Genomic DNA, 57671 nt, shown 5'->3' on the forward strand with positions numbered 1-57671 from the left:
AGATTCATCATGGCCAGGGCGATAAATGCCCATTAACAGGCCGAATGTAGAGCGGCAGTCCCAACCCAACATCAAAATAAAGTGTAGCTATTGTTTTGACAAACGGGGGAGTCCATGTAGCTTAGTATACGGCAGGTGTCGGGCTAAGGGAGATAGGTAGCGGGTGTCGGTCTATGCGCTATATGGCGTGTAAAGCGACAGCTGTCGTCTATGTTCCCTGACCGGATTTTTGCCTGCCTTGGTCAAATCTTTGAATCTTCACTGTATTTCACGCCTTGTCCGTTTTCCAGCTTTTTCAGCGACAGCCGGAAATGGCTTGATTTGAAAGCCTGGATTAAACACTGTCTGTATTAAAATACAGTGATATTCAAAGAAATTATTAATATAGAGAAAGACGACCTAAACAATGCTATTTGTCGGTCGTCTTTGCCAGAGCGGTCGGGCCTTTTAATAGATTCAAGCGGCGACCTGTTGCGGTTGGAATTACTCCGTTAAAGCGGTAATACGCAGGGGGCTGACCGGTAGCGTTAATTGTCCCTGCCCTTCCAAAAAGGCTTTGTCCAGCACCCAGCGGCCATTTTGTACCGGCAGGGCCACAGGCTGATCATTTAGGCTGGCAGCGCCACTGCCTTCCGGCATCTGCAGCATCAAGCCTTTTACATCTGGCATCATAAACGACAAGAAGCCGCCCATTTCGTCGAAGAAAGCGTCGTATTCGGCAAATAACCCGCGTAATTCTTCTATGTTGTACTGGGACTTGAGTACCTCTGGCTTGGTTTCCAACTGCACCGACATATCACATTGGTTGGCCGCCTGCCCTAACTCCAGACGGACCGTAGCATTGGCCAGCTTTAATGCTCTTTCATTGGGCACAGTGAAACGTTGCTCTTTACTGACGACAAGGGGCATATCCTGTTTTTGTGTATGGATATAAGCCGATGTGATATCACACAACTGACGTGTGCCCACATGTACAAAACCAAAAGCAAATTGCAGGGATGGCATGGACTCTTCGTCCAGCTTTTTCACATGGCTGTACAGTGCGCTGTACTCTATTTCCAAAGGCTCTGCCAGGGTGGCAAAGGGTAAAGAGGTCAGCAAAGCGAGAGGGAATAACTTCATGAGGTCATGTACTTCTTGTTAATACGGATCATTTGCAGCAGTTCATCAATGTAATCCTGCCCGCGTTCGGAGTAGCTCATCAGTCCATCCACTAAGCGCTCGGCAATAATGGGCTGCTGGTTGCGTCGCAAGCTGGCACGAATAGCACGGAGCTCGCTGTAGGCATAATGGCTGTTGATATTTTGCATATAGGCGCTGACTGCATGTGACAGATCACGGAACTTGGCCACTTCATGGCTGGCGCCGCTACGTCTGGCGGTGGGCACAAAACCACAACCGCGTTTATAACACCACATTCCAAAAAAGTTGTATCCGTCGGTAGCAAAGCGTGAAGTGCCCCAGGCTGACTCGTTGGCTGCCTGTGCCAGCACCAACTCCATGGGCACAATGTCCACGCGGCGCATCAAACGGCTGATGCCTTCTACGTCTGTTGGCGGCTTTTCAAGCTCGTATTTGCGACTCAGTTGTTCCAATTTACGCCGGTAAAGGCGTGGAAGCGGTTCACCTACAATCAGCTTTTGACGTATGGCTTGCAGCAAACTGCGCTCTTTAAGAATGAGCTGATTGTGGTATTCCACCGCTGGGCGCAAGTAGGCAAAAAACGCCTGCTTTTTTTCTTCAATGTCCTCAATGGCACTGAAATCCGGCATCCTAACCGAAATTTCCACCGGCTCTGGCAGGTTGATGATCTCTTCTTCTGATTTCAGAAAAGGATACAGAAATGCGGCCATCACCAGCACCAGAAACAGCGCGCGAAGAAGCTGCCTTAACGGGCTGTTAGGCATGGAAAATACTCTCTGTGGCACCACTAGGGTCCGCTTCGTAGGTGGTCACTGTTACCCCGAAAATATCACGATATAAAATGCCGGTGACATTGTAATACAGTGGCGCGACCCAAATCAGTGCTACACCAAAGGTTAGTGCGACCAACAGGAACAGGCCCAGGAAGACCAGATGTAGCAAAATAAACTCTTTCCATTTGTGGGTAACGACACGAATGGAAACATAAATGGCCCGCAATGGTGGCAGGCCTTTTTCTACAATCAGTGGCATCACAAAACTGCAGGCAACAATAAAGTAAAGTCCGGGTAGAATCAGTAACAGCCCCAGTTGTACCAGTATGCCCACTAACATGGCGGCCAGGGCTAACACCAAGGTTTTGGGCAGAAAATGGAATAAATGAGAAGGCTTGGAAATACCGCCGATCGCATGATTGACGCCCATCATAATCAGACCGGTCATTAAAGGTGCAGAAATCAGTGTCAGCATCAGTTGGCTAACCATCTGCACACCGGACGAAGTCACGTCCAGGCCGTGAAATTGGGCAATTTGCACCAGCACCATGCTGGCAATTAAAAAGATACAGAAGACCAGTAAAATAGCCTGCACCATGCGCCATTTAGTGAGCTGCGTCAGACTCCAGCCTTCTTTGAATACGGCCTTTACATCGAGTTGGTATTGGCCGTTCATGGCCGTTTCAAGACTTCCGCCGAGGGTCATGCGTTTTTTTTCGGTCACAGATTAAACCTTCCGTACTACAACGGCGACTATGATAACAGCCGTTACGGAAAAAGTCGGCAATTGGAAGGTGGCCTAGTGCGCTTTGTTAAATATCCTAATTGTTAGTCTGATTGACCAAGATTAGCCGAAGCCTCCATGCATAGAAATCATAAGCCTATGAATATATTGAATTAAATTAGTGGCATCCAGATTGCAATCTCTTGCCAACGAAGACAAAAAATCCCTGCTCAAGCAGGATTGTAAAAAGGAAACTCCATGAAAATTGCTAAACTTTCTCCCCTTTTCCTGGCCCTGAGCGTAAGCGCCTTTGCCAAAGACGTGGTGGTGCTGGAGGACAATTTTGCGGTGCCCGCCGACGCACGTATTGTGTTGGATGTCCCCGTTGGTGAAATTGAGCTCAGAACCCACGATGGTGACACCCTCTCCTATCGCGTTGAGGTGGAGGAAGCCAATGGACACTGGTTTTCTTCTGCGGATTTAAATGACGTCAAGGTTAAGAAAGAGATCAGCGGTGACAGGGTTCGCCTGGAGATTGATGAAGACGATACTGAGCAGCATTGGGTGATTGCGGTACCCCGAAGTGCTGCCATCAGCATCGATCTTGGTGTCGGCAGTGTCGAGGTTGAGGGCACCGCTCGTGATCTGGACGTGGATGTCGGTGTAGGCTCTGCCCATGTGGAGCTGACCGGCAGCGAATACCGCAGTATTGAACTGGAAGCCGGTGTTGGCGGTGCCAGCTTACGAGGCTTCGAGAATTACCGCAGTGAACGCGCCATCGTCAGTGAGGAAGTGAGCTGGCGCGGTAACGGACAATATGATGTTAAGGTAGAAGTCGGTGTAGGCGATGTAACCGCCAAATCCAGCTGATCCCCTGAGTGGCCGGTTTGCAGGAATCTTTAAACCGGCCACACCAACTTAACCGCCAGAGCAATCAGCAATACCCCCATCAGGCGGTCAAACCAATGTCCCTGACGACGCAAGAAGCTGCGTACTCTCAACGAACTCAGCACCAAAGATAAGGCAATAAACCAAAGACCCGTAGCAAAGGCCAGGTAAAGGCCATATACCACTTTTATCTCGTTAGGGGTTTGCGCGGAAATGACCACCGCAAACAAAGACAAAAAGAACAGTGTCGCTTTGGGATTAAGGCCATTGGTTAAAAAGCCGGTCACAAAGGCTTTCTTGTCGGATATCTGCCGCTCAGGCATCTCCCCTTTTTCCGCCATGCTGCCGGTATTCGCGGTGGCGCGAATGGCCTGTATACCGATATAAGCCAGATAAGCGGCTGCAGCATAACTTAAGGCTTGAAACAACCAAGGCGTGGTCTGGATCAGGATCCCAATGCCCAATAGCGAGTAGGCCACATGCAGAAGGATGGCCAGGCCAATGCCCACACTGGTGATAATGGCGGCCCGTTTGCCGTAATTAATACTGTGCTTAAGCACAATCGCAAAATCCGGACCAGGGCTGGCCACCGCCAGCAAATGCACGGTAGCAATGGTGACAAACTCCAGCCAGTATGGTTGTAACTGCACTAACATCGACTTCAATACTCCTTACAAACCACTTCGCCCGGCAAGCAAAGCATCAACATAGGCTGGCACCAAAGTGGAAGCCGGTCCCTGATGTTTTTCGTTAAAATGGCCGCGGCTGGACTGAAGATTCAGCTCGACGGTGTGGGCTCCCGCAGAAGCGGCCTGTTCGGCGAAGCCCGCTGCCGGATAAACTTCACCCGAGGTGCCAATGGCAATAAACAGATCCGCCTGCCAAAGGGCATCCAAAATCCTGTCCATATACAGTGGCATCTCGCCAAACCACACAATATGCGGTCGCATGCCCTGAGTGGGCTGGCAGCAACGACAACGGCTGTTGTCGTCAATATCCACCTCGCAGTCCACCACCTGCCCGCTTTGAATGCAGCGGGCTTTGAGTAACTCGCCGTGCATGGCCACCATGGCTTTGCTACCGGCCCGCTGATGCAGATTATCGACGTTCTGGGTTACCAGCAGAAAGTTTCCCTGACAGGCATTTTCCAGTTTTACCAAGGCCTGATGGGCAGCGTTGGGACCGACATTACCTTCAATCAACTGGCGGCGACGGGCATTGTAAAAGCGATAAACCAGCTCCGGGTTGGCGGCAAAAGCCTCAGGTGTAGCGACCTCCTCCATCCGGTGGTTTTCCCATAAGCCACCATTGTCACGGAAGGTTTTAAGGCCTGACTCGGCAGAAATCCCCGCACCGGTTAGCACCACGATATTGTTGTATTGCATCAGGACAACCCCTGGCGCTGTGTCGATTCACGCACCACCAGTTGCGGTTCGAAATGCCGGTGGCTTACTTCTGTCTTATGCTGATGTCCACGTTGTGGATGGCCACGCTGGGACTTGATTTGCGATATCAACAGAGCTGTCGCCTGTTTTGCAATCACATTAGTCGGCTGAGCGGCAGTCGTCAGTTTAGGTAAGGTCTGCCGGGAAAAAGGGCTGTCTTCAAAACCGGCGATAGATAACTGCTTGGGCACATCCACGCCCATCAATCGGGCAGCAAAAAGTGCCCCTGCGGCAATTTCATCGTTACAGGCAAAGATGGCAGTAGGCGGAGCATCTTGCTCCAGCAGGGCTCTGGCGCCTTTTACACCGGTTTCAAATGAATAGGTGCCTTCGAACAAATATTCCTGCTTTATGGGGACCCCGTGTTCTTGCAAGGCCTTCTTATAGCCTTCAAAACGTTCGCCCGTTGAGCGGTGATCTTTATCCCCACCGATAAAGGCGATATTGCTGTGACCCAGGGCAATTAAGTGATTGGTGATTTCTTTACCGGCTTCTTTATCGTGCACAAAGACACAGGGGGTGTGTTCCTGGCTTTCATCAGAGCCGGAGATAATGCGCACAAACTGTACATCCATTTCTTGCAGCGTGGCCAACACTTGCGGCATTTCAGACAGTGGTGGCGAGATCACTAACCCGGCCAGTTGGGATTTCTGCACCATGGTTTTCAGTTCATCACAAATCGTGGGAGAACTGGCATTGCAAGGGTGAATAATCAGTTCATAGCCCTGCTCTCTGCACTCCCCCAAAATACCGTTCTGCATATCGATCACATAGTAGGCGTTGGGGTTGTCATACACATACCCTAAGGTGTAAGAGCGGGTGCCGGCCAGATTTCTGGCGGCCAGATTGGGCTCGTAGCTTAGCTCTTTTATTGCGGCTTGCACCCGTTGTACGGTGTCATCGCGTACGCCGGCTTCTTTATTGATGACCCTGGACACCGTCTTAATCGAGACGCCTGCCAGTTGGGCCACTTCCTTGATCGTGGATTTCATGAGGCTACATATTTTTATTGTTGGCGCCAGTAAACCTTATCCGACGGATGAATTCCAGTGTTGGCAAGGCTTTTGAAGGCATTGGTTAAAAATTGTCATTTTTTCGTCAAACTTGGTTGCGACTGCTGAAAACTTGATGTAAGTTTATTGTTAATGACAACGCTGTCAAATTGTTGCTTGCGGTAGTTGTCATTTTAATTACCCATGAATGACAACGCTGTCATCACAATAAAAAGGATGAGAGGGGAACATGACACCAAGCAGACTGAATAAGATCACCCTGGCATTACTCTTGGGCGCAGGCGCCCTCCCCCAGGCGATCGCTCAACAAGAAACAGACTCACAAGCGGCGAACAGCGGCGAACAAGTCGAAGTTATCCAGGTCAAGGGCATTCGCGCCAGTGCCGCAGCCAACCTGAATGCCAAGCGCTTCTCCAATGCTATTGTGGATGCCATCACAGCCGAAGATATCGGTAAATTCCCGGACAAGAACGTGGCTGAATCCTTACAGCGAGTGCCGGGTGTGACCATTCAGCGCCAGTTTGGTGAAGGCGCCGCCGTGTCTATCCGCGGTGCAGGCCCTGATTTTACCCTGACCACGTTAAATGGGCAGAATGTGGCCTCTACCGGCTGGTTTGTGCTGGAGCCGGCCAAACGCAGCTTTAACTATGAATTGTTGCCCTCTGAACTGGTTGGTGACTTGGAAGTGTACAAGAGCTCCCAGGCCGATCTTGCTGAAGGCGGCGTGGGCGGCACCGTGGTGGTCAACACCCGCAAGCCCCTGGATCTGGATTCTTTAACTGCCTACGCCTCCTTGGAAGCGCAGTATCAAAGCGATTCCGAGGAAACCGACCCGCAGTTTTCCGGCCTGCTGAGCTGGAAAAATGAGGAAGAAAATTTAGGTGTGTTAGTCAGTGGTGTGATGCAACAGCGTCAGTTGCAGCGCCAGGGCAATGAAGCTTTCTGGGAATGGGGGGCAGGTCCGGTTGGTTTTATTCAGGATCGTGAGCGTTCAGCCATCACCACCACCATTCAGTATGCGCCGTCCGAGAGACTCGACTTTGTCCTCAATTATATGGACATGAAAATGGAGGCGGACAACACCAACTACGCCTTGTGGCTGACGCAGGCTGACACCACCTGGGGTAGCGGCGTCACTGAAGAGTGGCTGGGCGAAGGTGATTATCGCACTCAGGTCAAAGGCCCGTTGAATGTGGCTTACTACCAGGCCCGCCCCAGGGAAGCGACCATGAATTCCGATGTGCTGGACCTGGTAATGAACTACAGCGGTGACAGCTACAAACTGAAATTCCAGGTCGGGCGTACCGATTCCTCCGGCGGCACCGATTTCGAAATGGTGGTCGATGACGGTACCGGTGGTACCCCCATCAACAACGGCACCTATGACTTCACTAATGGCTATCAAAGCTGGATGTTTGACGGTATCGGCGCCAATAATGCCACTTATTCCACCTATGATCCCGGATCTTTGACCATGGGCACAGGCCCTAACTTCAACCGTACCCCGAAGACAGATGAAGAAAGCTATGTGCAAGGTGATGTGGAATTTGATGTGGATCTGGGCGCCATTCACGCCATAAAAACCGGTGTGAAATTCACCAAACATGAAAGCACCAGCTTGCGTTATGAGTATATACAGCAGGCCGGTTTCAACCCCACTATCAGTACCAGCGGCCTAAATGCCGGATTGATCGATGTGGGTGCGGGAGATTACCAAATCATCCAGTTTGACGCCGATGCACTCAAAGCCTGGGCCAAAGCCAGTATCGTTGGTGAAAACGAAGATCTCGGTGCCCACAGCGAAATCGAAGAAGATAACTTCGCCGCTTATGTGATGGCCAAGTTCAAGAGTGACAATATCCGCGGTAATTTCGGTTTGCGTTATGCGGCCACGGACGCCACGTCAGTTTTCTATGTGGATGGCGCGCGCCAGTCTACCGATGCCGATTACGCCGAGTGGTTGCCTAGCTTTAACCTGGCGATGGATTTAGCCGACGATGTGATTTTGCGCTTCTCGGCCGCCAGGACGATGGCCCGTCCTCAGTACATCGATATGTACGTAAATCCCGATGTGCGCGGCAGCAATGATGACTTGCCCAACAACCAGTTCTGGATCGTCGGTAACGTGGGACTCAAACCCTTCGTCTCCAACCAGTTTGATCTGGGACTGGAGTGGTATTTCGATGAAAGTTCACTGGTATCGGCCGCCATCTTTAAGAAAGATGTGAAAAACTTCGTCAGCTTTACCGAATACAATGCCAGCGCTGCCGAGATCCCTTTCCCACTGCCAGCGGCAGAGGCGGAGTTTGGCTGGACGGTACAGGAAAAGTCTAATGGTAAAGACGCCACAATCGAGGGCTTGGAATTACAGTTCCAACAAGACTTCGGTAATGGTTTCGGCACGTTGGTCAACTACACCTATACCGATACCCAAACCGACGAAGATACTTTCCCTGCTGATGGCAACGGGATCCTCAGCGACAGTTCACGTCATGCCTATAACCTGACCGGTTACTACGAGAATGATCTGTTCTCGGTACGCCTGTCTTACAACTGGCGGGATGAGTATATGCTGCGTGAAGTCGGCGCCTATGGAAATCGTTTGCATGATGACTATGGCACCCTGGATCTGAGCGCGGTCTATCATCTGACCGATTACCTGGATCTGAAACTGGATGTGAACAACCTTACCGAGGAGAGTTCCAAGCAGTTTGGTAACAACAATGTGCCGACCCGTTACAGTGGCTTTATTGACGGCTTCCCGCTTTATGAATATGAGCAGGCCAGACGTATTACCGCTGGTGTCAGCGTGAAGTTCTAACCCTGGTTGGGGGTAACGCCAAGTCTGTTGAATAAGTACTTTGCAATTCAACAGACTTGGATTCTGCACCCGCAGCCCCCTCTTTTCAACGAAGCTCGGTTCGGGCAAAGTGGATATAAAAACAAGGAAAATCTATGACGTCCCACAAGCCCAAAATAATACCCCTTGATGCACAGTTGCATGCCCATCTGCGAGTAGAAAGAACCCCTCGCTATATAGATTTCGCTGAGGATCAGTTGATCCCGGTGCAATTGCGTGAATTCGTTGCTATTGCCTGTGAATTCCCGATTATTTTCGTAAAACATCAGGAAACCGGTCGTTTTCGCAGTGTCGCCCTGATGGGCTTAAAACAGGGGGAAAACCTCTATTGCCAGAATGGTCATTGGCCTGGCCATTATGTTCCGCAGGCCCTGCGCAATCCGCCTTTTTCGTTTAGCCGTGCACAAGAAAATGATGATCAGTTAATTTTGTGTATCGATGTGCAGCATCCTTCGGTTAGCGCCCATAGCGGTGAGGCCTTGTTTACCGAAGAAGGAGAGCAGAGTGACTATCTGCAAAAGCGCGCAAACAATATGCTGAGCTATGTCACAGATAGTCAAATTACCGAGCACTTTATTACCTTTTTACTGGACAATGACTTGCTGGTCAGCCGCGCATTGCAGCTGCAAATGCCGGACAACGAGATGCTGCAACTGAACGGTATCTATGTGGTGGATGAAAAGCGCCTGGCTGCCCTGCCCTCAAATAAAATTGAAGAACTACATACGCGCGGATTACTCGCGCCTATCTATGCCCAACTGATTTCCATGCAGCAAATTCAGCGCTTAAGCGCCAAATATCAGCAGTTGCATCAGGACGAGTTCTGATATGACAACGCCCCGGCCCGGATCTTCGACAAATATTATCGTACTTGGCGGTGGTACGGCCGGTTGGCTCGCCGCCAACCACATGGGCAAACGCTTCGTCAGTACTCCCGGGCTGCAGGGCAATATCATATTGATTGAATCTCCTACGTTACCCACCATTGGTGTGGGGGAAGGCACCGTACCGGCAATTCGCAACAGCCTGCATCATCTGGGTATCAGTGAAACCGATATTATCCAGCGCTGTGACGCGACTTTTAAGCAAAGCATCGAGTTTATTGATTGGAAGGTAAGGAAAAACGGGCAAGCTGCGCACCGATATCACCATCCTTTCGACTACCCGGACATGCTGCACAGTAATCCTATTCCAGCCTATTTAAGTGAAGCCGAACCAGGCCAACCCTTCGCCGAATGGGTGGGCATTCAGAGTCGTTTGATTGATCAGGGATTGGCACCAAAAACCTTCAATCAGGCTGAATTTCAGGGCGTTTGTCACTATGCCTACCATCTGGATGCGGGGAAATTTACCGCCCTGCTGGCCGAACATGGGGTCAACACCTTCGGTATTGACGTTATTCAGGCAGACATCAGTGACGTCGTTCGCCATCCAAACGGCAATATTGCTGCTTTGCTAAGTGATGATGGTCGGCGCTTTGAAGCTGATTTGTATGTGGATTGCAGCGGTTTTGAGGCAAAACTGATTGGCCAAAGCCTGCATGTGCCATTTATTGATAAGGGTGACATTTTGCTCGCCGACCATGCACTGGCGGCACAAGTGCCCTATGCCGACGACAACCAGTCAATCCCTTGCGCTACCCTAGCCCACGCGCAGTCGGCGGGATGGATTTGGGATATCGGCTTGTATAACCGTCGTGGGGTGGGCCATGTGTATTCATCCAATCACACCAGCCATGAGCAGGCGGAGCGAGACTTGCGCCACTATTTACGGGATGACAGTGGTCACATCAGCCTAAAACGCATTCCTATGCGGGTCGGCTATCGCCAATCGGCCTGGCAACATAATGTGGTGGCCATTGGCCTTGCTCAGGGCTTTGTCGAACCCTTAGAAGCCACCGGCCTGCTGATGTTCGACGTCAGTGCCAGAATGCTGGCCGATCTGTTGCAGCCTAACCCCCTGCACTGGCCGCTCGTGGCTAAACGTTTTAACCAGCGTCTGCTTGAAACCTGGGAGCGGGTGCTGGACTTTATTAAGCTGCATTATGTACTTAGCGATCGCGAGGATAATGAATTTTGGCAGGATAACCGTTCGCCCCTAAGCCAGAGCGAATGGCTCAAGGACAATCTTGAATATTGGCGCTATCAGATCCCAAGCCACTATGACTTCAGCCAGCAAGGTCATATTTTCAATCTGGAAAATTTCCTCTACGTGCTTTATGGCATGGACTTTTTCACCGAGGTCAAGCAGCCGGATAGCCATACACTTCTGGCGCAAAAGGCCCGTCTGGATCGGCGCTACCTGCAGGCGAAAAGTGAGTTACAGCCCCATCGCGCGCTGCTCGATAAGATCCGTCGCCATGGCCTGCAACCCATTTAGGAGGAGATAAATGAGCATGCAAATCACCATAGTGGGTGGCGGTGCGGCCGGTTGGATGACTGCCCTTTATCTGAATCGCTACTTTTCCCATGGAAATAAGCCGGCTCGTATTCGCCTGGTGGAAAGCGCCGATATCGGCATTATTGGTGTGGGTGAAGCCACGGTGCATAGCATCCGCTATTTCTTTGCAGCGTTGGGGCTGGATGAAAGCAAACTCTTACAAGCCGCCCAGGGCACGCTTAAAAGCGGCATTTTATTTCGTAACTGGATGCAGCCCCAAGAAGGGCAAACCCATGAGTATTTCCATCCTTTTGAAGCCAATCTGTCTGGCTTGCCCTGGGATATTTCCTCCTGCTGGCTAAGCCAAAACGAGAAAGCCAATGAGCGCTACGATCTGGCTGTCAGCAGCGCCGCGCATTTGATTTCACAAGGCCACTGCGCCAAAAGCCGACTCTGTCGCCCCTTTCAGGGCCAAATTCCTTATGGTTATCATCTGGATGCCAGCCTGATGGCACGCTACCTTCGTGAGGTCGCCATCGCTCGCGGGGTGGAACGTATTGAAGCCACGGTCGAAAGTGTTGATTGCCAAAATGAAAGGATCTTGAGTATTCAAACCTCCCAAGGTGAAATTGGCGGCGATGTTTTTATCGATTGCAGCGGATTTCGCGCCATTTTGATGAATGCCCTGGATAAGGATAACTGGCACAGCTACCAGCATTGTTTACCATGTAATCGCGCCGTTGCCCTGCAATCGCCCCTGAAAGCCGAGCCCAGACCCTATACCCTGTCAACGGCCTTATCTAACGGTTGGGCGTGGCAGATCGATCTGATGCACCGCCAGGGTGGCGGCTATGTCTATGACGGTAACAGGCTGTTACCCGAGCAAGCCGAAGCTGAACTGCGGGAACATTTAGGCCAGTTTGACGGCAAAGCCAACCACTTGCAGATGCAGGTGGGCAGACGAGAGGCCTTCTGGCATGGCAACTGTATTGCCCTGGGCTTATCCGGTGGCTTTATTGAGCCGCTCGAGTCCACCGGCCTGCATGTGATCAATTTGGGCGTACGCTTGATGGCCACTCATCTTGCTGGATCGGTGGGCTCAGGTGAGGCGCAGCAGCGCATCCGCGATTCCTATAACCGTCAGATGTGCGGTATCTATGAGGATCTTAAGCAGTTTATTGTGCTGCATTATTGCCTTTCCGATCGTCAGGACAGTGCGTTTTGGCGACAAGCTGCCAGAAGTGCTGAGCAGTGCAGCGGATTGCCCGCACTGCTTGATCTGTGGCGCCATAAAGTGTGCGAATTTATGGATTTGGCTGGAAGCTATACCACCACCTTCACCGATGAAAATTACCGCTATGTACTGTATGGCATGCAGCATTACCCGCAATTGCACTTCACCCCGTCGCCAGCCCTGGTGGCGCAGATGAAATCACGCCAGGCAGAGCACATCCGGCATCTGCAACAGCATACCCTGCCCCACTCGGCATATCTGGGCTTTATCCACCAATCCGCAAAAAACGCACAAGTGTCTTAAAGAAGGAGTTGCAACCATGATCAAAGTTGATAGGATAAATGACAGCGTTGTCATTGTTGATGTAAAAATACTCCTACAGGCCGCGAAACTATGAAATTGCACAAGTTATCTTCTTTTACTTCCCAGACGGTGTTGGCCTTACTCATTTATACGCCGGCGCAGGCGGCCACGGTAACGCAGCAAGCCTTGTCTGACTTGGCGTCACAGTTGCAGATAACCTATGAAGTGCAGGATAACCTGAATGTTAAAGACTGTGACCAGTCGATTGCCGAGGGCCAATGTTTCCTGGCGACCCTGAGTCTGACCTTACCCCAGGATCAGGTACTGCAAAACTGGTCATTGTATTTCAGCCATACCCGGCCGATTCAGTGGGATGGCAGCGACCTTTTCGATATTGAGCATGTTAACGGTGATCTACATCGCCTGACGCCTACCTCCGCTTTTGCCGGTTTTAAAGCCAATCAGCGCTATAGCATCCCGCTTAAAGCCGCCCATGCCTTTGTCAGCGAATCGGACATTATGCCCAACTATTATGTTGTGGCGCCGGATTTGCAGCCGCGCATTGTGATCAGTACCCAGGAACGGCCAAGTGCTGAAAGCCCGCTGGTATCAGTACCACATGCCCTGCCGTTTGACAGGATCGAACAACAAAAACGCCATATCACCGACAATAGCCCTTACGCCACATCAGATTGGTTATATAGCTACTACCAGGGGCTTAATGGGCCTAAAGAAAGTACCAAGGGCACCGTGCGGACCATTCCGTCATTGAGCAATAAAGCCTTAAGCGGTCAATGGCTGCCCTTACCCAAGGGGATTTCCCTCAGAATGCCTTCGCCAGGTTTAAAGACATGGCTACAGGCCGCTGGCCTGGATATAACAGACAATGGGCTGGCCATCATTGCCGAGACAGATAACAGCCTGGCTGCTGAAAGTTACCGCCTTGAGATTGATCAGAACATTCGGCTTTTCGCTGCTGATGATGCCGGCTATTTCTATGGGCTGGTTAGCCTGGTTGGCCTGTATCAATCGGAAAAAGGACTGCCCAAAGGCACCTATAGCGATGGTCCGCGTTACGGTTTTCGTGGTTTGCATCTTGATGTGGCCCGTAACTTTCAGCCAAAAAGCCAGGTATTGTCGCTACTAGATGCTATGGCGCTACTGAAACTTAACAAGTTGCACTTACATCTGGCCGATGATGAGGGTTGGCGTTTGCAGATCCCCGGCCTTGCAGAACTAACTGAGGTTGGTGCTTATCGCTGTCACGATCTGACTGAGCGGCGCTGTCTGCTGCCGCAGCTTGGTAGCGGGCCTTTTGCCGACAGTCCGGTAAACGGCTATTACAGCGTGGATGATTACCAGGAGATAGTGCGCTATGCAAAGGACAGACATATCGAGGTGATCCCCTCTTTGGATATGCCGGGCCATTCAAGGGCCGCCATTAAAGCCATGGAAGCGCGCTATCAGCGCTATTCCAAGCTGGAGAAGCCGGCACAGGCTGAAGAGTTTCTGCTTAGCGAGTTTGCCGACACCACCCGTTATTCCTCAGTACAGTTTTACCATGACAACACTTTAAATCCCTGTCTTGACAGCACTTATCGCTTTATCAACAAGGTGCTGTCTGAAGTAAAGGCCATGCATGAAAGCGCCGGTGTGTCCCTTGGTCGTTACCATATCGGTGCCGATGAAACCGCCGGTGCCTGGAAGGGATCCCCTGCCTGCCAAACCCTGATGGCAAGCAACGGCATCGACAAAACCGAAGATCTGGTCGGCTACTTTATCCAAAAGGTGGCGGCCATGGTCAATGACATGGGCATCGAAGCAGCGGCCTGGAGCGATGGCCTCAGTCATGTCAGCAAAGACAGCCTGGCGCCCAAAATACAAGCCAATATCTGGGATACCCTGTTCTGGCAAGGCCATAACCGGGCACATCAGTTTGCCAATGAGGGCTGGGAAACGGTGCTGTCGTTGCCCGATGTGCTGTATTTCGATTTTCCTTATCTGAATCATGCTAAAGAGCCTGGTTATTATTGGGGCTCGCGCAGTACCGACAGTTTTCAGGTGTTTCAATTTATGCCTGACAATTTACCGGCCCATGCAGAGTTGTGGACGGATCGTATGGGTAATGCCTATACCGCCAAGGATGACATCCCCTTAGCCGAACAAAGCCGCTACGCAGGCATTCAGGCCCAGCTTTGGAGCGAAACCGTGCGCAGCCCGGCACAGGCCGACTATATGTTGTTTCCGCGCTTACTGGCCTTTGCCGAGCGGGCCTGGCATCACAGTGACTGGGAGCTGCCGTATGTTGCCGGGCGCGAATATGGTCCTCAAACCCAGTATTTTGGCGAAATGCGTCGACAGGCGCAGCTGGCTGACTGGCAAGGCTTTAGCGAGGCGCTAAGCAAACGTTATCTGCCGCTACTGATAAAGGCCGGTCGCTTGGTGCGCTTGCCGCCCCCCGGCGCGATCCGCCAGGGCGGTAAGATCCTCGCTAATCAGCCATGGCCACATCTGATCATTGAATATCAGCTGCCGGGACAGGACTGGCAGCTCTATCAGGGCGCCCTTAGCAGCGATAGCGAAATTCGCTTCAGAAGCCGCTTGCCACAATTCGATCTAACCAGCCCTGTCAGTCTGGTTCCCGCGCAACGGACGGGCACAAAAGGATAAAACGATGAGTCAACAACCTCTTTACCTAGGCATAGACGGTGGTGGCAGTAAGTGCCTGGCCTTGATCGTCAATAGCGAAGGGCATCCCCTTGGGCAGGGGGTTGCCGGCCCGGCCAATCCCACCCATGGGTTGGAGCAATCGGTCAACGCCATGCTAAGCGCCACCGAAGCGGCGTTGGATAATGCCGGGCTTGCGCCCGAAAGAATTCATGATCTAATCGGGGGGGCCGGTCTGGCTGGATTGAACTTGTCCGATAAATACAGCGGATTGCTCAGAGAATGGCAACACCCTTTCAAGCAATTGCATTTTACCACTGACCTGCATATTGCATGCCTTGGCGCCCACGACGGAGCGGACGGTGCCGTGATTATTGCCGGTACCGGCTCCTGCGGTATGGTGCAGGTTGGTGATCTAAAGAAAGAATTCGGCGGCCATGGCTTTTTAGTCGGCGACCAGGGCAGCGGCGCCTGGTTGGGCATTAATGCGGTGCGCCAGGCTCTGTTGGTATTGGATGGGCTGTTACCGCCGTCCAGATTAGGCGAAGCCGTGCTCGAACAGTGCGGTGCGCGCAGCGCCAGTGAACTTGCCGAGTCCATGGCACAAATGCCGCCGGCAGCCTATGGCAGGCTGGCGCCTGTGGTGCTGGAACTGGCCCATCAAAATGATCCTATTGCTACCGATTTAGTCTACCAGGGCGTCGATTATCTTGAGCGCCTGGCCAGGCGTCTGCTGGCTTTCGGCCCTCAGCGCTTGTCCATGATTGGCGGGTTAAGCCAGGCCCTGCTGCCCTTTTTCTCACAAGACATTAAACAGCATATTCAGACGCCACTGCATCCACCGCAATTCGGCGCCATTTTTTACGCCAAACAACAAGGCCATACAGCATCATGAAAACTACCAGTCTGATGGCTGCCGAAGCAGCCCAAACACCTCACTTGATCGCCAAACAGCTGACTAACAATTTATCTACCTGCCAGGCCCTGGGCGAAGCCATTCGCAAATTCGATCCGGCTTTAGTCCTGACCGTGGGCAGAGGCTCCTCTGATCATGCCGGAGTGTTTGCCAAGTACCTGATTGAGGTCGAATGCGGGGTGCCGGTATCGGCATCGGCGCCTTCAGTGGCCAGTGTTTATGGTAAGCGCCTAAAGCTTGAACGTGCCCTGGTGATCCTGATTTCCCAATCGGGCAGAAGCCCGGATATTCTGGCCCAGGCCAGAGCCGCTAAGAACGCCGGCGCCTTGGTGGTAGCTTTAGTCAATGATGTGGATTCGCCCCTTGCGGCAGAGGCAAATTGGGTATTGCCGGTGGGGGCCGGTGAAGAGCGCGCGGTGGCCGCCACCAAAAGTTATCTTTGCACCTTAAGTGCCTTACTGCAGATGGTCGCTCACTGGCAGTTGAATACGGCCTTGATTGAAGCCTTGCAGCAGTTGCCACAAGCCCTGTCGCAGGCCATCGACAGTCAACCACAGTTGGGACTGGCCTTTGTACAGGACTTGCGGCATTGTGTGGTGCTTGGCCGTGGATTTGGTTATGCCATCGCCCGGGAAATTGCCTTAAAACTCAAGGAAGTGTGCGCGGTACATGCCGAAGCCTTTTCCAGCGCCGAGTTCTTGCATGGCCCGGTAACGCTGGTGCAAAAACGCCTGGCCGCCGTGGATATCGCCGTGGAAGACGAGAGCTTGCCTGCCCATCAGCAGCAAATCCGCGAGATAACCTCGCGCGGCGCCCTGATTTGTAACCTTCATCAGCAGATCAGGCCTTTGCATCCGCGCCTTGCGCCCCTGACACTGCTACAGCGTTTCTATCTGGATGTGGAGCAGGTTGCACAGGAATTGGGATTTGATCCGGATAAACCCGCAGGCCTCAATAAAGTGACACAAACCCTTTAGGACAGTTATGCATCAACGTGTTATCGCCAAGCGCTTTTTCGACGGCCAAAACTGGCATCAGAATAAGGGCGTACAATGGCAAGATGGTCGGATTACCGCCATCATTGAGCCTCAGTCTGCGCATGAGCAATGCTTTTACGGCATGCTGGTGCCTGGCTTTATCGACGTACAGGTTAACGGTGGCGGCGGCGTACTTTTTAATGCCACTCCCACCGTGCAGGCCTTGTCGGATATCCTGCAAGCACACAGTGCCTTTGGCACTACCGCGATGCTACCTACCCTGATCACCGATGAGTTGCTGGTTATCGAAAAGGCGGCCGATGCGGTGGCAAGGGCCATCGCCGCCAATGTCCCGGGGATTCTCGGGGTGCATTTTGAAGGCCCGCATTTAAGTGTGCCCAAGCGTGGCATCCATAAAAGTGAATTTATTCGCCCGCCAAGCGATGCGGAGTTAGCCCTGTATTGTCGCCAGGATCTGGGCAAGGTCATACTGACCATTGCGCCTGAGACCGTGCCGGTGGATATTATCCGTGAACTGGTAAGCAAGGGCGTGCGGGTTTGCCTTGGCCATTCCAATGCCGATGCCGAAACCGTCATTGCCGCTCTGGAAGCGGGCGCCAGTGGCTTTACGCATTTGTTTAACGCCATGTCGCCGATGCAGAGCCGGGCGCCAGGTATGGTGGGGACGGCGCTGGCCGATGACAACAGCTATTGCGGTCTGATTCTCGATCACCACCATGTTCACTCTTTGTGCGCCAAGGTTGCCATTAAGGCCAAGGGCGCATCCCGTATCATGTTGGTGACAGATGCCATGGCTCACGTAGGCTCCAGCAACCCTTCCCTGCCTTATTTCGATGTGGAAATTCACCGTGTAGGCGACAAGCTGACCCTGGATGACGGCACCCTTGCAGGGTCGGCACTGGACATGGCCACGGCAGTGCGCCATTGCCACCGCGATCTCGGCTTTCCCTTAGAAAACGCCCTGCAAATGGCGTCTTCCAGCCCGGCAGCCTTCTTGGGCCTGGGCAATGAGCTGGGAGCGCTAAAAGCCGGTTATCGGGCCGATATGGTCTTACTGGATGACAATCTGCAAGTACAACAAAGCTGGATTGGCGGCCATCGCCAGCAACTTCAAGGTAACTAATATGGAAACCACCATGACAAGCACACCCAAGACGAGCAGCCTGATGCCGATGCTGATCATCGGCTCGTTGTTTTTTATTTTTGGTTTTGTCACCTGGCTAAATGGGGCGCTGATCCCCTTTTTACAGATTGTCTGTCAGTTAACCGAGACCCAATCCCTGTTCGTGGCCTTCTCCTTTTATATCGCCTATACGGTGATGGCGCTGCCCATGGCGGCGGTGCTGGAGCGCACCGGCTATAAAAACGGCATGAGCATTGGCCTTGGCCTGATTGCCCTGGGCTGTTTGGGCTTTATTCCGGCGGCCATGAGTCAAACCTTTGCCCTGTTCTTGCTGGCCCAATTTGTGGTGGGCACCGGACTGACCATACTGCAAACCGCCTCCAACCCTTATATCGTGCATATTGGCCCGCAGGAAAGCGCCGCCGCACGTATTTCGGTGATGGGCTTGCTTAACAAGGGCGCCGGGGTGATCGCGCCAATCGTCTTTACTGCTTTGGTGCTCGGTGATTTTTCCGGGATAAGCGCCAAGTCTGTCTCTGAGATGGCGCCGGCTGAGCGCCTGGCACAAATAGAGGCGCTGGCAGACGGCCTGATCCTGCCCTATTTAGGCATGGCCATCGCCCTCTCCTTACTGGCCTTGTTGCTGCGCGCCTCACCCTTGCCGGAATTGGCTATTGAAGAACCCAGTTTGCTCGATGCCGGTCTCGGCGAAAAGCAATCCATATTGCATTTCCCGCAACTGGTATTAGGCGCCCTTACCCTGTTTTGCTATGTAGGTGTGGAAGTGATTGCCGGGGATACCATAGGTTTGTTTGGCTCTAAGCTTGGGGTCGAAAATGCCACTTCGCTGACTTCCTATACCATGGCGTTTATGGTGCTGGGTTATCTGCTGGGACTTGCTCTTATCCCACGCTTTATCCGTCAGGAGCAGGCCCTGGCGGCCTCGGCCATCGGCGGCATCCTGTTGTCGGTAGCGGTGGTCACCAGTAGTCCTGAGAGTACCTGGGTGTCCAGCCTGCTGTGGGGCTGGTTGGGATTACCCGAACTGCCCAATACCGTGGCCTTTGTGGCACTGCTCGGCTTTGCTAATGCCCTGGTATGGCCGGCCGTGTGGCCACTGGCGTTAAAGGATTTAGGTAAATTTACCGCCAAGGGCTCGGCACTGCTGATTATGGGTATTGCCGGCGGTGCGGTGCTGCCGCTGATGTATGGGGTGCTCTCCGATACCCTGTCTAATCAGCAGGCTTACTGGATGATGCTGCCCTGCTACGGCTTTATCCTGTATTTCGCCCTGCTGGGCCACAAAAAACGGGCCTGGTAAATGGCCCGTGACTTGAGCCTGGATGCCTTTCGCGGCCTGACATTGGCGGCCATGATCCTGGTTAATACGCCAGGCTCCTGGGTCCATGTGTATCCTCCGCTTTTGCATGCCAAATGGCATGGCCTGACGCCTACGGATTTGGTTTTCCCCTTCTTCCTGTTTATAGTGGGGGCCGCCATTTTCCATGCTTTTTCCCGTTTGCCACCAGGCCAAGTTCCCTTGGTTAAAATCGCCAAACGCACGCTGCTTTTATTTGCCATCGGTGTGTTTTTAAATCTGTTCCCTTTTAACCAAAGCCCCGAGGATTGGCGGGTAATGGGGGTATTGCAGCGTATTGCCCTGTGTTATGGGGCCGTGGCGCTTATGGTCTGTTATTTTCCCAAAAAAGCCCTGTGGCCCGCTGCTGCGGTGTTACTTATCGCCTATCAGCTTTTAATGCTGACACAAGCAAATCCCTGGAGTCTGGAAGGTAATCTGGTGCGTGAACTGGATCTGTGGTTGTTTGGTGCTACCCATCTGTATCAGGGCTTTGGCATTGCCTTCGACCCCGAGGGGTTGCTAAGTACCCTGCCCGCAATAGTGACCACCTTATTGGGTTATCAGGTCGCAGCCATGCTAAGTCGCTGCCAAACCAGCTCCACGAAGATCCGGTACTTGCTGTATTGGAGCGCCTTATTGGTACTTTTGGGTTTGCTGTGGCCATCGCCAGTCAATAAGGCCTTATGGACTCCGGCCTATGTATTGCTTAGTGGTGGCTTTGCCTGCTTGCTGTTGGCCATACTGGAATGGCTACGGGAGAGCCTGGGGATGGTTAAAGCCCAGCAGTGGATGGTGATCTATGGCAGCAATCCACTGTTCATCTACGTGTTGTCCTCCTTGTGGGTGGATTGCCTTATTCACCTGATTAAATTCGATGGCACCAATGCCTATCGCTTTGGCTTTAACGCCCTTGGCCAGATATTCAGTCCCATTAATGCCTCCCTGGCTTTTGCCCTGACTACCGTGGCACTTTTCTATGTTCTCTCCCGGTGGCTGTACCGGCGGCAGATCTTTATCAAGCTTTAGGGAAAACCAGCCTGAACTTGGTCTTATCCGTGTCGGATTCCACGCTAATCGTTCCTTGGTGAAGTTCGACGATGGATTTCACTAAGGCCAATCCCAGCCCCGAGCCTTCAGTTTGCCTTTTTCTGGCGGGATCCACTTGGTAAAAACGGTCAAACAAATGAGCAAGTTGCTGCTTTTCAATCACATCACCTTGGTTAATGACGACAATAGCAACCTGACCATCTGATTCCAACAACTCCACCTGCACAATGGAATTGGGTCTGGCATGGCGAATGGCATTGCTAAGCAAATTGCTAAGGGCGCGCTGCAACATACCTTTATCGCCTTCAAATTGGCAGTTACCAATACGTTTGATGTGAACGCCTTTTTCATCGGCCAACAAACCGAGATATTCTATCAGCTTGTCGACTTCATCGGCTAAAATCAATGGCCGAAGGTCAAGCTGCACCAGGCCATTGTCGGTTTTGGCCAGCCACAACATGTCGTTGACCATCGTGATCAACCTCTCGATTTCTTCAAGGTTGGAATACAGAATTTCCTGATATTCATCGCTAGTTCTCGCCTGGCTGAGGGACACTTGGGTCTGCATGGCTAATGCCGTTAGCGGGGTGCGCAGTTCGTGCGCGATATCGGCAGAGAAACTGGATAATCGCCTGAAGCCGGATTCGACTTCGCTGATCATTCGATTAAAAGATTGCACCAGGGGAGAAAGTTCCACAGGCACCCGGCCAGGTTCCAGCCTCAGGTGCAATTTGTCGGTATTGACATTACCAATCTGCCTGGTGAGATGTCGAAGCGGCTGTAAACCAAAATGTATGGCCAACCAACCTATTGCCAACGTAAGCAACCAAACCAAAATCAGTGTGCCCCAAAGAGCATGATGGAGGTCTTTGAGAAATTGCATATGAAATCCGATATTCCGTGCAAGCAGCACTTTACCCTTTTGCCCCCAGGGGAGTTGGACCTCTCTGTGAACCCCGCGTAGATGCAGGTCATGTTCTTTCCAGGTCTTGGTTTCAGGTGGTTCCAAGCTATCTACTGACAAGCCTTGAAAAGGGGCAAAAGCAATATCATGATTACGATAGATTAATTGATTCTGCTCATCAAAAACCCCGTAAAACATCCCATGATGGCCAATTACCGCATTGGAAAGCGCTCCCTCGAGTTTGCTCCTTGGTTCATATTGGTCGAAATCATTTAGGATCTTTTGTACCGAATCTCTTACCACCAACAGCTCTTCCAAGTCCTGTTGCCTGAAGTGGTCTTTTACCTGTTTATCGATTACCAGGCCCAAAAAAATAAAACAAAGTAACAAAGCACTGCCAACCAACAACAGCATTCTCCCTGCCAGGGAAAGGGCTCCAGACTTTGCCATATCAGGCTTCCACATCCAGTTTATAACCTACTCCCCTTACGGTGTGGATGAGCTTTAATTCATAGGGATCATCCACTTTCGCCCTCAGACGCCTAATGGCCACATCAATGACATTAGTATCACTGTCGAAATTCATATCCCAGACTTGCGAAGCAATTGACGAGCGCGTGAGTACTTCACCACGATGCCTTGCCAGCAGTTCAAGCAGGGCAAACTCTTTGTTGGTCAGATTTAGTCGCTGTTGGTGGCGAAAGGCTTTGTGTTTAGGCAGATCTAACATCAGATCTTCTATCTCAAGCCTGTCGGGTTGACTTTGTTTAGCTCCCCTGCGCAACAAGGTGCGCACTCTGGCGAGTAATTCGGCAAAGGCAAAAGGTTTCACCAAATAGTCGTCGGCACCGGCTTCCAAGCCATTGATTTTGTCTTCCAACCGGTCTCTGGCCGTTAAAAACATCACCGGAACATCTGCGTCTTTTTCACGTATGCGTTTCAGAATTTGCCAACCATTAATGTCCGGCAGCATCACATCAAGGATCACCAAATCAAAAACTTCGCTGGCGGCAAAATGATAACCGTCTAATCCGTTGCGACACAGCTGCACAAGGAAACCAGCCTCTTCCAGTCCTTTTTTCAAGTAGTCGCCAATCTTTACTTCATCCTCAATTACCAGTAGTCGCATAGCATCTGTCGTCACTTGAATATGTTTTCCACACTAGCAGTGAATGCCGTCATCTGCATTACCGCTTCATTACATCTTTGTCATCTTGCCGTCATGTCACTGTCAGCCCACAGACACTAAGCTTTAGGAATTCTCAGCATCCAAGAGTCAACAAGGTGACCGACAACTGCTTTCCTAATCTTCCCCGCCGACGGTTTGTGCAAGGGCTGGTTTCCGGCTCGGTGGCATTGAGTTTAGGCCTACCGGGAGCGGTGGTTGCCGGCCCCGGAACAGTCTATGGGACACAAAGTCCGGCTACCCTCACGGGCACGGAATTTGATTTGGTGATAGACGAAACGCCGGTAAATTTTACCGGACAAAGCCGTATGGCCACTACCATAAACGGCTCGATTCCCGCCCCTACCCTAGTCTGGAAAGAGGGTGAGACTGTCACCTTACGGGTTAAAAACCAGATGAATAAACCCACCTCCATCCACTGGCACGGCATCATTCTGCCTTATCAGATGGACGGCGTACCCGGCATCAGCTTTGCCGGTATCGCCCCCGGACAAACCTTCACTTATCAGTTTAAGGTCCAGCAAAACGGCACCTATTGGTATCACTCCCATACCGGCTTTCAGGAAATGACCGGCATGTACGGCGCCATTATCATCCTGCCCGGACAGGCTGAATCTGCCAAGGCTGACAGGGATTTTGTGGTGCAGCTTTCCGATTGGACCGACGAAGATCCCATGGCGGTGTTTGCCAAACTTAAGCAGCAAAGCGATTACTACAATTACAACCAGCCCACGGTGCGGGATTTCTTTGCCGATATGTCCCGTTACGGATTAAGTGATGCGTTGGCCATGCGCAAAATGTGGAATGAAATGCGCATGAATCCGACGGATTTGGCCGATCTTTCTGCCTCCACGTTAACCTTTTTACTTAACGGCCAACCTGCCAACGGCAACTGGACAGGCATTTTTAAACCCGGTGAAACCATCAAGTTGCGTTTTATCAACGGCGCCAGCAACAGCTTTTTCGATGTGCGTATTCCCGGCCTTAAGATGACCGTGATCGCTGCCGACGGTCAGGATTTGGAGCCGGTCAGCGTAGATGAATTCCGCTTTGGTCCGGGTGAAACCTACGATGTGCTGGTAAAGCCCAGCGACGATGCGCACACTATCTTTGCCCAATCCATGGATCGCACTGGCTACGCCAAAGGCACCCTGGCGGTGCAAGCCGGCCTCAGTGCGCCGGTGCCTATGCTGGATAAGCCTCAATGGCTGACCATGGAGGATATGATGGGCAAGATGCAGCACGCCGGACACAGTATGGACGGACACGCACAACATCAAAGTGCACAACGCGGCGAGCATGATAAGCATAAGATGCATGGCGCCATGGCCATGGATCACAGCCAACACAAAATGGCCCACAATCCACTGCGAAAACCTTCCCAGTCGGTTCGCCATGCTCGCACCGAATATGGTCCGTCAGTGGATATGCGGTTGGATATGCCGCGTACCAATCTGGACGATCCGGGCATAGGTCTTCGTGACAATCAGCGCCGGGTGCTGACCCTGGCCGACCAAAGAAGCCGTGCTGACGTGCTCGATGACAAACGTATACCTGACACCGAGATTGAGTTGCACCTGACCGGTAATATGGAGCGTTACAGTTGGTCTATCGATGGCCTGGAGTTTGGCCAGAGTACGCCAGTGTTTATGCCCCATGGTCAGCGTATCCGGGTGATCTTACAAAACGACACGATGATGACCCACCCCATGCACCTCCACGGTATGTGGAGTGATCTGGAAACGGACAACGGCGAGCTGTCGGCCAGGCGTCATACCATCCCGGTGCAGCCGGCCCAGCGCATTAGTTTTTTAACCACGCCACATGATCTGGGCCGTTGGGCCTGGCATTGTCATTTGCTGTTTCATATGGACGCGGGCATGTTCCGCGAGGTGGTGGTGGCATGACAAGCCTGAAGAATGCAACGCTTAGTCTGGGTATTGGGCTGACACTCTTGGCCACGGCAGCACTGGGCCAGCAGGATCACAGTGCACATAGTGGGCACAGCATGACCGACAAGTCAGAACCGCCTGCAATGGAGCATCGTGACATGCAAATGCAAGGCGGCGAAGCACCACCAGATGCAAGGGATCCCCATGCCTATTCAGGCGGCTTTACCCTGACAGAGGGGCCGTATGCTATGCCAGCTCCGCGGCAACTGGTGCTGGCCGATGAACATATCTTCTGGTCTGTCATCGGTGATCGTTTCGAGTATGCCAGTAAAGGCGAAATTCTTGAATACGATCTCCAGGGCTGGGTTGGCACCACCTTCAACCGTTTAGTGATTAAGGCGGAAGGCGAATTGAGTAAGGGAGACTGGGAAGAAAGTCAAACCGAGTTTCTGTGGTCCAGGGCCCACACCGCTTATTTTGATGCCCAGATTGGGGTACGCCTGGATGTTTATGATGATGGTGAGAACCGAGAGTGGCTGGCCGCCGGACTGCAAGGCTTGGCCCCCTATTGGTTTGAGCTGGATGTGACCGCCTATTTGGGCAGCGGTGGACGCACGGCATTGGCACTGGAAGCCGAGTATGAGTTATTACTAAGCCAACGTTGGGTTTTACAACCCCGTGCAGAGCTGACCATTTACGGCAAGGATGATGTGGAAAACCACTTAGGTAGTGGTTTATCCAGTAGCGCGGTCGGCCTCAGATTACGTTATGAAGTGTCCCGCCAATTTGCGCCCTATGTTGGTATTGAGTGGCGCAACCAATATGGCAAAACCGAAGAATTTGCCGAAATCGGCAATGAAAAAGCGGATAGCACACGTTATGTGGCGGGTATCCGTTTCTGGTTCTAATTAAGATTACTCTGGAGAAATACGATGAAAACACTACAACAACTTCTGTTCGTCGCTGGCTTGGCAGGCTTGTCTTTAACGGTCCAAGCCCATGATCCCAAAGAGCATATGAAAGACAGCGAAAAACCCAACTGTGAAGCCATGAAAGACATGGATCACGAGAAAATGGACATGAACAACCCGGTGCATCAGGCCATGATGAAAAAGTGCATGGCACAGATGCACGACATGGGTGAGATGAAAGGCATGGAAGGCCAGGATCACAGCCAGCATAAGGATGCCGCTAAAGAAAAATCGGAACATCAACACTAAGGCCAACAACGGGCCCCCTTTTTCGGGGCCCTAACTTCCCAAAGATTTGATTTTTATGAACAAAAATACGTTTTCCTGCGCCAAGTGCCTGCTCGTTGTTATTCTGCTGATCCTGGCCGGGATACTGGGCTTTGTTTACAGTGGTTGGTACCCCATCGGGGCCGATAACAAACACCATGCCTTGACCTATTGGGCCCTGGAAACCCTGCGTGAGCGCTCTATTGCCAGGGCCTCTGCAGATATCAGCGTGCCCGGGGATTTGGACAGCCCCGAACGATTGCTGGCCGGCGGTCCGGACTACCATGAAATGTGCTCCGGTTGCCATTTACAGCCGGCGAAAGCGCAGAGCGACTTCACCCTGGGACTCTACCCTGCGCCGCCGAATCTGACCGAGGCCAAATCCGGCCAGATTTCAACAACAGAAAATCAGCGCACCTTTTGGATCATCAAACATGGCATCAAGGCCTCGGGCATGCCGTCCTGGGCGCCAGGTCATGATGATGAGCGTATCTGGAGTATGGTGGCCTTTATTAATCGCTTACCGGAGTTATCAGCAAGCGAATATCAGATTTTAACCAGTCGTACTGACGACAACGGACATGCACATTAAAACAACAGGAGACATGCAATGTTAAAAACCATAAATGTATTGGCCTTAGCCCTACTGATGGCGTCCGCCAACGCCCACGAGCAAAACCCGGCACCGCAAGCCGGTCAATTCAGCGGGCTGGAAAGTGAAGCTGCCAAGGTCGTGCAAGCCTTTCACCAGGCACTGACCACTGGGAATGCCGAACAGGCCAAAACCCTGCTTGCCGACGATGTGGTGATTTATGAGGGTGGCGGTATCGAGCGTTCTGCTGCTGAATATGCCGCCCACCATATGCAGGCAGATATGAAATATCTGGCCGCCGTTCACAGCCAACCCCTGGAGCACCATGTGCAGGTCAATCAGGATAGCGCTTATTCGCTGTCTGTCAGTCATGTGACCGGCCAATACAAAGATAAGGAGGTTGATTATAAGGGGATGGAAACCATGGTACTGGTGAAGACCGATGCTGGCTGGAAAATTAAGCATATTCACTGGTCAAACTGAATGTAATCAGCAATATCTGGTGATTAAATATTTTAATAGTAAGGCTTGAGCTGTGAGCAACTCATAGGTTTAAAGTGAACCATAGATGCTCCAATGTGGAGTTATCAACAGAGGATGTGTAGACCAGAACCAATCTGAACCTTCCATCTAAATGACATGAGGATTAACACTATGCAGGTTGCTCAGCTAGCCGACGCGCTGAATATCAGTCGCGATACGCTCAGGTACTATGTGCGAATTGGGCTTATCAGTCCCAACCGTAGCCAGGATAACGGCTATCAGCAGTTTGGTGCGCAAGATGTCAGGCGCATGAAATTCGTATTAAGCGCCAGGGCGCTGGGTTTTTCGCTGGACGATGTAAAACAGCTTTTGGCCGATGCCGACAAAGGTCAAAGCCCCTGCCCCCACGCTCGGGACATGATTGATAAACGCCTGGCGCAAATGGAGCAGCGCCTGGCGGATATGCAGCAGTTACTGGCACAGATGAAAGCCGCCAAAGCGGCTTGGTCAACGTTGCCTGATACCCCACCCACAGGTCAGATGATTTGCCACTTAATCGAAGGCGTTAGCGCGAGAAAGGGAGAATCAGCATGACCGCTCAAAAATCAAGTGGCTGCAATACTCCATCCGATACCCAAGAAGTGAAAAATTCGATGGAAAACGACACTAAACAAGGCAGCAACCCGTACTGCTGCCACTCATCCAAGCACAAAACACCGGATGATTCGGCATGTGAAAGCCATCATCACGAAAAGCATGACAATGTTAAGCCCGACAATGGACAGGCCTGCCATCCTGAACCTGAGCCATCCAGTGATAACCAACAAGATGCCTGTGAACTGCAGCATAACAGTGACCATCCAGAACGCGGCGGACATTCCCATGCCGGACATTCCCATGCTGAACATTCACATTCATCTACCGAACAATTGTTGCTTATTGACGGTGCCAGTTGCGCCAGTTGCGTGAACAAGATTGAAACCGCCCTTAACGCTGTGCCCGGCGTTGAAAAGGCGCAGATGAATTTTGCCGATCGCTCAGTACGGGTTGTGGGCAATGCCCAGACGCAAGACCTGATTAGTGCCGTGGAAAAAGCCGGTTATCACGCCAAAACCGCCGAACATAGCGAGTCGGCCGACTTGCTTGAGGAAAAGGAAAAGGCCGACTGGCAGTACTACAAAACCCTGCTTCGGCATACTACTGTGGCCTTGGCTTTAGGTATTCCGCTGATGCTCTACGGCATGCTGGGCGGTGAAATGTCCATCCACAATGAGACCCAACGTCTGGGCTGGGGCTTAGTGGGACTGGCGACCCTGGCGGTGATGGTTGTATCGGGTAGACATTTTTATATCGGTGCCTGGAAATCCCTGCAAAATCATAATGCCAATATGGACACCCTGATTGCCCTGGGTACAGGCACAGCCTGGGTGTATTCCATGATGGTCGTGATGTTTCCCGAATGGCTGCCGCAGTTGGCCCGCCACGTCTATTTTGAGGCTACGGCGATGATCATCGGTTTGATTGATTTGGGCCTGGCGCTGGAGATTAAAGCCCGTGGCAAGACCTCGCAAGCCATCAAGCGCCTGATCGGTTTGCAAGCCAAAACCGCAAGACTGGTTGAAGACGATCAAGAACGGGATATTGCTATAGACCAGGTGCAAAAAGGCCAGGTTTTGCGGGTGCGCCCCGGTGAAAAAATCCCGGTAGACGGCGAGGTCATTGAAGGCCAATCCAGTATCGATGAATCCATGCTCACCGGTGAGCCCATGCCGGTGCAAAAATCCACCGGCGATGAGGTGGTGGCCGGTACCTTGAACAAAAGCGGCAGCTTGTTATTTAAAGCCACCCGGGTGGGCAAAGATACCGCCCTGGCGCAAATTATCAATATGGTAAAACGGGCGCAAAATGCCAAACCACCCATTGGCAGGCTGGCCGATAGCATCGCCGCTTACTTTGTGCCGGTGGTAATGATCATTGCCATCCTAAGCGCCTTAATTTGGCTTAACTTTGGTCCCGACCCTAGTGTGGCTTATGCGGTCATCGCCGCGACCACGGTACTGATTATTGCCTGTCCTTGTGCGTTGGGCCTGGCTACGCCGATGTCGGTGATGGTCGGCGTGGGAAAAGCCGCCGAAGCCGGAGTGCTGATCCGAAACGGTGAAGCCCTGCAACTGGCCTCGAAGATTGAAGTCATGGTTTTGGATAAAACCGGCACCGTCACCGAGGGCAAGCCTAAGGTTACCGATATAGTGGTGTTTAATGACACAGACCAGGACCAGGTGCTAAAAGACGTCGCCAGCCTGGAAGCAGGCTCTGAGCATCCCCTGGCCCAGGCTATTGTGGAGTCGGCCAAAGAGAAAGGCATCACACCGGCGAAAATCCAGAGCTTTAATGCCATCACCGGCCAAGGTGTGGAAGGCGAACTGGCAGGGTCCCGGCTACTTTTCGGCAACCACAAGCTGATGCAGGACAAATCTGTTGAATTGGGTGACGGCAGACAGCAGGCCCAGCAACTGGCCGAGCAGGCAAAGACGCCCATGTATTTTGCCAAAGACGGCAAACTGGTGGCCATTATTGCCGTGGCTGATCCGGTAAAAACCGACTCTGTTTCCGCCATAAAACGTCTGCAGGCACTGGGCATTCGCCTGGTGATGCTGACCGGCGATAACCAGGCCACCGCCAAAGCCATTGCCCACCAGGTGGGTATTGATGATTTTATTGCCGAGGTGTTGCCACAGGACAAAGCCGCGAAAATCGAAGCCTTACAGCAATCCGGCGCCATTGTGGCGATGACCGGCGACGGCATTAACGATGCCCCAGCCCTGGCTAAAGCCGATGTGGGTTTTGCCATCGGCACCGGTACCGATGTGGCCATTGAAAGCGCCGACATCACCCTGATGCGCGGCTCACTGCACGGCCTGGCCGATGCCATTGCGGTGAGCAAAGCCACCCTTGGCAATATTAAACAAAACCTGTTTGGCGCCTTTATCTACAACGTGGCCGGGATCCCGATTGCGGCGGGACTGCTCTACCCTTTCTTTGGCCTTTTGTTAAGCCCGGTGATAGCCGGTGCGGCCATGGCCTTTTCATCACTGACGGTGGTCAGTAATGCCAATCGCCTGAGGTTATTCAAAGTGGGACAAGGGGAAAGATCATGATGCTGGTGAATCTGTTGGGTTTGGCCCTGATTGGCCTGATTATCTGGTGGTTTTGGCTGTATAAGGCGGAAAGCCAGCCGGTGAGCGATGGACAGGTAAAAATTTTGGTGAAGGATGGCAGCTATCAACCGGCCAAACTTACCCTTAAGGCCGGCACACCGATAACGTTGGTATTTCAGCGAGAGGACGCGTCGCCCTGTGCAGAGCTGGTGGTATTTCCCAGCCTTGAGCTGAGCGAAACCCTGCCCCTGGGTAAATCTGTCCGTATACAACTTCCTCGCCTGGATAAGGGAAACTATCCCTTTCATTGCCAGATGCAGATGTATCGCGGGGAAATAACGGTTGTTTAACCAATTTGATTGGAGAAACCCATGAAACTATCTACTTTACCCTTCGCCCTTGCCTGGGCGGGGGCGGCATTGGTGTTCTATCTGGTGCTTGCCATTTTGCTATGGTTGCTGCCCGGTCCAATGAATATGATGATGCATAGCGATATGCAGCAAGGCGATTGGCAGATGGGGCTGATTGGCTTGTTGCTGGGGGGAGCGGCCTTGGCCGCCCTTTTCTTTGTCTGGGGCTATCTGGTTGCGTTTTTTTATAATCGTATTAACGGTTAACTGTTTGGGCATTAATTACCGGTCAACATCTCATGTTGGCCCAGTTTTCTGCATTCCTCCGATGACATCACGGCCCTTTGTTTAAACTACACTTTACAAGCCTTAATCAATCAAAGAAGAACTAGTATGAACCCCAATCCTGTAGGCTGGTTTGAAATTCCGGTCACCGATATGGAACGCGCAAAGGCCTTCTATCAGTCCGCATTTGGCTACGGTTTTGAAATGATGGACATGGGCCCGGAAAAAATGGCCATGTTTCCTTTTGACCATGAGCAGCCCAATTGCAGCGGCGCTTTGGTCAAAGGTGCGGGCTACCAACCCATCAGCCAAGGCATTTTGGTCTATTTTAGCGTCGAAGAAGTCACGCAGACCCTAAATAAGATTGAGAAGGCCGGCGGCAAAACTGTGCAGGAAAAAATGCCCATCGGTGAGCATGGCTTTATTGGTTTATTTTTGGATACCGAGGGGAATCGTTTGGGGCTGCATTCCCGTGAGTAATGGGTTGAATCACAAAGACACAGGGCAGTTCTGATCTTATGGTCTTGCTCCGTGGGTCTCACTGCGTAGTTAAGCCTACTTCAACCAACTAAATGACTTAGCCAGAAACGCCTCGGTATTTTCCTTTACGACTTCGCCGTGGGCCATGACTAATATTTTCGGCTGCCAAGACAACATTTTTTCAAAGTGATGGCGGGCCTGGGTTTTGCCGAATATAAAGCTTAAACGCCAATCCAGCGGCGTCTTGCCCTTTGGCGCAAGAATACCCGCGCCCTTGGCAAGGATCTTTTGCCACCAGTTAAATTCATGGCCGGAAAAGTTTTCCACCAAATCCGTTACCACCAGGGTTTTGGAATCCTTATGGAAAAACACGCACTCTTGCATCGCCGGTGAGCCGGAAAATAGCAGCTGTTCGATCTCCCCTTGCCACGGCCAGCTGCATGAGGCGTTTAACGAACCGCTAAAATCAATGTCAGTGCGTTTCTTAATAACTTCATCGGTACCGTAAGCTTGTGCGCTGGGATAGGCTGTTTGCCAATCCGGCAAAAAAAGGTGGTGCAATTGATTTGGGGCTATCAGGTAAGTAACCTTACCCAGAGATTCAAGCTGGACTTTAATGGCGGAGGTTAAGCGGATGGGGCTATGCACCCACAGCTCGCCGCTGCTGAGTCGAACTACCGTCATACGGGTAGAATAGGGCAAACAAAAAAACGGCACGGATTCGCCATCATATATCCATATATTACGCGCGAGTTCTTCCATGTTGTGTTTCCCTTGTGGCCAATCCAATTGGGCCCATCTTATATTGCCTGCTGACACTTTTCCTCAGTATATCGGCCAGTTATCTTAACCTCGCCGCCAGTTTCCCCCGAAAAACTGAGCTGTTTGAATTGGTACATCTGATGCAGAAAAACACCTAATCGCAGTCAATCCCAGAGAAAGGCGCTGGTTATCAGCAGCAACAATCGCCCTTCTGAACCGGTGGACATTTCACCGTGCCGTAAGAGCAATACACACAACAATCACCAGGTTTAGGTTTTAACAGGGTTTTACAAGACTGGCATTCATAGAAAAACTGACATGCGTTGGTGGGCATGATTTCTTCTTTACTATGCCCACAATAAGGACAGGTAATCACCGTTTCTAAAATTACATCTGCCATTATTTTCTCTTGTTTTAAACATTCGCGAAGTCATGGTGAATAGCGGTAATTCTTCCCCGCCAATAGGGTTTCTCGCCGGACTCGGTTAGCCAAGCCACTTCGCCTTGCATTGGAATACGCATTCCGTTTCGCTCCTGGTAGTTCCAAAAACGCCCTTGCCAGGGGGTGGGTACACAGTTTTTTCCATCGAAACGCCCCCTTGCAGGCGAATAGACTCGGGTAATTTCGCCTCTGTCGTTAAAGGTAAACCGCAAACTGACGCTGACATCGCCGTCAACCAGGCTGGCCCAGGCACTGTTGGCATCTTCTGCCTGCCATTGGACACCCTGGCTGGGCAGCAATGCTGAGGGATACCAAGCCGCTTCAGCCAGATAGCGCATCAGTTCGCCTTTGGCGATCTCTTGCTTATCCTGCAGGCGCACTAAGGGCAGAATACCCCACAGGCTGGCTTTTAATATCCCCTCACCTGCCACGTAGGCATCATGCACCCAGGCCCAAAGCCCCGGTGCCACCTTTATTTTGCCGTACCAATCGAAGCCGGGGCGCGAGGTTGTGACAATCTGATCAGATGTGAAGGGCTTCCAATCTTTCTTATCTTTGCCCATGTTGAAGGTGCCTTGGTGCATAACCTCGATACGCTCCACCACCGACTGCTTGTCCTTTAAGGCCATGCAAAAAAATCGCTGTACTATATCCGGAAGATCACGCAACTCAGTAACATCCGCCCGACAAACCGGCCTCTTTTGACGGTGCAGCAACAGACGTTCTTGCAGTCGCTGACCAAACTGATACCACCGAAATACGCCAATGGCCAAGACCAGCAGCAACAGAATGACAATGGATATGAAAAACACAGACGTACTCATACACTGACCAGCAAATCGTCGAGGTGACGTCTGGAACTGGCCGGCAACTCTTGGGCCGGATATCCCATACGCAGCAATATTTGAGGGTGGGCTTCACCTAATAGTTCGCTAAGTTCCTGTCTAAGCGCGGCAATCTGAATAGGTTGATTTGAATAAGCACTTTGTAACCCGTGCTGGCAACCTTGCTGCAATAGTCGTTGCAATGCCTGGCCGGTGCAAAGCCAATCTTCTCTGCTATCGCCCTGGCTGCATAGAAGCAGCAGTAAAGGAGCTCCCTCGACCAATTGCTTATCTTTAGCGCCAATGCCCTTACCCATATTCAGGAAACGTACCGCCATTTTTGCCAAGGGCGCCAGCAAGCGTGACACCGCCAATCCATCGCCTTGCTGTTTGGCGTGTATCCAGGCAGCCAGTTCATGCCGCCAGGCTGGATTGTTCCACTGAATTTCATCACCCCGTTGTACCAGTTCCGCTATTTGATGTTTATGCGACCCATTGTCCAGCCACACCAGGTAGATGCCTTCCCAATTCGCCGCTTTCTCTATGTCTTGTCGCACTAGTGATGGGATGGTTTCTTCTTTGAAAGGCTTGCGATGAGTACGTCGCTTATCCATATAACTGGCAAGCATGCCTTCCTGAACAGGGCTAAAGCTTGTCTCTGATATCAAAACACTGGCCACAAGTTCAGGCTTAAGGTCATCGGGAAAAAGCTGAATCTTGGCATCAAAACCCAAACTTGCCGCAGTAAGGCGCAGATTCATCAGTGCGCAACCACAGCTAATCATCAGCTCACGGTCTTGAGGATCATTGATTGGCAGGGCCCGGCTGTCATCGGCAAAAAGGTAAATGGTTGAGTCCTTAACGCCAAAGCGCCAGGGCTGGGTGTTATGGCTGGAGGGAGCATAGCTGGCCAGACGAAGCATAGACCTTATTTCAGGCGCAAGGCGTGATGCATTTAAGCGCTCGTTCGTTTTTCGCATTGACCTGTATCTGGAATTACATGGCAATACTGAGCAGTGTAGTACCTAAACCTTTTTCGCCACTTGCGATAGATCAATCCCGGCGGCCAGCATTGACCAGGAATTGAATAGCTATGCTATCACTTCTTGAGTAAATACGCCGCCAGAGCCTCAAATGCCGGCAAAGAAGTTGGATCTATATGGGCATTTTTAGCTTTAGGGAAGGATGCAAAACGCACAACAACCATTTGCGCGACAGGATCTATATAAATGGTCTGTCCATGTACGCCCCTTGCTGAATAGGCGCCGTGCTTATTGTGTAGCAGCCACCACATACTTTTATAACTTCCTCCTACCAAGGAGGCATATCCGGCCTTGGTAAAAACCTGTTTGTCGCCCCCAGCGCGAATATTGTCGACGACCTGCTTAGGAAAGAGTTGCTCACCATAAAGCTTGCCGCCATTAAGCATCAACAAACCGAGTCGTCCAAGATCGCGCAGTCCTGCACTGAGACCACCGCCGGCAAATGGCGTACCCAGGGCATCCACTGTCATATAGCCATCCTGCTCTGCCCCTATCCTCTGCCAAATGCGCTTTGATAATAGCCTGGTGTAATCCTGTCCTGATACCCGAGAAATAATCCATCCCAGCGCATCGGAATTTACCGTTTTGTAGCCAAAGGCCTGGCCGTGCTCCCCAGACTTGCGGACGCCTTGCAGATATTCGAAATAGCCATTGGGCCCCACATAGTCTTTGGCTTTAGGTAAAGGGCTTGCCGCTCTTGAGTATTGCCAGATATCGGCATTAGGATCGGCATAGTCCTCGCTGTAATCCAGCGCCGTAGTCATATCCATTACCTGGCGCACCGTGGCGCTACCAAAGGCGCTGTTTTTAAGTTCCGGAATGATGCTGTCTACCCTGGCACTTTCATCCAATTTGCCTTCGACCACCAGGATTTCCGCCAATAGGCCCGTTATCGACTTGGTCATTGACATAGCGGCATGTTTGCCCAATTCATCCAGACAGCCCAAATACCTTTCGTATACCACTTTGCCTTTGTGCAACACCAAGATGCCATCGGTATAGTTGGCCGACAGCGATTCTTGCCATGTCATTTGGGTATTGCTGCCCGTTGGCATAAAGCTTATATCGTCAATACCGGGGTCTAAGTCATACTCCAGGGCCTTGGGGGCGCCAAGGCCCCGTGAAACCTGTTTAGTGGGCATCAACTCGCGAATATGGCAAACCGTCCAGCGCATCTTGGGAAAACTGAAGAAATCAGATTCAGGCTGCATAATGCGTTTGTGTTCGGGAGGCGGAAAACCCTGCATCCATTGCATCACATTGGGATCTGACATATTGCTATCTAGTAAACTCTGGGCCCGTCCATCATCTATTTGCAGCACTGACAGACTGCAACAAAGCAACATAACTCTCTTCAGATTATTAGGTGATTTCATAGTCGGAGGGGTCCTTATCGGTATTGGTCGCTAGCGCAAAACAGGCTTCCAGTTTGCTTCTTGGTCCAGACAAAAGGTGACGTCTTTATCGATGGTGTTTGTGTCGTGTTGTTTAATTTGATAATTGAGCAAGCGGCACATTTCACCCTCTGCCGGTATGTATTGCTTTTGTGATATCACGCCGCTTCGACCTGATTGCGGATTGGACCAACTAAGGGCGTTGATAGCCCTATCGGTCTGTAACAAGATAGCGGTGTTTTTCCTGAGTAAAGCCAAATCCTGCTCTGTAATGGCCGCCGTTTCCGTTACGCCGCTGTTAAACAGGGCTTTGCCTAATCCGCCGAGAAACTCAAAGGGCATTTTGACAATGCCTGACAATACTCCTGTCACCGCACCCTCGGTGGCAACCTTGCCAATCTGTTTGGCTTCTCTGACAATGTTGTCCGCTTGCGACAACATTGGCGGAAGAGCTTCACGGGTTGTTTCCACTTCATCCAGTATCGATGGAACCATCAGACGCACGGCTTCAGCCTCCGCCAGCACGCCGGGAATATGGTGGTTGATGGCATTAATCTCCTCAAGAATCGCCGGGAAGTGCTGCCTGACGGCTGCTATCTCCTGCAGAATCAGCGGTACTTGTTCTCTGGTCAGGGACACTTCTTGCAAAATATCTGGTACCGGTGCCCTTAGTTGCTCAGCTTCTGCTATCAGCGCCTCGATTTGCCTTGCCGTTTTCTCCACCTCTATGATCGCCCTGGGGATCTGAGCATTTAAATCCGCCAGTTTAAGGGCAAAAAAACTGATGGCAGCCGCCAAACACACCACACTGATGGCCAGCAAGCCGAGAAAGAATGATCTCGTGTCCATATTCAGTCCCGCCCTGTTTTATCCATCTTGTTTATTGGGTTGCATGACACACCACTGTTGTCCTTCTCCAGAGAATCATTGCCTGTTAATTTTTCCCGCTTTCTATTACCCGGTATTGTGGGCGTTGGTCCATTGAATACCGAGCATTTTGCTTTTTGTGCCAAAACAACATAGTGCATGGATTGGATTGTTGCATCTGCAATGGTGTTGGCATGAAGAGAATTGCTCTTGTTCGCTGAGAGCCGGCAAATGATTCTATTTGCAGTTCTGTCTTGGGTTTGCTCCAGATCAAGGCTTCGTTCGGCTTTTCTGCAATGCATGGGATCTTGAAGTAGACTCAATGCTATTCGTTTTGAAATCAAGGGATTGCCATGCGTAGCCTGCCGCTTTTCTTACAACCCGTGGTGCAACTTACCGAACAGTTTGACAAGCTGATTGAGGGACGGCTATGGCTGAAGGTGCTGATTGCCTTGTTTCTTGGGGTGGTTTTCGGTGTGCTCCTGGGGCCGGATTTGGGCTGGGTATCCAGCAGTACGGTAAAGGTCATCACCGCCTGGTTGGCCCTGCCCGGTCAGCTGTTTCTGGCCATTATCCAGATGATTGTGGTGCCTTTGGTATTGGCGTCTGTGGTGCGTGGTCTGGCGGCCAGCAACAACCCTGATGCGCTTAAGAAAAACGGTGTCATTGCCCTGCTCTTTATTTTCGGCTCTACTGCCGTGGCCGCCGCTATCGGCATTGTATTGGCCCTCAATATCCAGCCGGGCAGTTATATTGATGCCGGTATTTTGGCCGATGCCAAGGCGGCACCTTTAACCAGCGCCGTCGCCTCAGGGTTTCCGGGGTTGGCGGAGCTACCAGAAAAAGTCTCAGCGCTGGTACCTAAAAATCCACTGGCGTCGATGGCCTCCGGTGAAATGCTACAGGTAATCCTCTTTGCTGCGGTATTAGGCGCCGCCCTTCTGTCTATTCCGGCCAAACAATCTAAGCCCTTGTTTGATCTGCTCGGTGCCCTGCAGGAAGTGAGTCTTAGGATTGTGTCATGGGCCATGATATTGGCGCCTTTGGCGGTATTTGGCCTGATCACCAAGTTGGTGGCCAATTTAGGCATAGAAGTCTTAGGCGGTATGCTGATTTATGTGGGTACCGTGGTGCTTGGGATAATTTTGGTAGGCATCTTGTATTTTGTGGTGGCCAAACTCACCTGGCATGGCGCATTGAAAGATTTTGTCGCCCATACCCGTGAACTCTTGCTGTTGGCATTTTCCACCAGTAGTAGCGCTGCGGTTATGCCAATCACTTTGGATGTCACCGAAAACAAGCTGGGCATCAAGCCGGATATTGCCCGCTTTCTGGTGCCCCTTGGCGCCACCATCAATATGACCGGCACCGCCATGTACCAAGGGGTGGCCACGGTGTTTCTGGCCCAGGTGTTTGGCGTGGATTTAAGCCTGACCAGTTACCTGTTTATTGTGACCATGGCGGTGGCGGCCTCTATCGGTTCACCGGCTACTCCAGGCGCCGGCATTATAATCTTAAGTATGGTGCTTGAAGGCGTGGGTATTCCGGCGGCGGGGATCGCTTTGATCCTCGGCGTAGATCGCATCCTGGATATGTGCCGTACTGCGGTCAATGTGCTGGGCGACGTGGTGTCTTGCACCACGGTCCAGTATTTTACCGGCGGTAAGCAGGAGACGGCGCTGCCGGTAGTAACCGAACCCGCGCCGCCTAAGACTTGGTATTAAGCCGGTCGGCGCTGCGTTCCTTCCCGGGTTTTCTTTTTCTGTTTGCCAGCGCCTTTATGTGACGACTTGCCTTTTGTTACCGCCGGCTGTTTTTTGTTCTCGGCCCTATCAACGGCTTTAGGCTTGTCTTTGTTGGCATCAACCTGCCCTTTTTCACGGCGCTCAGCCTTGCCCTTTTGGCTTTTGGTCTCCTTATCTTTCCACTGTGGCTTTGGCGGCAAGCCGGTGTGTTTAGTCAGGGCTTTTTCGCCTTGTCTGGCTCTGGGCGCTTTTTGACGGCGCTCTTCGGCAGATTCAGGCGGCACCAGATGCTGCGGACCACGGCCAATCAAATCTTCGCGGCCCATTTTGATCAGCGCTTCGCGGATTTGTGCGAAGTTTTTCGGGTCATGGTAGCGCAGCATGGCTTTATGCAGACGGCGGTGGATTTCGCCCTTGGCTGAAAATACCTCTTCGCTGTCTTTACTGACCTTACGCAACGAATTCACACCTGTATGGTACATGGTGGTGGCACTTGCCATGGGCGAGGGATAGAAGTTTTGCACCTGATCCAATCTGAAGCGGTTTTCCTTCAACCAAATGGCCAGGGACAGCATATCTTCGTCGGTCGTACCGGGGTGTGAGGCAATAAAATAGGGAATTAAATACTGCTTCTTACCCGCTTCCTGCGAGTATTTATCGAATAGCTCCTTAAAGCGGTAGTAACTGCCCATACCGGGCTTCATCATCTTGGACAACGGGCCGTCTTCGGTATGCTCAGGGGCAATCTTTAAATAGCCGCCCACATGGTGCAGGGCCAGCTCTTTCACATAGTTGGGATCTTCGACCGCCAAATCGTAGCGCACACCGGAGGCAATCAGGATCTTCTTCACGCCGGGTAATTCACGGGCGCGGCGATACAGGTTGATAGTCGGCGTATGGTCGGTATCCATATGGGCACAGATAGACGGGTATACGCAGGAAGGCCTGCGACAGGTGGCTTCGGCCTTGGGGCTTTTACAGCGCAGGCGATACATATTGGCGGTAGGGCCACCAAGATCGGAGATCACCCCGGTAAAACCCGGGACTTTGTCGCGAATATCTTCTATCTCGCGAATGATACTGTCTTCTGAACGGCTTTGGATGATGCGCCCTTCATGCTCGGTGATGGAGCAGAACGAACAGCCGCCATAGCAGCCACGCATAATATTGATGGAGAAGCGGATCATCTCATAGGCTGGGATCTTGGCATCGCCATACACCGGGTGCGGTACCCGCTGGTAAGGCAAATCGAATACCGCATCCATTTCTTCGGTTTCCAGCGGCATGGCCGGTGGGTTGATCCAGATATGACGGTCGCCATGGCGCTGCATCAGCGCACGGGCACAACCGGGGTTGGTTTCCTGGTGCAATATACGCGAGGCATGGGCGTACAGCACCTTGTTGTCTTTCACCACCTCAAAGGCCGGCAGCTTTACATAGACATTTTCCCAGGGCTTACGACGGTTATCGTCCTGGGACTTGGCTTTAGGCTGGTAGGCCTGAACAACCACGGGTTTGGCTTCTGTTGCCGATTCGGCCGCGCTCACATCCTTGGATGTATCGCAGTCGGTTTCCACCTGATAAGGGTTACGAATGGGCTCTATTTTGCCGGGCGTATCCAAATGGGTAGAATCCACGCCCTGCCAGTTCTCTAAGGCCTGCTTAACAATAATGGCGGTACCGCGCACTTCCCGGATATCGGCAATATTCTCCCCCGCCGCCAGGCGGTGAGTCACTTCAATCAGAGGCCGCTCGGCATTGCCATACATCAGCATATCGGCCTTGGCGTCAAATAGCACCGAACGCTTGATGGTTTCTGACCAGTAATCGTAATGGGCAATACGGCGCAAACTGGCTTCGATACCGCCGATAATAATGGGCACGTCTTTATAAGCCTCGCGGCAGCGCTGGGAATACACGGTAACTGCCCGATCCGGACGTTTTCCACCCACATCGCCTGGTGTATAGGCATCATCGTGGCGTAGTTTTTTATCCGCCGTATAGCGGTTGATCATGGAATCCATATTGCCGGCGGTGACACCGAAATACAGATTCGGCTTGCCTAGTGCCATAAAGGCATCTTTGCTGCGCCAGTCTGGCTGAGCAATGATGCCAACGCGAAAACCGTGGGATTCAAGCACCCGGCCAATCACCGCCATACCAAAACTGGGATGATCCACATAGGCATCGCCGGTAACCAGGATAATGTCGCAGCTGTCCCAACCCAACTCATCCATCTCGGCGCGGCTCATGGGCAAAAACGGTGCTGTTCCATAGCAATGGGCCCAATATTTGGGGTAGGAAAACAGCGAGCGTTCGGCTTTGATGGTGGCTTGCATAGTCGGAGGCATTATCCTGCTGGTTAAAAAAAGCGCAGTATTATATCGTAAACGCAATCGTGCGGCAGAATTATTTAAACCCAGTGATGCTCTGCATCTTCGAATCTGGCGAGTTTCTGCTAGACTACGCGGCTAGCATTTTTCCCGGCCCGGCCGGTCTATTCAAAGGTTAACCTATGAGCAAGCGCTTTATTACCGCACAGCAGTTGCTGGAAGACTCCTTCCGCTTGGCGGCCAAAGTCTATGAAGACGGCCTGCGTCCCCATTTTATTGTCGGCATCTGGCGTGGCGGCGCTCCTATTGGCATCGCCGTACAGGAATATTTCGATTTTAAAGGGGTGGAAACCGATCATATCGCGGTGCGTACTTCGTCTTATTACGGCATCAATCAACAATCCAAGGAAATAAAAGTGCATGGCCTGCATTACCTGATTGAAAATGCCAATGCCGAAGACAGCCTGCTGATTGTGGATGACGTATTTGACTCGGGTCGCAGTGTGGAAGCGTTAATCGCACAGATCCAAAAGTTGTCCCGTCGCAATATGCCCCACGATATCCGTATTGCCTGTCCCTGGTACAAGCCCAAAAACAACAAAACCAATCTGGTGCCCGATTATTTTGTGCATGAAAGCGATGAGTGGCTGGTGTTCCCCCATGAGATCTCCGGACTCACCCCGGAAGAATTAGCCGAGGGTAAAACCGATTTGGCCAATGTGCAGCATCTGCTGACTAAGTAAATCTAACTCTAAACGCTACAATTCTGTCTCTTATATACAAGTCCCCGCTAATTGCCTGACGGGGACTTGTATAGTTCGACAAAACCAAACTCCTTTTTAGCTCATTCTTCCGCTTTAGATGGTTATGCCCCGCTTTACGCTGTGAGGAAATACATCACATGTTCCTGCTTTCGCGCTTTGTGGTGTGCAGCAGACAGGGGTTCTATAGTTAAAACAATGCGACCAAATTGCGACAGCCAATGCGTTTGTTTCTGTTGGTGATACTGATATTGGGCGGGAAAGCCGTGGCCAATACCGGATGTGATAACAGCCTTAATCCGTCTTCTCAGTTGACGCCGTTTCAACTGGTTACCGAAGTCTGGCCACCTTATCAGCGCCTGGATAAGGATGGTCAAATCCGAGGCGTGGCCGCGGATCAAATCCGCCAGGTATTCGCCATCTTGGGGCTGAAGTTCAGGCCAGCCATTATGCCCTGGGCCAGAGCCTATCAAACGGCGCTGGAAACTCCCAATACCCTGATATTCTCCATATCAAGAACAGATGAGAGAGAGGACAGCTTTCACTGGATCCATAAAGTAGGCAGTGAGCGGGTATATCTGCTGGCGCTGGCCGAACGCCGAGAGATAGTGCTGAAATCGGAATCTGATATTGCCCTGCATACCTTGATACTGAAGCGTAACGAAGCGAGTAACCAATACTTTCTCGATCTTGGCATGGTAGAAGGCGTCAATATTCTCTATGTAAACGACTCGGCCCAGGCTTTGAATATGTTGTTAAAAAAGCGCGGTGATATTTATCCTATTACCGGATCAGGTTTTATCGCCACGTTGGAAAGCACGGATCTGAGTGCATCCAGTTTCGATTTTCGCAAAGAGATGGAAAATCTCCATGTAGATCTCTATTTGGCGGCCAGCGCACACACGGATCCCGACCTGCTAGCCGAGCTGAGCCATGCCTTTCGCTGCACCTTCCATTTGCCGCCCTTGTAGGGTCAGACCATAACCCCACGAGGATGTTAATGCTTACTGGACTTTCGTTCGTTTTTTCGATCTGATCGCCAACTGTATTGGCAGGAATGGCTATGGGCAAGGCGAAGAAGACAATATCCAGCTGCGCGAATTACCATCAGGCGATAGTTTTCACATAACTCCACTCACTGCTACGCCCGTCCAGCTCGGTAAGGCCGGTTCGTCTGCCTGTGGCGTCAAGGTTATAGGCATAGCGGCTTAGCAGATTGCCGTCGGCATCCCTGGTACTGACGTCCGTGACCCGATTCAGGCTGTCATAGTTGTACTCAGCCACCAAGCCATTGGGGTAATGGATATGGGTTTGGTTACCCCCCGCGTCATAGTCGAAGCGGGTAGTCTGGCTTTGATGGTCGGTGACCGCTATCAGGCGATTTAGCGAGTCATAGGTGTATAACTCGGTGCGGCTATCGCCGTTAGCATAAGTGGTGGTCAAGCTGGTCTTATTGCCTGCGCCGTCGTAGCCATATTCCAGTACCGTGCCGTCCGGTTGGGTCTTCTTAGTCAGGCGGTTGCGGGCAAATTTTTAAAGAGCAATTATCAGCTGCGATTAAAAAACAGGCTAACACAGAGTTTTGAACACCCTCACTTGGGGATTTAGGCCCATTGTATGAGTACAAACTAGTGTCTCTCAAATCAATTTGATGCGTATTAATTCATGCTTTAAATTAAAAAAGAGCTAAAATGCATCATTCTCATGAAGACCTTCAATTTTAGGATAGTTTCCCTTGCTCACAACCTCATCAATAATCGCTCGACCTTCTTCCGTATCAAGCAAAATGTTTTCACCAATCATAAATATCGCCAACAATGGATTGCTCTTAAGCTCACGAATATCAATAGATGAATACAATTCAACACGCCCATTTTCAAACCTTCGATTAATAACTATCAATTGTTTCTCTTTGTCGATCTCTACAATATGCACAAAACTATTCATTATCAATTACTCCAAGTATCAAGCGGGGGACTTGGTTTACCAGCTAAGCAAGCCGCATACCTATCAGAAGCGGATCTAAAACAACGAGCAGCCGCACGTTTTCCTCGAACTCTTGAAATTCCATTGCAAGTCGATACATCAATCTTATATTGTTCTTCGCATAAGTCGTCACAGTCACTACTTTCACTATCAAAGAATAAGCTACAAAAAGTCTTCTTAGCCGACTCAGACAGACTGGAATATATTTCTCGCACGCCACTTCTAGTGGATGAATAAATCGCATTTCTGTCTAGACTTATATTTACTTGCGAGTGGACTGAAACAGCAAGTAGCCCAATAATACTTGCAGAAGTCATTTGTTGATTAATTGTTACGTTACCAGAGGGATCGGTGCTATTCACTGGGTCGGCATGAGTGTATAGATACTTATTCAACGAAATAGGCAGACAAATTTTTCCTTGCCACTCATCCATTTGCGTAAACCGCCCAACACCCTGATCATAATAACGGGCCCGCAGATAGTAGTTATCTAACTCAGGATCGTATTGCTCGCCGGTATACAGATATTGGTTGTCTGTCTCGCCTACCTTTCCTAACAGTTCACCAAAAGCCTCATAGTCATAACTGTCAGTCAACTGGCCGGTGCTATCGGACAGGTCCCTGGTAGTGCCGAGAGAGTCATAGTGATAGAAGCGCCAATCCCCATCCGTTTCCTGGGCAATCAAATCATCGCCATAGAGATAAACTTTGAGCAGTGTATTGGCGCTATCCATCTCTCCAATCACCTGGGCATAGTCGCGGTTGCTATCCACCACATAGCGGGTTTTAACGCCGTTTAAGGATTTAGCGATACGGATACCGTCAGGGTTGTACTGGTAGCTGAGGCTATTAGTGCCATCACTAAAGCCGGTCAGCTTGTGCTGGGCGTTATAGCTGTAGGTTTGGGTGGTTGTGCCGTCTGCCTGCTCCAGCAGATTTCCTTGTGCATCAAAGTCGTAGACAGTTTCCAAACCGTCTTCTGTTGAAGATATCAGCCTGTCGTTATCGTCATAAACATATTCGGTGACGATGCCATTTACTGTGCGCTGGGTACGGTTACCAACGTTGTCGTAGCTGTAGTTGCTGCTGTGGTCACCGTTGATTGGATCAGCGATAACCTCATCGGTTAAACGATAAAGCTCATCGTAATTCCATTCACTGCTGCGCCCGTCCAACTCATTGAGGCCGATTCGTCTGCCTGTGGCGTCAAGGTTATAGGCATATCGACTTAGCAGATTGCCGTCGGCATCTTTGGTAACAACTGACGTTACCCGATTCAGGCTGTTATAGCTGTACTCGGCCACCAGGCCGTTGGGGTAGTGGATATGGGTTTGGTTACCCACCGCGTCATAGTCGAAGCGGGTGGTCTGGTTCTGATAATCGGTGACAGCTATCAGGCGATTTAGCGAGTCATAGGCGTACAGTTCGGTGCGGCTGTCGCCGTTGCCATAAGTGGTAGTCAGGCTGGTTTTATTGCCTGCACCGTCATAGCCGTATTCCAAAACAGTCCCATCCGGCTGGGTTTCCTTAGTCAGGCGGTTGCGGGCAAATTTTTAAAGAGCGATTATCCGCCGGTTTACGCTTTTACAGCCTTATTGTCTTAAATAACATTAAAAGCATTTTCCTTTTTTACAATAATCATTCCATAACCGCTCACTTGCATCTTTCAAACTTTCTCCAGGATTTGGTGTCAACATTTTTTTATGAAATTCAAAGTGCTCTTCGAACGAGGTTTCCCAATGTATCGAACGTAATGACTTCTCAGTTACTATGCTTAGAGATGTTTCAGAACCGAAGAAATATAGTTGAGATAAACCAGTTAATAAGTATAAGTATATATATCGATCATCAACATCAAATGGCCCCCAACCTTTTACAGGTTTTGCTTTGGACCAAAATCCCAGAACGGGTGATACAAACGATGAATTTTCAAATAGCTTTTTAAAGGGAATTTTGTCTAATCGGATTTTAATCAGTGGAGAAGCCATTGAATACAGCTCTTTATTTTTCAAATCCGAAGAATGAGTGCTGAATGAAAAATTAGCCCAAAACTCATAAAGACCGACATCTGCGATTTCCGGTCTTAAAAAGTTTCTCCTGCCTTCATTATAAATATACTTTTCAACAACCCTAACCCACTCTGGGATATGACTTTTGTCCAAATCACCTAACCAATTTCTTTTATACCCAGGCAGAGCTATATACTCGGAGTTTTTCAGAATTGGTTTAAGAACCTCGTTAAATACTACATTTTGGTTTTTATATTCACCTTCTTCATTTAATTCACATAATGTATCAAGCATTAGAACACGGTGATCGACAACAGACTTTTTCACCAACTCAATGTAGATCTCACGCTTATTCATTGAACACCTTCTTAAGTATCGGATACATCGGCTTATACCCTTTTGAGCCAATACATGCCGTATCAAAAGCCTGCGTAGTTAACATTAGTAACTCTATGGCTTTTGCTCGCTCAGTTAAATTTAGATTATTAAATTGCTTAGCATTATCCCCTTTGATTCCGTTAAATCTTAATATCTTCTTTAATACACTGTGAAATCTTAGGTGAATAGCCCCGGCAATTGCGGCATACTCTATTTGCCTTTTGGCTCCTCCCATAAATTTAGGGAAAGTATGATGCAATTGCTGACCTAGTTTTCTACCGCTTTTAGACATAGTACTGCACAAGTTACTTACGTAATGATTGAACCTCACAGCTGCTCTTTTAGCACCAGATCTTGAAGCATACGAAAAACCTTGAAATGAGACCCTATTCAAATTCAATAGAGTTAATCTGACTTTTCCAGCAACTGACTCGAGACCTATGTAGGAATATCCGCTAGGGTCTTTGTGGTTTATTGAATCTGCAGCACCATATAGATATTTGTGTAAAGTAGCAGGTTTGCATGCTCTACCCTGATAAGTATCCATCTGCGTAAACCGCCCAACACCCTTATCATAGTAACGAGCACGCAGATAATAGTTATCCAGTTCTGGATCAAGTTGTTCGCCGGTATACAGATATTGGTTGTCTGTCTCACCTTCCCTGCCTAGCAGCTCCCCAAAAGCCTCATAGTCATAACTATCCGTTAGCTGTCCGGTGTTATCCGATAAATCCCGTGTCGTTCCCAGTGAGTCGTAATGATAGAAGCGCCAGTTATCGTCGCTTTCCTGTGCGATCAAGTCCATGCCATATAAGTAGGCTTTAAGCACAGTATCGCTGCTATCTACCTCTGCCACTACCTGGGCATAGTCGCGGTTACTATCGACCACATAGCGGGTCTTAACAGCGTTTAGGGTTTTGGCAATACGAATGCCGTCGGTATTGTATTGGTAGCTGAGGCTATTAGTGCCATCACTAAAACCGGTCAGCTTGTGCTGGGCGTTATAGCTGTAGGTTTGGGCGGTGCTACCATCATTTTCTTCTAGCAGGTTGCCCTGCTGGTCATACTCAAAGCTGGTTTCCAAGCCATCTTCTGTTGAAGATATCAGCCTGTCGTTATCATCATAGATATAATCGGTGACGATACCATTAACGGTGCGCTGGGTACGGTTACCAACGTTGTCGTAGCTGTAGTTGCTGCTGTGGTCACCGTTGATTGGATCAGCGATAACCTCATCGGTTAAACGATAAAGCTCATCGTAATTCCATTCACTGCTGCGCCCGTCCAACTCATTGAGGCCGATTCGTCTGCCTGTGGCGTCAAGGTTATAGGCATAGCGACTTAGCAGATTGCCGTCGGCATCTTTGGTAACAACTGACGTGACCCGATTTAAGCTGTCATAGTTGTACTCGGCCACCAGGCCATTGGGGTAATGGATATGGGTTTGGTTACCCACCGCATCATAGTCGAAGCTAGTGGTCTGGCTTTGATGGTCGGTGACCGCTACCAGTCGATTCAGTGAGTCATAGGCGTATAACTCGGTTCGGCTATCGCCGTTGGCATAAGTGGTAGTCAAGCTGGTCTTATTGCCCGCCGCATCGTAGCCGTAGTCCAGCACAGTCCCATCCGGCTGAGTCTCCTTTTGCAAGCGGTTGCCGCCAAATTTTTAAAGAGCAATTATCAGATAGCTGGATGATTTTCTGGCTTGCCTGGCTTATTTACTCAATATTTATTAGTTCATCCGTTTTGCTTCTGCTCTACTTCTTGTTGCTGAATTACTTCTAAGATTCTATCTATATCCTCTTGGAACTCTTCTACATTAATTGGATGAACAGCTTTTAAAAGTTCTTTGCGATTTTTCACCTTGTCAAAAAATGGAAGAGCATAATCAGATAAGCTTTTTTTTATTTCTTCCAATGCTTTACGCGAAGCCATCTCATCAGGAATCTTCCACAAATATGAATTATTTATCTTTATTTCTCTGGTAGGATCAAGCTCTCCTCCAACTATCCCAGACTCAAACCCCATGTCAGAACTGATCTCATCTACATGACAACGTATATACACGATCAAGTTCTCCCCATAATGTATCTCAGGGTCTATAACATGATATAAACCCTGTTCAATCTCTCTGTAGAACTTAAACGTCCCAAACAATTTAAATCCGTGATTTTTTAGAAAAGGAATAAAGTCTTCTTTAGCATATTTTTCCAAATCCCTAAGTGTCGTCATACTTACCTCTTTGGCACAATGTAAATTTGAAAAAGGTTGCTGTTTAGTTTCCCTGCGCGTCGTCCCGCTTCAGCTTTAGACCAACCTTTCCCGGTTTTCAAATCAAAAGCTTTTAACACATTACTTCCTCTCATAATCGTAACATCGATACCGAATGAGTTGAGTGCTCGACGTTTCGCTCTTTTAACCGTTTTTTTATCGAAATATGCTTCTGCTTTGACTTGGATACCCCATCGGTCAAATATTTTAAACCTATCGTCAAGGCTTCGATTCAATATCTTAATTCTTCCTTCCAAGTGCGTATGAGCCCTTGTTCCAAATCGGGTTTTATCGCCAAACACATCCACACCTGCTAAGGCATAGTCAATCATCGCATCTATTACAGCCTGTTTCATTTTCTGCATAACCAGATTACCAATGAACCCAAGTGTATTTCCAGAAGGTGTGAACAATCAGCCTTGCTTGTAATTATCTCTGTAGGTTTCCGTAATTTTTTCAGCCTATTATTTTAGTCTAAAAACAGGGTTCATCTGCATTCTGAAAACACTTTAATCACCGAGGAGTTTCCTAAAGTTAACGCTAGCTTTTCAGAAGATATACCGTCATCGTTTTCTATTTTCATGTCCGCCCCACAATTCAGAAGAATCCTTACTACTTCACAATTTTCTTGTTCAACAGCATCGTGAAGAGGTGTATATCCATGCTCGCCTTTCATATTTATACATGCTCCACCATCAATCAATGCTTTTACATATCCTGCATTACCTTGAGTTACCGCCACATGAAGTGGACAATTTCCAAAATTCCCCTTTTCATTAGGTTCTGTAAGGTTGATGCCAACAAATTCTGGCAAACTACTCATTTCATTGAAAATCTCGTCCAAAGAGCATGACATACGATTCCCTCCCATTTATTTACAAAATCTTTCAATATCTTTCAGCAATTTATCTATTGCCACTTCAAGATTTTTAATCTCGCCAACGTGATTTGCTTCATTATCGCCATACCATTTTTTGGCAAAGTTTTCTCTCATCTCTTTACAGTCTTGATTCCTTTTCAGCAACCATCTGAGTGAGTCGCACCCAGATAGACCAGGCGGTTTTGGTTCAGTACATCTTCTTTTATACGCTTTCCGTTCAGCTGATTTCTCCTTAACTTCTTTTGAACTTAAGCTGTGATCCATGTTCCAGACTAAATTGTTGTTTCTTGATATATAGTCCCCATATAAAATGCTAGAGCCGATAGTTCCGGCTGAGACTCCTATCACTGCCGCAGACATGGTTGTCAGCGTCGTATTTATACTGTTGCTAATAGAAACTTCCGAAAGAGAACTGGCAAAGTAGCCACTTGGATCTATTTTATTTAAAGGATCGGATTCAGAGTAAATATACTTATTCAACCCTTGAGGCGTGTAACTGCAACCTCTCCACGCATCCATCTGCGTAAACCGCCCCGCTCCCTGATCATAGTAACGGGCACGCAGATAGTAGTTATCCAGTTCAGGATCATACTGTTCGCCGGTATAAAGATATTGGTTGTCTGTCTCACCTTCCCTGCCTAGCAGCTCCCCAAAAGCCTCATAGTCATAACTATCCGTTAGCTGTCCGGAGTTATCCGATAAATCCCGTGTCGTTCCCAGTGAGTCGTAATGATAAAAGCGCCAATCCCCTTCCTGCTCCTGGGCAATCAAGTCCATGCCATATAAGTAGGCTTTAAGCAGTGTATTGGTGCTATCCAGCTCGCCAATCACCTGGGCGTAGTCGCGGTTGCTGTCTATCAGATAGCGGGTTTTGTTGCCGTTTAGGGTTTTGGCAATACGAATGCCGTCGGTATTGTATTGGTAGCTGAGGCTATTAGTGCCATCACTAAAACCGGTCAGCTTGTGCTGGGCGTTATAGCTGTAGGTTTGGGCGGTGCTACCATCATTTTCTTCTAGCAGGTTGCCCTGTGGGTCATACTCAAAGCCGGTTTCCAATCCGTCTTCCGTGCTGGTTATCAGCCTGTCGTTATCGTCATAGACATAATCGGTGACGATACCATTAACGGTGCGCTGGGTACGGTTGCCGACTTTGTCATATAGGTAACTACTGCTGTGGTCACCGTTGATTGGATCAGCGATAACCTCATCAGTTAAACGATAAACCTCATCGTAACTCCATTGGCTGCTACGCCCGTCCAGCTCCGTTAAGCCCGTCCTTCTACCTGTGGCATCCAGAGCATAGGCATAGCTGGTCAGCAGATTACCGTCGGCATCTTTGGTAACAACTGACGTGACTCGATTCAGGCTGTCATAGCTGTACTCGGCCACCAAGCCGTTGGGGTAATGGATATGGGTTTGGTTACCCACCGCATCATAGTCAAAACGGGTGGTCTGGCTCTGATGGTCGGTGACGGCTATCAGACGATTCAGCGAGTCATAGGCGTATAACTCGGTGCGGCTATCGCCGTTGGCATAAGTGGTAGTCAGGCTGGTTTTGTTGCCTGCGGCGTCGTAGCCGTATTCCAAAACAGTCCCATCCGGCTGGGTTTCCTTAGTCAGGCGGTTGCGGCTGTCGTAATCGTAACTCCAGGTTCCGGTGATGGTATTACGGACCGAGAGACGATTGCCGTTGTCATCGTAACTATAATAGTCGGCGCTACCATCAGCATAGCGTGCTTGCACCAGTCTGTTGGGGGCTTGATAGGTGTAGTTGGTGGTGTTGCCGTTAAAGTCGGTATGGCTAGTCAGGTTATTGGCACCATCATAAACAAAGGTCTCACGCTGACCTAAAGGCAGCACCCTGGCGGTGACATTGCCCCTGGCGTCATATTCCCAGCTTGTGGTGCGGCCCAGGGCGTCGGTCTGGGCAATCTTATTGCCTGCTTCATCGTACTGATAGCTGGTTTCATTGCCAAGGGCATCTATAACCTTGGACAGACGACCCATGGGGTCGTATTCATAGCTAGTCTGCCGATTTAATTGGTCGGTTTTGCCAATGTTGCGCCCCAGGGCATCGTGGCTTTCGGCCGTTTGCCGGCTGTCGGCGTAAATCACCGCTATGCGCCTGTCCATGGAGTCATATTCATAACGGGTTTCACGGCCCAGTGCGTCGATTTCTTTGATTAGGTTACCGGCGGGATCATATTCAAACCGGCTGATATTGCCCAGGGCATCGGTAATCTGGGTGCGCCTGCCGACTTTATCGTACTGGTACTGCGTGATGGCGCCGTTTTCATCGGTTTCACTGGTGATGCGCCCAGCCGCATCATAGTCCATGGCTATCTGTGAACCGTCTGGGTAGCGGGTTTTTACCAAGCGATTAAGGGCGTCGTATTCATATTCCGTGCGCTGGCCGTTAGGGTCCGTTTCGGCGGTTTTATTGCCTTCGGCGTCGTATTCAAAGGCGGTAACCAGTTGCACGCCCCCTGCCGCAGCTACGCTTTCGCTGAGTACCCGTCCATAAGCATCCCTGGTGTAGCTGGTCGAAACATAATATTGGCTCTGTTTTTCCAGGTAGCCGAACTTGTCATAGGTATAAGATTCTACCTGTCCCTTGTTGTCGGTGACCGACGCAATATTGCCCAGGCGCTCATAAGTGGTGGTCTCAACATCCAAAGTGACGCTGCCATTGGCCAGGGTACGGCTGAATTCACGACGGGTTTGGCGGTTGGCGGCATCATATTGGTAGCGACTGATTGTGCCCGAGGCATCGGTCATCTTGGTCTTGTTGCCAAGACTGTCGTATTCATAGTGGGTTTGATGACCTAAGGGATCTTCGGTCAGGCTGACCAAGCCCATGGCATTGATATTGTTACCGGCCACATTGCCCAAGGGATCGCTGACCGATAGCAGGTTACCTACCGCGTCGTAGCTGTTGGTAAACAGGTTGCCGTTGGCATCGGTGATGGTCAGTTCCTGTCCCAGATCGTTGTAGGAATATGTTGTGGTATTGCCTTGGGCATCGGTCAGGGTCAGCAGATCATTTTTGGCGTTATAAGTGCGACGGCTGACGTTACCTAAAGGATCGGTTTCGGTGAGCAGGTTGTCGTTGCCGTCATAGGTAAAGCTGCTGATATGACCTAGGGCGTCCACCTTGCTGGTCACATTGCCGCGCTGGTCATAGTAGTAGAACGTGGTATTGCCGTTTCTGTCTGTGACAACGGATTGGCGGCCCTCGATATTGTGGTCAAAGGTGGTGCGGTTGCCCTCATTGTCTTCCTGGGCGATTAAGCGACCGTCATCATCGTAGATATTAAATAATTTACGGCGATTGTCGGCGTCTTTGATGTCGGTGAGGGTATTGCGATAGTCGTAAGCATAGTCTTCCTGGCCTGCGATGTTATCAACAATGCGCTTTGTCAGCCGATGGGCGCCGTCATAGCTGAAATAATGATAGCGAAGCAGTCCGGACAGTCCGTCCGGACGTCGAATCTGGGTGATCTTACCTTTGCTGTCCCGGCTAAAGGCAATGGACTTTCCGGCGGAATGGTGAATGCCATTGGCATCAAAGGTCAGGCTGTGACCATTGGGATCGTTAATCAAAGACACGCCGGTATCCGCATGGATATGGTACTGGTAACCGCTTCTGGTGGTCAGTACAAAGGCTTTGCTGTCAAACACACCGTCCTGACCGAGGATCACCAGATTACCGTTGACGAAACGGACCTGCGTATTATTTTTTAACGCCAGCTTGGAAGTGGTGTCTCCTGTGGGCGCAAAACTCAGATGCACTTCGTTGGTGGGGAAATAATCGGTACAACCGGGCTCTGCCGTTGCCTTAAAGGTTTCTACCTCGTCATTGGGCAAGGTGACCGTCACCAATATCTGGCCATTGCTTTGCAGGCAATAGACAGGGATAGGCACCGGGCCTATGTATCTTTGGCTTTCCACCATGGTCCATGCGGTGCCTAGCGGACGAGAGACATCCAAATCCACCAACTTGTAGTCCAGATGCCAGCCGTAACCAAAATCGCCCAGTTCATGCTTGCGGCGACTGTCATAGGTACGAGTAACAGAAATGGGAATGCCAGCCAGGGGGATATTCAACTCTTCCACGCTGTAGGTGAAATGGCCCACCTTCAGATTGCCGTCTACCAGCACGGGCACGCGGGTTTGTACCGCCTGGCCGTTGATATCAACGGCATACAACTGGAGATCATATTGGCCATTGACCAAAAGAGTTGGGTCAAAGCTGGCCACTACCCCTTCCACATTGGCGTGTCCCGATGCCAGTAACTGCTGATTGGATTCCGACACCAATGACAGACGCCATTCCACCATATTGGCATCATAGGCGCGGACCTGGATCTGCTTTGGTGCGGTAATTAATTCACTCTGCTCAAGATGTAAAATCTCTACTTCGGGGTAATCGGGATCGGAGACGCCCGGATCGCCTGGATCACCCGGGTCGCCTGGTTCTCCGGGGTCCCCCGGATCGCCTGGAGTGCCGCCGTCGCCATCCCCTTCATCGACCCTGACAACAAAATAATCGGTGATTTGGTAAAAGCTTCCCGCATCATCTGTTGCCCTAAGCTGTACTTGGTACACGCCACTTTCTTGTGTACCACTAAAGGTCGCAGACTGGCTCTGGTCCAGAGAAACAGGTAAGCCGTTAACTTGTAGCTCAAAGTTTACTGCGCCAGTGCCGCCCGACGCTTGTGCCACTAATGTGACGGCCTCTCCGGCATTAATAAATTTGGGCTCAATCTGCAACTGGGCCGTCAGCGGCTCATCGGCAAGGGATACCGTCAATGGATAGGTGTAGGTCAAGGTATCATCGGCATCCCGGATACTCAGGGTAATGTTATAGCGCCCCACATGCTCGGCAGTGGGCTGTAATACCAACTCACCGGTTAGTTCATTGATGGTAAGGGGAAGGCTGGCAAAACTGCCGTCGTCATATTTCTTTGCTGATATCCGGTAAGACAAACTGTCGCCATCTGGATCAGACATGATCAAGGCCGTTCTGTACTCCACGCCGACCTTGGCAAACTGAGCGGGATGGGCGGTGACTTGTGGAAGATTATTTTTCTTCACTTCAAGTTGGAACTGATGAAAACTTTCCCCCCCGGCTCTATCCCAAAGCCTGATGGTAATAGGATGGATACCGATCTGTTCTTCGGTTAGTACATTTATCCTTAAAAGATCGCGACAACTGTTGGCGGTACCATGGGTGGAGGCATAGGCAACTTTGCCGTTTTGGCTTCCATAGAGAGGGCTGCTAATCAACTGGCAAAATGAGGTGTGATCGTCCGGATCGGCAATGGATAACTGCTGTGTATAGCTTCGCCCCACATACACCAGTTTGTCTTGTGGTGGGTTAACCAACACTGGCGCTTGGTTGCCAAGGTACACCTTTAATGTATAGCTCTGTTCTGTGGTTAGCCCTTCTCTGTCTGTTACCTGAAGGGTGATCTTATGCTCTCCGATATCGGATAGCAGCGGTTGCCATGAAACCAGCCCGTTAACCATGTCCATACCGGCGGGGCCGTCTAACAAGGAATAACTCAGTGTTTCACCGGCGTCCGCATCAACGGCAATAAGTTGATATTGGTAGGCTTTAGCCGCTTGTACGCTGGTATTGGGTGCAGATACGATAGTAGGCGCATTGCCACCTTCGCCAGCGGCTGCCAGCCAAGTGATATTAAGCTGCTGTGATACCTTCCCTGAACTGATCACTATATTGTCGGTACCGGGATTCAGGCTGTAATGACAATGCTTAACTTCGCCCAAGGCGTTGGTGTAGAGATGGTATATGTCTTCGGGAGCATTATTGCTGTAGAGGTCCAAGCGGGCTTTTTGCAAGGCCTGTTGCTGGTCACCAATCTTGATGTCCAGGCACAACGGAAGACCGACGGGCAAAGTGGTCGCATTGCTTTGCACTGAAATCTGCGTCTGGTCATTATATCTGGGAAGATTGACGCCGCCCTGATAGCCATAGGAATTGTAATAGTTATCGAAACCATAGATGTTTGCGGCAAAGTCTGTCGCCGCCGTCAGAATATGCGTTCCTTCGTCCAGTCGCACTTGCGCTGCGAGCATCTGGGTACCGGGGATAGGTGAAAAGATGGTGGGGTCCAGCTGCTCACCGTCCATGCTCAAAGTGGCTACAGCTCTTTGATCTATGGCGATATTGACAAAGTTATCGATAATTCCCAGGTTTGTGGTGCTGACAATATATTTACCAACGCTTTGTGAGCTTGGCGTCAGCATCAGCATAAAGGGGTCGCCGTAGTTGCCGTTTTTATCCGCATCGATTTGCGCACCCAAAGAGAATTGGGCTACCTGGATAGGGTGATTGGCGGTGATCACCGACGGAGCTTCCAAGGTGTCATTTAGCCATTCACCGGCGTTGAGGGTCAGCAGATATTCGCCGTTTATCTCCACCCTTGTATTGTCAAAGGCGGCAACGACCTGAAATAAATCACCTCGGAAGCGATTGGCAAAGGGCACCGTATGGTATTCCTGTCCCCAATATTTCACCGGCAGCAGTTGTTCGACCAAGTGATCACAGGCCTGCACTGCCAGAGGAACAAAGGTGCATCGAGCACCGGAAAACACTGCCACCGGTTTATTGGAATCAATCGCACTCCCTGCCAGATTGCCACTATCCCAGCGTTTCAGGTTAAAGCTTTGTCCACTATTAAGCTCAATATCAATTGTTTCTCCGGCCAGGACCTGCCTCCCGGTTTCTATTTTCATGTCCTGGACAAAGGTAATGGACACTTGAGTAGCATCCGCTGTTGCCACCACCGAGAGTTGGTCATCGCCATAGGTCATGGCCCGATGATGTTGGCCGAGGGTATCGGTGGGCAGTACCAGGAAACCATCGGTGCTTTGCGGGGCATGGTTAAGGGCATAGAGGGTTATGTCCCTGTCGCTGGTGACATGAATGCCGTTGTCCCCCACGATCTGAGATTGAGGGCTGGGATTTGTCAGCCACTCAGGGATTTCCACCACTGTGACCTGGCCGGCAGCGACAGTAAAATCCAAAGAATAATTCTTCAGAGGGATGGCAATCTGCCCTTGAGTATCAAATTCAGAAGAAAGATAGAGCCTGCGATTACCCGGCGTATTGCTAGAAAACACCAGCCAGAAATCATCACCGGCATTACTGCTTGCCTTGTCCAGCACCTCTAGCCGATAAGTTCTGGCGGTAAAAATCTCTTCAGTAATCTTGGCGTGCACTGTTATCTCATAAGTTCCAACCACAGGCTCAAGCCAGCTGATTTCACCGCTTTGCTCGGACAATACCAGTCCGGTAGGTCCTGACATCAATTCAAGACGGAACTCCACCTCTGATTGCACTTGCACTAAGTGGGATAACGGCTGGCCCGCAAAGGCGATTAGCTGTTCTTCATCCAAAAACGCTGGTGGATCATAAGGTGGTGGTTCCACAGTAACCGTAAAGGGAAGACTGTCATCTAGTTCACCATCAGTGACACTGACTGTTATCTGATACTCACCTAGTTGTTCTGTGGAGGGTGTCCAGCTAAACCAAGCTGTCTGTGCGTCAACCTCAGCGCCGTCTGGGGCATCAAGCAAAGAAAATTGCAAGCTATCACCGTCTTCATCACTGGCATTTAACTGGAAGGACAGGGTTTCAGTAGCCTTTACGGTTTGTGGAGCAACTTCTGCCAAAACCGGGGCATCGTTAATATTGATAACACTTAGTTGGAAGTGCTGGTTGTCGCTTTCCCCCAATTGATCCGTCACACTTAATTCAATCAGGTGAAGCCCTACATCGACCTGTGCTGGCAACCAGGAAATCAATCCGCCCTGTGGATCAATATTCATCCCTTCTGGGTGCTGCAGCAAACCGTAGGTAAGCTGGTCATCAATATCTTCATCAGTGGCCAAAACTTGATACTGGTACAGCTCGTCTTCGTTCGTGCTCGTTAAAGCTGTCGATGTAATAACCGGCTTGTCATTGGTATTGGCAACACTTAACTGATAAGACTGCGTGGCCTGGCCTTGTTCAGGATCAATAGCGATAACGGTGACGGAATGTTCCCCCACATCGCGTTGTTCAGGCATCCAGTTGATTAGTCCCGTACTTGCATCAATGGTCATGCCATTGGGGGATTGGCTGAGTTCAAAGCTTAAGGTGTTAAGCGCATCCTCATCGGTGGCCATCACCTGATACAGGTAAATAGCATCCTCAGCGGCGCTGGTAACAGCCGTTGAAGTGATAATGGGCACACGGTTTTCAATCTCACCGCCAATATTGATGGTGATAGTGCCCTGAGGGGTACCTTTTAGCTCCACCTGCAACAAATTGGTGTCCAGTAAGGGCACATCGCGCTCAAGCAAGGTTACCTGCTGGCTGAACTCAAATTCGGAAACTATCAGCTCGCCGTTAACCCAAATATTTGCTGCGGCTACTCGGGTTTGACTATGGTCAGGTCCGCCGTTGTATATTCGCATGGAAAACGAACCATTAACCGTTGAGCCGGTAAAGGTCTTTGACTCGGT

Annotated in this window: 48 protein-coding genes (1 of these 48 running past the window's edge); 24 read left to right on the top strand and 24 right to left on the bottom strand. The window is 50.6% G+C overall.

Going from position 1 to position 57671, the window contains the following annotated elements; all coding sequences use genetic code 11:
- Positions 1-483: 483 nt before the first annotated feature.
- From P2G88_RS16530 to P2G88_RS16540, 3 genes are read right to left on the bottom strand one after another with little or no spacing between them, the layout of a single operon-like run.
- Positions 484-1122 (bottom strand): DUF2987 domain-containing protein, encoded by a 639-nt coding sequence (locus P2G88_RS16530; RefSeq protein ID WP_275797961.1) that lies wholly within the window; start codon positions 1120-1122, stop codon positions 484-486.
- Positions 1119-1907, bottom strand: coding sequence for a glucosaminidase domain-containing protein (locus P2G88_RS16535; RefSeq protein ID WP_275797964.1), 789 nt, complete (start codon positions 1905-1907; stop codon positions 1119-1121). Before P2G88_RS16535 ends, P2G88_RS16530 begins: the two co-directional genes overlap by 4 nt.
- Positions 1900-2640, bottom strand: coding sequence for a hypothetical protein (locus P2G88_RS16540; RefSeq protein WP_275797966.1), 741 nt, complete (start codon positions 2638-2640; stop codon positions 1900-1902). The genes P2G88_RS16535 and P2G88_RS16540 overlap by 8 nt, the downstream gene beginning before the upstream one ends.
- A 258-nt stretch (positions 2641-2898) precedes the next feature.
- Between P2G88_RS16540 and P2G88_RS16545 the strand changes: the two genes are divergently transcribed.
- Positions 2899-3510 (top strand): hypothetical protein, encoded by a 612-nt coding sequence (locus P2G88_RS16545; protein ID WP_275797968.1) that lies wholly within the window; start codon positions 2899-2901, stop codon positions 3508-3510.
- Between the two features lie 29 nt (positions 3511-3539).
- On the opposite strand, the gene P2G88_RS16550 is transcribed toward P2G88_RS16545, so the two are convergent.
- The 3 genes from P2G88_RS16550 to P2G88_RS16560 are packed head-to-tail and all read right to left on the bottom strand — an operon-like array spanning position 3540 to position 5965.
- Complete coding sequence (locus tag P2G88_RS16550) at positions 3540-4184, bottom strand: LysE family translocator (RefSeq protein WP_275797969.1); 645 nt, start codon at positions 4182-4184, stop codon at positions 3540-3542.
- Positions 4185-4199: 15 nt separating this feature from the next.
- Entirely contained in the window at positions 4200-4913 is a 714-nt protein-coding gene (gene cobB, locus P2G88_RS16555; protein WP_275797972.1) for a Sir2 family NAD+-dependent deacetylase, read from the bottom strand.
- Entirely contained in the window at positions 4913-5965 is a 1053-nt protein-coding gene (locus tag P2G88_RS16560; protein WP_275797974.1) for a LacI family DNA-binding transcriptional regulator, read from the bottom strand. Before P2G88_RS16560 ends, cobB begins: the two co-directional genes overlap by 1 nt.
- A gap of 250 nt (positions 5966-6215) precedes the next feature.
- Between P2G88_RS16560 and P2G88_RS16565 the strand changes: the two genes are divergently transcribed.
- The 10 genes from P2G88_RS16565 (at position 6216) to P2G88_RS16610 (ending at position 20852) form a co-directional block, all read left to right on the top strand.
- Complete coding sequence (locus tag P2G88_RS16565; protein ID WP_275797976.1) at positions 6216-8807, top strand: TonB-dependent receptor; 2592 nt, start codon at positions 6216-6218, stop codon at positions 8805-8807.
- A gap of 134 nt (positions 8808-8941) precedes the next feature.
- Positions 8942-9673, top strand: a complete 732-nt coding sequence (locus tag P2G88_RS16570) for a SapC family protein (RefSeq protein ID WP_275797978.1) — start codon at positions 8942-8944, stop codon at positions 9671-9673.
- 1 nt (position 9674) lies between these two features.
- The gene (locus P2G88_RS16575; RefSeq protein ID WP_275797980.1) at positions 9675-11225 is read left to right on the top strand and encodes a tryptophan halogenase family protein; all 1551 of its coding nucleotides are present in this window, start codon (positions 9675-9677) and stop codon (positions 11223-11225) included.
- A gap of 10 nt (positions 11226-11235) precedes the next feature.
- Positions 11236-12762, top strand: coding sequence for a tryptophan halogenase family protein (locus P2G88_RS16580; protein ID WP_275797982.1), 1527 nt, complete (start codon positions 11236-11238; stop codon positions 12760-12762).
- A gap of 90 nt (positions 12763-12852) precedes the next feature.
- Positions 12853-15432 carry a family 20 glycosylhydrolase gene (locus P2G88_RS16585; RefSeq protein WP_275797984.1) on the top strand — a complete coding sequence of 860 codons (2580 nt, stop codon included), beginning with the start codon at positions 12853-12855 and terminating at the stop codon, positions 15430-15432.
- A 4-nt stretch (positions 15433-15436) separates the two neighbouring features.
- Entirely contained in the window at positions 15437-16324 is an 888-nt protein-coding gene (locus tag P2G88_RS16590) for a BadF/BadG/BcrA/BcrD ATPase family protein (RefSeq protein ID WP_275797986.1), read from the top strand.
- Complete coding sequence (locus tag P2G88_RS16595; RefSeq protein WP_275797988.1) at positions 16321-17322, top strand: SIS domain-containing protein; 1002 nt, start codon at positions 16321-16323, stop codon at positions 17320-17322. The genes P2G88_RS16590 and P2G88_RS16595 overlap by 4 nt, the downstream gene beginning before the upstream one ends.
- 7 nt (positions 17323-17329) lie before the next feature.
- Complete coding sequence (gene nagA / locus P2G88_RS16600) at positions 17330-18466, top strand: N-acetylglucosamine-6-phosphate deacetylase (protein WP_275797990.1); 1137 nt, start codon at positions 17330-17332, stop codon at positions 18464-18466.
- A gap of 1 nt (position 18467) precedes the next feature.
- A complete protein-coding gene (locus P2G88_RS16605) occupies positions 18468-19787 on the top strand; it encodes a sugar MFS transporter (RefSeq protein WP_275797992.1) in 1320 nt (439 codons plus the stop codon).
- The gene (locus P2G88_RS16610) at positions 19788-20852 is read left to right on the top strand and encodes a heparan-alpha-glucosaminide N-acetyltransferase domain-containing protein (protein WP_275797994.1); all 1065 of its coding nucleotides are present in this window, start codon (positions 19788-19790) and stop codon (positions 20850-20852) included.
- On the opposite strand, the gene P2G88_RS16615 is transcribed toward P2G88_RS16610, so the two are convergent.
- Together P2G88_RS16615 and P2G88_RS16620 are read right to left on the bottom strand one after the other, a co-directional pair.
- Entirely contained in the window at positions 20842-22227 is a 1386-nt protein-coding gene (locus tag P2G88_RS16615) for a heavy metal sensor histidine kinase (protein ID WP_275797995.1), read from the bottom strand. The genes P2G88_RS16610 and P2G88_RS16615 overlap by 11 nt on opposite strands.
- A gap of 1 nt (position 22228) precedes the next feature.
- Positions 22229-22906: a heavy metal response regulator transcription factor gene (locus P2G88_RS16620; protein WP_275797996.1), complete on the bottom strand. Its 678-nt coding sequence runs from the start codon at positions 22904-22906 to the stop codon at positions 22229-22231.
- A gap of 155 nt (positions 22907-23061) precedes the next feature.
- On the opposite strand from P2G88_RS16620, the gene P2G88_RS16625 reads away from it, so the two are divergent.
- The 10 genes from P2G88_RS16625 to P2G88_RS16670 all read left to right on the top strand — a co-directional run bounded on the left by P2G88_RS16625 (position 23062) and on the right by P2G88_RS16670 (position 31441).
- Positions 23062-24870 (top strand): copper resistance system multicopper oxidase, encoded by a 1809-nt coding sequence (locus tag P2G88_RS16625; RefSeq protein ID WP_275797998.1) that lies wholly within the window; start codon positions 23062-23064, stop codon positions 24868-24870.
- Positions 24867-25763, top strand: a complete 897-nt coding sequence (locus P2G88_RS16630) for a copper resistance protein B (RefSeq protein ID WP_275798000.1) — start codon at positions 24867-24869, stop codon at positions 25761-25763. Before P2G88_RS16625 ends, P2G88_RS16630 begins: the two co-directional genes overlap by 4 nt.
- Before the next feature lie 24 nt (positions 25764-25787).
- Positions 25788-26075 (top strand): hypothetical protein, encoded by a 288-nt coding sequence (locus P2G88_RS16635; RefSeq protein ID WP_275798002.1) that lies wholly within the window; start codon positions 25788-25790, stop codon positions 26073-26075.
- Between the two features lie 55 nt (positions 26076-26130).
- A complete protein-coding gene (locus P2G88_RS16640; RefSeq protein ID WP_275798004.1) occupies positions 26131-26685 on the top strand; it encodes a cytochrome c in 555 nt (184 codons plus the stop codon).
- A gap of 18 nt (positions 26686-26703) precedes the next feature.
- Positions 26704-27168 carry a nuclear transport factor 2 family protein gene (locus P2G88_RS16645; RefSeq protein ID WP_275798006.1) on the top strand — a complete coding sequence of 155 codons (465 nt, stop codon included), beginning with the start codon at positions 26704-26706 and terminating at the stop codon, positions 27166-27168.
- Between the two features lie 171 nt (positions 27169-27339).
- Positions 27340-27762 (top strand): MerR family DNA-binding protein, encoded by a 423-nt coding sequence (locus P2G88_RS16650; protein WP_275798008.1) that lies wholly within the window; start codon positions 27340-27342, stop codon positions 27760-27762.
- On the top strand, positions 27759-30326 hold the full coding sequence (locus tag P2G88_RS16655; RefSeq protein ID WP_275798011.1) for a heavy metal translocating P-type ATPase: 2568 nt from the start codon (positions 27759-27761) through the stop codon (positions 30324-30326). Before P2G88_RS16650 ends, P2G88_RS16655 begins: the two co-directional genes overlap by 4 nt.
- Positions 30323-30676 carry a cupredoxin domain-containing protein gene (locus P2G88_RS16660; RefSeq protein WP_275798013.1) on the top strand — a complete coding sequence of 118 codons (354 nt, stop codon included), beginning with the start codon at positions 30323-30325 and terminating at the stop codon, positions 30674-30676. Before P2G88_RS16655 ends, P2G88_RS16660 begins: the two co-directional genes overlap by 4 nt.
- Before the next feature lie 21 nt (positions 30677-30697).
- Positions 30698-30943, top strand: coding sequence for a DUF5676 family membrane protein (locus tag P2G88_RS16665; RefSeq protein WP_275798016.1), 246 nt, complete (start codon positions 30698-30700; stop codon positions 30941-30943).
- Between the two features lie 126 nt (positions 30944-31069).
- Positions 31070-31441: a VOC family protein gene (locus P2G88_RS16670; protein WP_275798017.1), complete on the top strand. Its 372-nt coding sequence runs from the start codon at positions 31070-31072 to the stop codon at positions 31439-31441.
- Between the two features lie 75 nt (positions 31442-31516).
- Here P2G88_RS16670 and P2G88_RS16675 read toward each other — a convergent pair whose 3' ends face one another.
- The 6 genes from P2G88_RS16675 to P2G88_RS16700 form a co-directional block, all read right to left on the bottom strand.
- A complete protein-coding gene (locus P2G88_RS16675) occupies positions 31517-32203 on the bottom strand; it encodes a DUF4336 domain-containing protein (RefSeq protein ID WP_275798019.1) in 687 nt (228 codons plus the stop codon).
- 190 nt (positions 32204-32393) lie between these two features.
- On the bottom strand, positions 32394-32603 hold the full coding sequence (locus P2G88_RS16680; RefSeq protein ID WP_275798021.1) for a GDCCVxC domain-containing (seleno)protein: 210 nt from the start codon (positions 32601-32603) through the stop codon (positions 32394-32396).
- Positions 32604-32617: 14 nt separating this feature from the next.
- Complete coding sequence (locus tag P2G88_RS16685; RefSeq protein WP_275798023.1) at positions 32618-33469, bottom strand: DUF6544 family protein; 852 nt, start codon at positions 33467-33469, stop codon at positions 32618-32620.
- On the bottom strand, positions 33466-34392 hold the full coding sequence (locus P2G88_RS16690; protein ID WP_275798025.1) for a hypothetical protein: 927 nt from the start codon (positions 34390-34392) through the stop codon (positions 33466-33468). Before P2G88_RS16690 ends, P2G88_RS16685 begins: the two co-directional genes overlap by 4 nt.
- 176 nt (positions 34393-34568) lie before the next feature.
- Positions 34569-35786: a serine hydrolase gene (locus P2G88_RS16695; protein ID WP_275798027.1), complete on the bottom strand. Its 1218-nt coding sequence runs from the start codon at positions 35784-35786 to the stop codon at positions 34569-34571.
- 132 nt (positions 35787-35918) lie between these two features.
- Positions 35919-36755 carry a hypothetical protein gene (locus tag P2G88_RS16700; RefSeq protein ID WP_275798029.1) on the bottom strand — a complete coding sequence of 279 codons (837 nt, stop codon included), beginning with the start codon at positions 36753-36755 and terminating at the stop codon, positions 35919-35921.
- A 371-nt stretch (positions 36756-37126) separates the two neighbouring features.
- Here P2G88_RS16700 and P2G88_RS16705 point away from each other — a divergent pair, with 371 nt between their 5' ends.
- The gene (locus P2G88_RS16705) at positions 37127-38497 is read left to right on the top strand and encodes a dicarboxylate/amino acid:cation symporter (RefSeq protein WP_275798031.1); all 1371 of its coding nucleotides are present in this window, start codon (positions 37127-37129) and stop codon (positions 38495-38497) included.
- Here the strand turns inward: P2G88_RS16705 and P2G88_RS16710 are convergent.
- Positions 38494-40857, bottom strand: a complete 2364-nt coding sequence (locus tag P2G88_RS16710) for a YgiQ family radical SAM protein (protein ID WP_275798033.1) — start codon at positions 40855-40857, stop codon at positions 38494-38496. The genes P2G88_RS16705 and P2G88_RS16710 overlap by 4 nt on opposite strands.
- Positions 40858-41033: 176 nt before the next feature.
- Here P2G88_RS16710 and P2G88_RS16715 point away from each other — a divergent pair, with 176 nt between their 5' ends.
- Positions 41034-41594 carry a phosphoribosyltransferase family protein gene (locus P2G88_RS16715; protein ID WP_275798035.1) on the top strand — a complete coding sequence of 187 codons (561 nt, stop codon included), beginning with the start codon at positions 41034-41036 and terminating at the stop codon, positions 41592-41594.
- Positions 41595-41833: 239 nt separating this feature from the next.
- Complete coding sequence (locus P2G88_RS16720) at positions 41834-42583, top strand: transporter substrate-binding domain-containing protein (protein WP_275798037.1); 750 nt, start codon at positions 41834-41836, stop codon at positions 42581-42583.
- A gap of 136 nt (positions 42584-42719) precedes the next feature.
- On the opposite strand, the gene P2G88_RS16725 is transcribed toward P2G88_RS16720, so the two are convergent.
- From P2G88_RS16725 to P2G88_RS16765, 9 genes are all read right to left on the bottom strand, one after another.
- Complete coding sequence (locus P2G88_RS16725; protein ID WP_345798885.1) at positions 42720-43127, bottom strand: RHS repeat domain-containing protein; 408 nt, start codon at positions 43125-43127, stop codon at positions 42720-42722.
- Positions 43128-43298: 171 nt separating this feature from the next.
- Positions 43299-43559, bottom strand: coding sequence for a hypothetical protein (locus P2G88_RS16730; protein ID WP_275798041.1), 261 nt, complete (start codon positions 43557-43559; stop codon positions 43299-43301).
- Positions 43560-43561: 2 nt separating this feature from the next.
- Positions 43562-45133 (bottom strand): RHS repeat-associated core domain-containing protein, encoded by a 1572-nt coding sequence (locus P2G88_RS16735; RefSeq protein ID WP_275798094.1) that lies wholly within the window; start codon positions 45131-45133, stop codon positions 43562-43564.
- Between the two features lie 75 nt (positions 45134-45208).
- A complete protein-coding gene (locus P2G88_RS16740; protein WP_275798043.1) occupies positions 45209-45964 on the bottom strand; it encodes a hypothetical protein in 756 nt (251 codons plus the stop codon).
- Positions 45957-47633 carry an RHS repeat-associated core domain-containing protein gene (locus P2G88_RS16745; RefSeq protein ID WP_275798045.1) on the bottom strand — a complete coding sequence of 559 codons (1677 nt, stop codon included), beginning with the start codon at positions 47631-47633 and terminating at the stop codon, positions 45957-45959. Before P2G88_RS16745 ends, P2G88_RS16740 begins: the two co-directional genes overlap by 8 nt.
- Positions 47634-47722: 89 nt before the next feature.
- Positions 47723-48217, bottom strand: a complete 495-nt coding sequence (locus P2G88_RS16750; protein WP_275798047.1) for a hypothetical protein — start codon at positions 48215-48217, stop codon at positions 47723-47725.
- A gap of 2 nt (positions 48218-48219) precedes the next feature.
- Positions 48220-48621: a hypothetical protein gene (locus tag P2G88_RS16755; protein ID WP_275798049.1), complete on the bottom strand. Its 402-nt coding sequence runs from the start codon at positions 48619-48621 to the stop codon at positions 48220-48222.
- 122 nt (positions 48622-48743) lie between these two features.
- Positions 48744-49112, bottom strand: a complete 369-nt coding sequence (locus P2G88_RS16760) for an ankyrin repeat domain-containing protein (protein WP_275798051.1) — start codon at positions 49110-49112, stop codon at positions 48744-48746.
- A 15-nt stretch (positions 49113-49127) separates the two neighbouring features.
- A protein-coding gene (locus P2G88_RS16765; protein WP_275798053.1) for a putative Ig domain-containing protein crosses the window boundary here: on the bottom strand, positions 49128-57671 show its 3' portion. The gene runs 123 nt beyond the window's last position; 8544 of the gene's 8667 nt are visible here — the last part of the coding sequence; its start codon lies off the right edge, out of view; its stop codon occupies positions 49128-49130.

Origin of the sequence: Aliiglaciecola sp. CAU 1673, assembly GCF_029223185.1 — a bacterium.
Lineage (GTDB): Bacteria > Pseudomonadota > Gammaproteobacteria > Enterobacterales > Alteromonadaceae > Bowmanella.

Bases quoted from the DNA above. Each gene is read 5' to 3' on its own strand.
- P2G88_RS16530 (WP_275797961.1), bottom strand. From the start codon at position 1,122: ATGAAGTTATTCCCTCTCGCTTTGCTGACCTCTTTACCCTTTGCCACC.
- P2G88_RS16535 (WP_275797964.1), bottom strand. From the start codon at position 1,907: ATGCCTAACAGCCCGTTAAGGCAGCTTCTTCGCGCGCTGTTTCTGGTG.
- P2G88_RS16545 (WP_275797968.1), top strand. From the start codon at position 2,899: ATGAAAATTGCTAAACTTTCTCCCCTTTTCCTGGCCCTGAGCGTAAGC.
- P2G88_RS16550 (WP_275797969.1), bottom strand. From the start codon at position 4,184: ATGTTAGTGCAGTTACAACCATACTGGCTGGAGTTTGTCACCATTGCT.
- cobB (WP_275797972.1), bottom strand. From the start codon at position 4,913: ATGCAATACAACAATATCGTGGTGCTAACCGGTGCGGGGATTTCTGCC.
- P2G88_RS16560 (WP_275797974.1), bottom strand. From the start codon at position 5,965: ATGAAATCCACGATCAAGGAAGTGGCCCAACTGGCAGGCGTCTCGATT.
- P2G88_RS16565 (WP_275797976.1), top strand. From the start codon at position 6,216: ATGACACCAAGCAGACTGAATAAGATCACCCTGGCATTACTCTTGGGC.
- P2G88_RS16570 (WP_275797978.1), top strand. From the start codon at position 8,942: ATGACGTCCCACAAGCCCAAAATAATACCCCTTGATGCACAGTTGCAT.
- P2G88_RS16575 (WP_275797980.1), top strand. From the start codon at position 9,675: ATGACAACGCCCCGGCCCGGATCTTCGACAAATATTATCGTACTTGGC.
- P2G88_RS16580 (WP_275797982.1), top strand. From the start codon at position 11,236: ATGAGCATGCAAATCACCATAGTGGGTGGCGGTGCGGCCGGTTGGATG.
- P2G88_RS16585 (WP_275797984.1), top strand. From the start codon at position 12,853: ATGAAATTGCACAAGTTATCTTCTTTTACTTCCCAGACGGTGTTGGCC.
- P2G88_RS16590 (WP_275797986.1), top strand. From the start codon at position 15,437: ATGAGTCAACAACCTCTTTACCTAGGCATAGACGGTGGTGGCAGTAAG.
- P2G88_RS16595 (WP_275797988.1), top strand. From the start codon at position 16,321: ATGAAAACTACCAGTCTGATGGCTGCCGAAGCAGCCCAAACACCTCAC.
- nagA (WP_275797990.1), top strand. From the start codon at position 17,330: ATGCATCAACGTGTTATCGCCAAGCGCTTTTTCGACGGCCAAAACTGG.
- P2G88_RS16605 (WP_275797992.1), top strand. From the start codon at position 18,468: ATGGAAACCACCATGACAAGCACACCCAAGACGAGCAGCCTGATGCCG.
- P2G88_RS16610 (WP_275797994.1), top strand. From the start codon at position 19,788: ATGGCCCGTGACTTGAGCCTGGATGCCTTTCGCGGCCTGACATTGGCG.
- P2G88_RS16615 (WP_275797995.1), bottom strand. From the start codon at position 22,227: ATGGCAAAGTCTGGAGCCCTTTCCCTGGCAGGGAGAATGCTGTTGTTG.
- P2G88_RS16620 (WP_275797996.1), bottom strand. From the start codon at position 22,906: ATGCGACTACTGGTAATTGAGGATGAAGTAAAGATTGGCGACTACTTG.
- P2G88_RS16630 (WP_275798000.1), top strand. From the start codon at position 24,867: ATGACAAGCCTGAAGAATGCAACGCTTAGTCTGGGTATTGGGCTGACA.
- P2G88_RS16635 (WP_275798002.1), top strand. From the start codon at position 25,788: ATGAAAACACTACAACAACTTCTGTTCGTCGCTGGCTTGGCAGGCTTG.
- P2G88_RS16640 (WP_275798004.1), top strand. From the start codon at position 26,131: ATGAACAAAAATACGTTTTCCTGCGCCAAGTGCCTGCTCGTTGTTATT.
- P2G88_RS16645 (WP_275798006.1), top strand. From the start codon at position 26,704: ATGTTAAAAACCATAAATGTATTGGCCTTAGCCCTACTGATGGCGTCC.
- P2G88_RS16650 (WP_275798008.1), top strand. From the start codon at position 27,340: ATGCAGGTTGCTCAGCTAGCCGACGCGCTGAATATCAGTCGCGATACG.
- P2G88_RS16655 (WP_275798011.1), top strand. From the start codon at position 27,759: ATGACCGCTCAAAAATCAAGTGGCTGCAATACTCCATCCGATACCCAA.
- P2G88_RS16660 (WP_275798013.1), top strand. From the start codon at position 30,323: ATGATGCTGGTGAATCTGTTGGGTTTGGCCCTGATTGGCCTGATTATC.
- P2G88_RS16665 (WP_275798016.1), top strand. From the start codon at position 30,698: ATGAAACTATCTACTTTACCCTTCGCCCTTGCCTGGGCGGGGGCGGCA.
- P2G88_RS16670 (WP_275798017.1), top strand. From the start codon at position 31,070: ATGAACCCCAATCCTGTAGGCTGGTTTGAAATTCCGGTCACCGATATG.
- P2G88_RS16675 (WP_275798019.1), bottom strand. From the start codon at position 32,203: ATGGAAGAACTCGCGCGTAATATATGGATATATGATGGCGAATCCGTG.
- P2G88_RS16680 (WP_275798021.1), bottom strand. From the start codon at position 32,603: ATGGCAGATGTAATTTTAGAAACGGTGATTACCTGTCCTTATTGTGGG.
- P2G88_RS16685 (WP_275798023.1), bottom strand. From the start codon at position 33,469: ATGAGTACGTCTGTGTTTTTCATATCCATTGTCATTCTGTTGCTGCTG.
- P2G88_RS16690 (WP_275798025.1), bottom strand. From the start codon at position 34,392: ATGCTTCGTCTGGCCAGCTATGCTCCCTCCAGCCATAACACCCAGCCC.
- P2G88_RS16695 (WP_275798027.1), bottom strand. From the start codon at position 35,786: ATGTCAGATCCCAATGTGATGCAATGGATGCAGGGTTTTCCGCCTCCC.
- P2G88_RS16700 (WP_275798029.1), bottom strand. From the start codon at position 36,755: ATGGACACGAGATCATTCTTTCTCGGCTTGCTGGCCATCAGTGTGGTG.
- P2G88_RS16705 (WP_275798031.1), top strand. From the start codon at position 37,127: ATGCGTAGCCTGCCGCTTTTCTTACAACCCGTGGTGCAACTTACCGAA.
- P2G88_RS16710 (WP_275798033.1), bottom strand. From the start codon at position 40,857: ATGCAAGCCACCATCAAAGCCGAACGCTCGCTGTTTTCCTACCCCAAA.
- P2G88_RS16715 (WP_275798035.1), top strand. From the start codon at position 41,034: ATGAGCAAGCGCTTTATTACCGCACAGCAGTTGCTGGAAGACTCCTTC.
- P2G88_RS16720 (WP_275798037.1), top strand. From the start codon at position 41,834: ATGCGTTTGTTTCTGTTGGTGATACTGATATTGGGCGGGAAAGCCGTG.
- P2G88_RS16730 (WP_275798041.1), bottom strand. From the start codon at position 43,559: ATGAATAGTTTTGTGCATATTGTAGAGATCGACAAAGAGAAACAATTG.
- P2G88_RS16740 (WP_275798043.1), bottom strand. From the start codon at position 45,964: ATGAATAAGCGTGAGATCTACATTGAGTTGGTGAAAAAGTCTGTTGTC.
- P2G88_RS16750 (WP_275798047.1), bottom strand. From the start codon at position 48,217: ATGACGACACTTAGGGATTTGGAAAAATATGCTAAAGAAGACTTTATT.
- P2G88_RS16755 (WP_275798049.1), bottom strand. From the start codon at position 48,621: ATGCAGAAAATGAAACAGGCTGTAATAGATGCGATGATTGACTATGCC.
- P2G88_RS16760 (WP_275798051.1), bottom strand. From the start codon at position 49,112: ATGTCATGCTCTTTGGACGAGATTTTCAATGAAATGAGTAGTTTGCCA.